The 54,630-nt window shown below is 73.5% G+C and carries 63 protein-coding genes, 1 tRNA gene and 1 pseudogene; 13 read left to right on the plus strand and 52 right to left on the minus strand.

What is annotated here, in order from left to right; genetic code table 11:
* Window positions 1-237, plus strand: a pseudogene (locus B056_RS36100) (IS256 family transposase); the annotation flags it as partial.
* A 69-nt stretch (window positions 238-306) separates the two neighbouring features.
* Here the strand turns inward: B056_RS36100 and B056_RS0110840 are convergent.
* From B056_RS0110840 to B056_RS36110, 22 genes are all read right to left on the minus strand, one after another.
* The gene (locus B056_RS0110840) at window positions 307-1,305 is read right to left on the minus strand and encodes a hypothetical protein (RefSeq protein ID WP_026239553.1); all 999 of its coding nucleotides are present in this window, start codon (window positions 1,303-1,305) and stop codon (window positions 307-309) included.
* A complete protein-coding gene (locus tag B056_RS0110845; RefSeq protein WP_018501884.1) occupies window positions 1,302-1,832 on the minus strand; it encodes an HAD-IIIA family hydrolase in 531 nt (176 codons plus the stop codon). Before B056_RS0110845 ends, B056_RS0110840 begins: the two co-directional genes overlap by 4 nt.
* A complete protein-coding gene (locus B056_RS0110850) occupies window positions 1,829-2,143 on the minus strand; it encodes a hypothetical protein (RefSeq protein WP_018501885.1) in 315 nt (104 codons plus the stop codon). Before B056_RS0110850 ends, B056_RS0110845 begins: the two co-directional genes overlap by 4 nt.
* Window positions 2,136-2,723: a hypothetical protein gene (locus tag B056_RS0110855; protein WP_018501886.1), complete on the minus strand. Its 588-nt coding sequence runs from the start codon at window positions 2,721-2,723 to the stop codon at window positions 2,136-2,138. The genes B056_RS0110850 and B056_RS0110855 overlap by 8 nt, the downstream gene beginning before the upstream one ends.
* Window positions 2,711-3,043: a hypothetical protein gene (locus B056_RS0110860; RefSeq protein WP_018501887.1), complete on the minus strand. Its 333-nt coding sequence runs from the start codon at window positions 3,041-3,043 to the stop codon at window positions 2,711-2,713. The genes B056_RS0110855 and B056_RS0110860 overlap by 13 nt, the downstream gene beginning before the upstream one ends.
* Window positions 3,044-3,154: 111 nt before the next feature.
* Window positions 3,155-3,406: a hypothetical protein gene (locus B056_RS0110870; protein WP_230202939.1), complete on the minus strand. Its 252-nt coding sequence runs from the start codon at window positions 3,404-3,406 to the stop codon at window positions 3,155-3,157.
* A 5-nt stretch (window positions 3,407-3,411) separates the two neighbouring features.
* Entirely contained in the window at window positions 3,412-3,687 is a 276-nt protein-coding gene (locus tag B056_RS0110875; RefSeq protein ID WP_018501890.1) for a hypothetical protein, read from the minus strand.
* A 200-nt stretch (window positions 3,688-3,887) separates the two neighbouring features.
* Entirely contained in the window at window positions 3,888-4,622 is a 735-nt protein-coding gene (locus tag B056_RS0110880) for a hypothetical protein (protein WP_026239554.1), read from the minus strand.
* A gap of 76 nt (window positions 4,623-4,698) precedes the next feature.
* A complete protein-coding gene (locus B056_RS0110885; protein ID WP_154676970.1) occupies window positions 4,699-5,235 on the minus strand; it encodes a hypothetical protein in 537 nt (178 codons plus the stop codon).
* 198 nt (window positions 5,236-5,433) lie between these two features.
* The gene (locus tag B056_RS42670; RefSeq protein ID WP_026239555.1) at window positions 5,434-6,531 is read right to left on the minus strand and encodes an HNH endonuclease; all 1,098 of its coding nucleotides are present in this window, start codon (window positions 6,529-6,531) and stop codon (window positions 5,434-5,436) included.
* Window positions 6,531-6,833, minus strand: a complete 303-nt coding sequence (locus B056_RS0110895; protein ID WP_018501892.1) for a hypothetical protein — start codon at window positions 6,831-6,833, stop codon at window positions 6,531-6,533. The genes B056_RS42670 and B056_RS0110895 overlap by 1 nt, the downstream gene beginning before the upstream one ends.
* Window positions 6,830-7,246, minus strand: a complete 417-nt coding sequence (locus B056_RS0110900) for an HNH endonuclease (protein WP_018501893.1) — start codon at window positions 7,244-7,246, stop codon at window positions 6,830-6,832. Before B056_RS0110900 ends, B056_RS0110895 begins: the two co-directional genes overlap by 4 nt.
* Window positions 7,246-7,458, minus strand: coding sequence for a hypothetical protein (locus B056_RS0110905; protein ID WP_026239556.1), 213 nt, complete (start codon window positions 7,456-7,458; stop codon window positions 7,246-7,248). Before B056_RS0110905 ends, B056_RS0110900 begins: the two co-directional genes overlap by 1 nt.
* Entirely contained in the window at window positions 7,458-7,763 is a 306-nt protein-coding gene (locus tag B056_RS0110910) for a hypothetical protein (protein WP_018501895.1), read from the minus strand. Before B056_RS0110910 ends, B056_RS0110905 begins: the two co-directional genes overlap by 1 nt.
* A gap of 125 nt (window positions 7,764-7,888) precedes the next feature.
* Window positions 7,889-8,242: a hypothetical protein gene (locus tag B056_RS0110915; RefSeq protein WP_035751257.1), complete on the minus strand. Its 354-nt coding sequence runs from the start codon at window positions 8,240-8,242 to the stop codon at window positions 7,889-7,891.
* An 84-nt stretch (window positions 8,243-8,326) separates the two neighbouring features.
* Entirely contained in the window at window positions 8,327-8,710 is a 384-nt protein-coding gene (locus tag B056_RS0110920) for a hypothetical protein (protein WP_018501897.1), read from the minus strand.
* Window positions 8,707-9,108, minus strand: a complete 402-nt coding sequence (locus B056_RS0110925; protein ID WP_018501898.1) for a hypothetical protein — start codon at window positions 9,106-9,108, stop codon at window positions 8,707-8,709. Before B056_RS0110925 ends, B056_RS0110920 begins: the two co-directional genes overlap by 4 nt.
* Entirely contained in the window at window positions 9,105-9,656 is a 552-nt protein-coding gene (locus B056_RS0110930) for a hypothetical protein (RefSeq protein WP_018501899.1), read from the minus strand. The genes B056_RS0110925 and B056_RS0110930 overlap by 4 nt, the downstream gene beginning before the upstream one ends.
* Window positions 9,653-10,183 carry a transcriptional regulator gene (locus B056_RS36105; protein ID WP_084647136.1) on the minus strand — a complete coding sequence of 177 codons (531 nt, stop codon included), beginning with the start codon at window positions 10,181-10,183 and terminating at the stop codon, window positions 9,653-9,655. Before B056_RS36105 ends, B056_RS0110930 begins: the two co-directional genes overlap by 4 nt.
* Complete coding sequence (locus B056_RS0110940; RefSeq protein WP_018501901.1) at window positions 10,180-10,446, minus strand: hypothetical protein; 267 nt, start codon at window positions 10,444-10,446, stop codon at window positions 10,180-10,182. The genes B056_RS36105 and B056_RS0110940 overlap by 4 nt, the downstream gene beginning before the upstream one ends.
* A gap of 97 nt (window positions 10,447-10,543) precedes the next feature.
* Window positions 10,544-10,813, minus strand: a complete 270-nt coding sequence (locus tag B056_RS0110945) for a hypothetical protein (protein ID WP_018501902.1) — start codon at window positions 10,811-10,813, stop codon at window positions 10,544-10,546.
* 23 nt (window positions 10,814-10,836) lie between these two features.
* The gene (locus B056_RS36110; RefSeq protein WP_195905889.1) at window positions 10,837-11,061 is read right to left on the minus strand and encodes a helix-turn-helix domain-containing protein; all 225 of its coding nucleotides are present in this window, start codon (window positions 11,059-11,061) and stop codon (window positions 10,837-10,839) included.
* A 148-nt stretch (window positions 11,062-11,209) separates the two neighbouring features.
* On the opposite strand from B056_RS36110, the gene B056_RS0110955 reads away from it, so the two are divergent.
* Entirely contained in the window at window positions 11,210-11,707 is a 498-nt protein-coding gene (locus B056_RS0110955; protein WP_018501904.1) for a helix-turn-helix domain-containing protein, read from the plus strand.
* A gap of 209 nt (window positions 11,708-11,916) precedes the next feature.
* Window positions 11,917-13,320, plus strand: coding sequence for a helix-turn-helix domain-containing protein (locus B056_RS36115; protein WP_018501905.1), 1,404 nt, complete (start codon window positions 11,917-11,919; stop codon window positions 13,318-13,320).
* Between the two features lie 98 nt (window positions 13,321-13,418).
* On the opposite strand, the gene B056_RS0110965 is transcribed toward B056_RS36115, so the two are convergent.
* From B056_RS0110965 to B056_RS45355, 6 genes are all read right to left on the minus strand, one after another.
* On the minus strand, window positions 13,419-14,303 hold the full coding sequence (locus B056_RS0110965) for a phosphotransferase family protein (protein WP_230202940.1): 885 nt from the start codon (window positions 14,301-14,303) through the stop codon (window positions 13,419-13,421).
* 18 nt (window positions 14,304-14,321) lie between these two features.
* A complete protein-coding gene (locus B056_RS0110970) occupies window positions 14,322-14,864 on the minus strand; it encodes an NUDIX hydrolase (protein WP_026239559.1) in 543 nt (180 codons plus the stop codon).
* Between the two features lie 156 nt (window positions 14,865-15,020).
* A complete protein-coding gene (locus B056_RS44325; RefSeq protein WP_230202941.1) occupies window positions 15,021-15,164 on the minus strand; it encodes a hypothetical protein in 144 nt (47 codons plus the stop codon).
* Entirely contained in the window at window positions 15,161-15,664 is a 504-nt protein-coding gene (locus B056_RS0110975; protein ID WP_018501908.1) for a hypothetical protein, read from the minus strand. Before B056_RS0110975 ends, B056_RS44325 begins: the two co-directional genes overlap by 4 nt.
* Window positions 15,665-15,728: 64 nt before the next feature.
* On the minus strand, window positions 15,729-16,010 hold the full coding sequence (locus tag B056_RS0110980) for a hypothetical protein (RefSeq protein WP_018501909.1): 282 nt from the start codon (window positions 16,008-16,010) through the stop codon (window positions 15,729-15,731).
* 76 nt (window positions 16,011-16,086) lie between these two features.
* The gene (locus tag B056_RS45355; RefSeq protein WP_018501910.1) at window positions 16,087-16,209 is read right to left on the minus strand and encodes a hypothetical protein; all 123 of its coding nucleotides are present in this window, start codon (window positions 16,207-16,209) and stop codon (window positions 16,087-16,089) included.
* Window positions 16,210-16,611: 402 nt separating this feature from the next.
* On the opposite strand from B056_RS45355, the gene B056_RS0110990 reads away from it, so the two are divergent.
* Window positions 16,612-16,815 (plus strand): hypothetical protein, encoded by a 204-nt coding sequence (locus B056_RS0110990; protein WP_018501911.1) that lies wholly within the window; start codon window positions 16,612-16,614, stop codon window positions 16,813-16,815.
* Window positions 16,816-16,847: 32 nt separating this feature from the next.
* On the opposite strand, the gene B056_RS0110995 is transcribed toward B056_RS0110990, so the two are convergent.
* From B056_RS0110995 to B056_RS0111025, 7 genes are all read right to left on the minus strand, one after another.
* Window positions 16,848-17,234 (minus strand): hypothetical protein, encoded by a 387-nt coding sequence (locus tag B056_RS0110995; protein WP_230202942.1) that lies wholly within the window; start codon window positions 17,232-17,234, stop codon window positions 16,848-16,850.
* A gap of 174 nt (window positions 17,235-17,408) precedes the next feature.
* Window positions 17,409-17,678 (minus strand): hypothetical protein, encoded by a 270-nt coding sequence (locus B056_RS0111000; protein WP_230202943.1) that lies wholly within the window; start codon window positions 17,676-17,678, stop codon window positions 17,409-17,411.
* 22 nt (window positions 17,679-17,700) lie between these two features.
* Window positions 17,701-18,252: a Panacea domain-containing protein gene (locus B056_RS0111005; RefSeq protein WP_018501914.1), complete on the minus strand. Its 552-nt coding sequence runs from the start codon at window positions 18,250-18,252 to the stop codon at window positions 17,701-17,703.
* A gap of 51 nt (window positions 18,253-18,303) precedes the next feature.
* Window positions 18,304-19,275, minus strand: coding sequence for a tyrosine-type recombinase/integrase (locus B056_RS0111010; protein WP_230202944.1), 972 nt, complete (start codon window positions 19,273-19,275; stop codon window positions 18,304-18,306).
* A gap of 260 nt (window positions 19,276-19,535) precedes the next feature.
* A tRNA-Val gene (locus tag B056_RS0111015) sits at window positions 19,536-19,607 on the minus strand.
* 115 nt (window positions 19,608-19,722) lie between these two features.
* Window positions 19,723-20,292, minus strand: a complete 570-nt coding sequence (locus B056_RS0111020) for a hypothetical protein (protein WP_035751274.1) — start codon at window positions 20,290-20,292, stop codon at window positions 19,723-19,725.
* 141 nt (window positions 20,293-20,433) lie between these two features.
* Window positions 20,434-20,892 carry a peroxiredoxin gene (locus tag B056_RS0111025; protein ID WP_018501917.1) on the minus strand — a complete coding sequence of 153 codons (459 nt, stop codon included), beginning with the start codon at window positions 20,890-20,892 and terminating at the stop codon, window positions 20,434-20,436.
* 532 nt (window positions 20,893-21,424) lie between these two features.
* On the opposite strand from B056_RS0111025, the gene B056_RS42680 reads away from it, so the two are divergent.
* On the plus strand, window positions 21,425-22,150 hold the full coding sequence (locus B056_RS42680; protein WP_230202945.1) for a DUF4234 domain-containing protein: 726 nt from the start codon (window positions 21,425-21,427) through the stop codon (window positions 22,148-22,150).
* Window positions 22,151-22,509: 359 nt separating this feature from the next.
* Here B056_RS42680 and B056_RS0111040 read toward each other — a convergent pair whose 3' ends face one another.
* Entirely contained in the window at window positions 22,510-22,947 is a 438-nt protein-coding gene (locus tag B056_RS0111040; RefSeq protein ID WP_018501920.1) for a DUF3052 domain-containing protein, read from the minus strand.
* 435 nt (window positions 22,948-23,382) lie between these two features.
* The gene (locus tag B056_RS0111045) at window positions 23,383-23,772 is read right to left on the minus strand and encodes a secondary thiamine-phosphate synthase enzyme YjbQ (protein WP_026239561.1); all 390 of its coding nucleotides are present in this window, start codon (window positions 23,770-23,772) and stop codon (window positions 23,383-23,385) included.
* A gap of 349 nt (window positions 23,773-24,121) precedes the next feature.
* Here B056_RS0111045 and aceE point away from each other — a divergent pair, with 349 nt between their 5' ends.
* Both aceE and B056_RS0111055 read left to right on the plus strand, forming a co-directional pair.
* Window positions 24,122-26,956: a pyruvate dehydrogenase (acetyl-transferring), homodimeric type gene (gene aceE / locus B056_RS0111050; RefSeq protein ID WP_018501922.1), complete on the plus strand. Its 2,835-nt coding sequence runs from the start codon at window positions 24,122-24,124 to the stop codon at window positions 26,954-26,956.
* Window positions 26,957-27,616: 660 nt separating this feature from the next.
* Window positions 27,617-28,456: a hypothetical protein gene (locus B056_RS0111055; RefSeq protein ID WP_018501923.1), complete on the plus strand. Its 840-nt coding sequence runs from the start codon at window positions 27,617-27,619 to the stop codon at window positions 28,454-28,456.
* 37 nt (window positions 28,457-28,493) lie between these two features.
* Here the strand turns inward: B056_RS0111055 and B056_RS0111060 are convergent, their stop codons facing one another.
* Complete coding sequence (locus tag B056_RS0111060) at window positions 28,494-30,131, minus strand: bifunctional phosphatase PAP2/diacylglycerol kinase family protein (protein ID WP_018501924.1); 1,638 nt, start codon at window positions 30,129-30,131, stop codon at window positions 28,494-28,496.
* Between the two features lie 213 nt (window positions 30,132-30,344).
* Complete coding sequence (locus tag B056_RS44330; RefSeq protein ID WP_407672347.1) at window positions 30,345-30,698, minus strand: DUF5999 family protein; 354 nt, start codon at window positions 30,696-30,698, stop codon at window positions 30,345-30,347.
* A gap of 345 nt (window positions 30,699-31,043) precedes the next feature.
* On the opposite strand from B056_RS44330, the gene B056_RS0111065 reads away from it, so the two are divergent.
* Window positions 31,044-32,594, plus strand: coding sequence for a glycosyltransferase family 2 protein (locus B056_RS0111065; protein WP_018501925.1), 1,551 nt, complete (start codon window positions 31,044-31,046; stop codon window positions 32,592-32,594).
* A gap of 90 nt (window positions 32,595-32,684) precedes the next feature.
* Window positions 32,685-35,150, plus strand: coding sequence for a hypothetical protein (locus B056_RS0111070; protein WP_018501926.1), 2,466 nt, complete (start codon window positions 32,685-32,687; stop codon window positions 35,148-35,150).
* Here B056_RS0111070 and B056_RS0111075 read toward each other — a convergent pair whose 3' ends face one another.
* Both B056_RS0111075 and B056_RS0111080 read right to left on the minus strand, forming a co-directional pair.
* A complete protein-coding gene (locus tag B056_RS0111075; protein ID WP_026239563.1) occupies window positions 35,151-35,567 on the minus strand; it encodes a CoA-binding protein in 417 nt (138 codons plus the stop codon).
* A 58-nt stretch (window positions 35,568-35,625) separates the two neighbouring features.
* A complete protein-coding gene (locus tag B056_RS0111080; protein ID WP_018501928.1) occupies window positions 35,626-36,333 on the minus strand; it encodes an HAD family hydrolase in 708 nt (235 codons plus the stop codon).
* Between the two features lie 172 nt (window positions 36,334-36,505).
* Between B056_RS0111080 and B056_RS0111085 the strand changes: the two genes are divergently transcribed.
* The gene (locus tag B056_RS0111085) at window positions 36,506-36,784 is read left to right on the plus strand and encodes a type II toxin-antitoxin system RelE family toxin (RefSeq protein WP_018501929.1); all 279 of its coding nucleotides are present in this window, start codon (window positions 36,506-36,508) and stop codon (window positions 36,782-36,784) included.
* Between the two features lie 34 nt (window positions 36,785-36,818).
* Here the strand turns inward: B056_RS0111085 and B056_RS0111090 are convergent, their stop codons facing one another.
* Window positions 36,819-37,400: a TerD family protein gene (locus B056_RS0111090; RefSeq protein WP_026239564.1), complete on the minus strand. Its 582-nt coding sequence runs from the start codon at window positions 37,398-37,400 to the stop codon at window positions 36,819-36,821.
* A 359-nt stretch (window positions 37,401-37,759) separates the two neighbouring features.
* On the opposite strand from B056_RS0111090, the gene B056_RS0111100 reads away from it, so the two are divergent.
* From B056_RS0111100 to B056_RS36125, 3 genes are read left to right on the plus strand one after another with little or no spacing between them, the layout of a single operon-like run.
* Entirely contained in the window at window positions 37,760-39,283 is a 1,524-nt protein-coding gene (locus tag B056_RS0111100) for a hypothetical protein (RefSeq protein ID WP_018501932.1), read from the plus strand.
* Window positions 39,280-40,293, plus strand: a complete 1,014-nt coding sequence (locus B056_RS0111105) for a hypothetical protein (protein WP_018501933.1) — start codon at window positions 39,280-39,282, stop codon at window positions 40,291-40,293. The genes B056_RS0111100 and B056_RS0111105 overlap by 4 nt, the downstream gene beginning before the upstream one ends.
* Window positions 40,286-45,523: a hypothetical protein gene (locus tag B056_RS36125; protein WP_035751278.1), complete on the plus strand. Its 5,238-nt coding sequence runs from the start codon at window positions 40,286-40,288 to the stop codon at window positions 45,521-45,523. Before B056_RS0111105 ends, B056_RS36125 begins: the two co-directional genes overlap by 8 nt.
* A gap of 126 nt (window positions 45,524-45,649) precedes the next feature.
* On the opposite strand, the gene B056_RS0111115 is transcribed toward B056_RS36125, so the two are convergent.
* The 10 genes from B056_RS0111115 to B056_RS36130 all read right to left on the minus strand — a co-directional run bounded on the left by B056_RS0111115 (window position 45,650) and on the right by B056_RS36130 (window position 54,403).
* Window positions 45,650-46,708: a hypothetical protein gene (locus tag B056_RS0111115; RefSeq protein WP_026239565.1), complete on the minus strand. Its 1,059-nt coding sequence runs from the start codon at window positions 46,706-46,708 to the stop codon at window positions 45,650-45,652.
* Window positions 46,709-46,750: 42 nt separating this feature from the next.
* The gene (locus tag B056_RS0111120) at window positions 46,751-47,053 is read right to left on the minus strand and encodes a lycopene cyclase domain-containing protein (protein WP_018501935.1); all 303 of its coding nucleotides are present in this window, start codon (window positions 47,051-47,053) and stop codon (window positions 46,751-46,753) included.
* A complete protein-coding gene (locus B056_RS0111125; protein ID WP_018501936.1) occupies window positions 47,050-47,538 on the minus strand; it encodes a lycopene cyclase domain-containing protein in 489 nt (162 codons plus the stop codon). Before B056_RS0111125 ends, B056_RS0111120 begins: the two co-directional genes overlap by 4 nt.
* A gap of 18 nt (window positions 47,539-47,556) precedes the next feature.
* Window positions 47,557-48,222 (minus strand): thiamine phosphate synthase, encoded by a 666-nt coding sequence (locus B056_RS0111130; RefSeq protein ID WP_154676974.1) that lies wholly within the window; start codon window positions 48,220-48,222, stop codon window positions 47,557-47,559.
* Between the two features lie 40 nt (window positions 48,223-48,262).
* A complete protein-coding gene (gene thiS / locus B056_RS0111135; RefSeq protein WP_018501938.1) occupies window positions 48,263-48,550 on the minus strand; it encodes a sulfur carrier protein ThiS in 288 nt (95 codons plus the stop codon).
* A 60-nt stretch (window positions 48,551-48,610) separates the two neighbouring features.
* Window positions 48,611-48,934 carry an Rv2175c family DNA-binding protein gene (locus B056_RS0111140; protein WP_018501939.1) on the minus strand — a complete coding sequence of 108 codons (324 nt, stop codon included), beginning with the start codon at window positions 48,932-48,934 and terminating at the stop codon, window positions 48,611-48,613.
* 31 nt (window positions 48,935-48,965) lie between these two features.
* Window positions 48,966-50,597 (minus strand): Gfo/Idh/MocA family protein, encoded by a 1,632-nt coding sequence (locus tag B056_RS0111145; protein ID WP_018501940.1) that lies wholly within the window; start codon window positions 50,595-50,597, stop codon window positions 48,966-48,968.
* A 250-nt stretch (window positions 50,598-50,847) separates the two neighbouring features.
* On the minus strand, window positions 50,848-52,140 hold the full coding sequence (locus B056_RS0111150; protein WP_018501941.1) for an NAD(P)/FAD-dependent oxidoreductase: 1,293 nt from the start codon (window positions 52,138-52,140) through the stop codon (window positions 50,848-50,850).
* Window positions 52,141-52,301: 161 nt separating this feature from the next.
* Complete coding sequence (thiH, locus tag B056_RS0111155) at window positions 52,302-53,474, minus strand: 2-iminoacetate synthase ThiH (RefSeq protein WP_018501942.1); 1,173 nt, start codon at window positions 53,472-53,474, stop codon at window positions 52,302-52,304.
* Window positions 53,474-54,403: a thiazole synthase gene (locus B056_RS36130; RefSeq protein WP_018501943.1), complete on the minus strand. Its 930-nt coding sequence runs from the start codon at window positions 54,401-54,403 to the stop codon at window positions 53,474-53,476. Before B056_RS36130 ends, thiH begins: the two co-directional genes overlap by 1 nt.
* Window positions 54,404-54,630: the final 227 nt, after the last annotated feature.

A 54,630-nucleotide genomic window follows, 5' to 3' on the forward strand; every position in this document is an offset into this window, starting at 1 on the left:
ACGAACCCGATCGAGTCCACGTTCGCGACCGTGCGCCACCGCACCCGGGTCACCAAGGGCCCCGGATCCCGGGCCGCCGGGCTGGCCATGGCGTTCAAACTGATCGAGGCCGCCCAGGCCCGCTGGCGGGCGGTCAACGCACCCCACCTCGTCGCCCTCGTCCGCGCCGGCGCCGTCTTCGAAGGCGGCCAGCTCGTCGAACGCCCCACCACCACACCCATCACCCAAGCCGCCTAACGATCACCATCCACAAGTCTTGACTATTTCTCAGGCGGGCGTGCCGATGGTCGATGCGGGTCACTGTCGCTACTCCTGTTCGGTGGTGTCCGGCACTGCCCAGCCGGGCGTGGGCACGGCGACGATGTCGAGGCCGGCCCAGGTGGCGATGCGGACCAGGTCGGCGAGGTGCACGGCGTCGGCGGCGCCTTGCAGGGTGCGGCTGACGGCGGCCGGGGTGACGCCGGCGTCCTGGGCGGCCTGGCGCAGCAGGATGCCGCGGGCGGCGGCGGCGTCAGCGAACGCACCTGCGACCTTCCGCAGCATGGGCGGGGGGTCGGCCAGGTCGCCGGCGAACCGATCGGCCACGGCGCGAACGACGTGCCCGAGGGCTTGGCGCCCTTCTTCGGTGAGCTCTCCGGATCCGCGGACGATAACCGTGACGTCTCCTCCGGCAGCGTTCGGCACCGTGACCGGACGGCAGTGGTCTCGGCCCCGCTCGGCCGCGATCAAGGGGGTCTGCCGGTCCGTGCTGGCGCGGATGATGCCGCCTACTTGCTCGCTACCTGAAGCCTGCGGGTTGCGAGTAGGAGCCCGCGCCGGCCTGTCTGACACCCAGGTGGCGTACTGCTCGCGGGTCATCCCGAGGACGTCGTGTAGTGGCTCGCTGGTGCGGTGGCCATCGTGCCAGGCGTCGACGAGCTCATCCTCGAGGTCGCTGATCCGGGTCTGCAGGTCCTCGACGAGCTTGCCGGTGACGGCGAGGGCTGCCGCGGTCTCGGCCTGGTTCGTCGCGATCCGGGTCTCCAGGTCGAGGACGCGTCGGGTCAGGCCGGATGCCCGGGTCTGGGCGTCAGCGAGCTCGCCGGTGCGCACATCGAGGATCCGGAGGAGCCGTCGGGCAATCATCAGGTTCAGGCCGGCCGGGTCGAGCCCCCGGCCGGCGAGGATGTCGTCGGCGGCTGCGGAGGCCTTCTCCGCAGCCGCGAGCTGTTCGGTGAGCTCGATGACCTGCGCTTCCGCGGAGGCGAGCAGCTGGACCAGTTCGTCCATGTGGGCGCGTCGGATGGATTCGGGCTGGCTGGTCACGGTTGCATCACCTCCGCCTGGGCGCGCCAGTCTGTGGCCCACTGGAAGGTGAACCCGGCCAGCCGCGCACACTCCTGATCCTCGATCCGGTCGCCGATGAACAGGCCCAGGTGGGGCGGGTAGTACTCGCCGTACCGGGCGGCCAGTTCGATCGCGCTCTCGATGAGCAGGCCCGGGGAGGGTTTACGGCACCAGCAGCGGGCCAGTTCCGGGTGTGTGGCTTCGGGGAAGTGCGAGCACCAGGCGATCTTGTCGAAGAGGCCGTCGCACAGCTCGTGCGTGCGCATCATGGCCTTGGCGCAGGTCTGCATGGTCATGAATCCGAGGGCGATGCCGCCCTGGTTGGACACGCCGATGATCCGGCCGCCGTGGGCTTTCCACTGACGCATCTGCTCGACGGCCTCCGGGAAGACGATCACATCGTCGGGTCCGTTGACGAACCGGCCGAGTTCGTCACGGCCGTGGCGGACGGTGCCGTCGAGGTCGAGGACGAGCAGTGGGGTCGGCTTCTCGGGCTGGTGGGTCATGGCTCCATCACCTGGGTGTCTCCGCACCGGGTGCAGGTCTGGATCTGGGTGCGGCTGAGGGCGCCGGCGGGCCGGGTCGTGAGGGCGTCAGCCAGGTGCGGCGGGCAGGTGGCCGGCCTGGCGGCCTCCGCCCGCTGGTCGTGGGCCCGGGCACACGGGGTGCACATCTGCAGGGGCAGCTCCTCGGTGAGGCCTGCCATCGGCCTGGTGGTCTCGTACTGGTCGGTACACAGGCCTGGCCGGGTCGGGTGGAGGAAGGCGCACAGGCAGTGGCACTTCATCCCGGGGACGATCGGGAGCGGGTCAGACATCGCCGCTCCCATCGGCGCGGGCTTGCTCCCTGGGTGGGTGGGCGGCCCGCCAGGCGTCGGCCGCGCGGCTGACCGCCTGCACGTACTGGGCGTAGCCGTCGGAGGTGCCCTCGTACGTGCCGTGCCGGCAGGTCAGTGACGCTACGACCCACTGGTCGCCGTCGAGCTGGTCGACCTGCGGGACGCAGCGGTAGCCGTAGGCGCGTGCGTACTCCCAGAGACCGGTGATGATCTTCCGGATCGGTTCGGGAGCGGTGCTGTCGAGCTCGACGACGGCCTCGACACGGGTCATCTCGGCGAGCAGCTCGCCGGCGGTCGGAGTGGGGGTGGCTGCGCGCCACCAGCGGTAGGCGTGGACGTGCCAGGGCACGGCGAGCGCGAGTGTGGCGAGGCGCTGCGTGTCGGACTTCGCCAGGAGCTCGAGCAGGTACATGGTCCAGCTGGTGTCCGTGCCGCCGAGGGCCCGGGCGACGTCGCCGAGGCCGTCGAGCGGGTGGTCGTCGGCCACGGCGGACGGGTGTACCCAGGCGGGTCGCGCGGGCCCGCCGGTGCCGCCTTCGCCGCCCATCAGGACGGCCACTCGCCGTCGAGGACCTCACGGGCGGTCGGCGGGGCGGCGGGCCGCGGCTGAAGTTCCCAGCGTTGGGCCGGTTCGGGCTGCTCGTGGATGGCGACGGCGCGGGCGATGGCCTCGGTGGTGGGGGTGAGGGCGTAGACGGCCTTGGGGCTCACGAACTGGGTGGCCCGGGTGCCGCCATCGGCCGGGATGTCGAGGCGGAGGAACCCCTCGCCGGCGATTTCGACTTCGCGGACGCGGCCGGCGCGGCGGACACGCCCCATGAGTTCGACGATCATCCACTCGTCGAGCTGGTCGCTGGTGCTGCCGTCGGAGTCAGTCACTGGTCTCTTCCCATCCGCAGTCGTCGCACGATTCCTCATTGCCGATGGTGTGGATGCCGTCGGAGGATCGCGGACAGTAGTTCTCGTCCGGTTCGGTCTCGTGGCCCTGCATCAGTCCTGGGTCTCCTCGGCGCCGACGGGGCCGGCGGCCAGGGCGCGGACGGCGGTGTGGAGTAGGCGCCAGGTGGTCTGGGCGATGACCTGGGTGCCGTCCTCGAGCTCGAGGACGAGGCCGACGGAGGCGCGGCCGGTGGTGGTGCTGTTGCGGAGTAGGCCGATGCGGGTCAGCTGCGCGGGCGTGGGGTTGGTGAGGTCGGTCCAGGGGGCGCGTTCGAGGTCCGGGACGATGCTCAGTCCGGTCATGCCGGTCACAGGGTGCCCGCCTGTCGGGTCTGCTGGTCCTGGTGGAGGGCGGCGAGCACGCGGTTGGTGATGTCGTCGACGGCGGCGGCGTGCACGAGGGGCTGGACGTCAGTGGTCTGGTAGTCGCTGAGCGCGACTGTGTGCTCGACGTCGGGGTGGGCGGTGCTGATGTCGCGGGCGTTGGCGTAGGCGGAGTCGAGCAGGCGCAGCGCTTCGGCTCGGTCGCGGGTGCGCAGCTCGAGGGTGACCAGGTATTCGGTGCGGGGTGTCTCGTCGGTCATCGGTGGGTGATCCGTTCTGTCGGTGGTTCGTGGTGGGTTCGGGTGTTTCGGCTACCGGCGCCGTCCTCCGATGCGCCGGTGGTAGGCGGGGCAGTGGCACCAGGTGCAGTAGCTGCGGCGGTGGTCGGCGCGGGGGTGGCCGCAGGTGGCGCGGTGGCAGGGGCGGCGGCCGAGGGCACGGACGAGCGCACGGATATGGATCATGGTGTGGTGCCGGTCCGAGCCGGGGGTGAGCCTGCGGCGCGGGTCGGCTCAGGCCGGCGCTGGGTGCTGGCGAGGATGCGGCGCGCGGTGGCCGCGTGCATGCCGACCTGAGCGGCCAGGTCGGCCGCGCGTTCGGTCGGGCCGCGCGGGTCGTCGTCCGGGAGCGCGGCCGCGAGAGCGAGGAGCCGGGCGGTCTTGGTGCCTGCGGTCTGCGGCTCGTCGGTGTGCGCCTGCGGCTCAGTGTTCGGCTCGGTGCGGCTCAGGGTCGGCTCGGTGGCCGTGGGCGGGGGGCTTGGGCGGGTGAGCCGGCAGGCCAGCGCGCCGGCGACGGCCAGGGCCGGCCAGAGAGCGAGGGCGGCCGCCCACCACGACGGCGGGCCGGTCGGGCTGGTGGTGGCCAGCGCGCAGGCCGCGGCGAGGGCGAGTGGAACCGCGAGCAGGACGGCGGGCAGGGTCCAGCGGGCGCCGGCGGTCCGGCGGAGGTGGAGCTCGCGGGCGGCCGCGGCGGCGAGCAGGATGCCGGCCGCGGCGGTGCCCGCGGCGTGCGGGGGTGCCTGGCCGGCGTCGAGTGCGGCCGCGCCGACCTCGACGGTCGGCAGCGCGCCACCGACGAGGACCAGGACCACGGCGAGGAGGGCGTCCCACAGCCGCGGGGAGGTCAGATTCGTCGCCCAGTGGCGTAGGTAGTCCTCGGCCAGCCAGTCGTATCGGGTGGGGGCAGGATGGGGCACGGGCCATCGCCTTTCGCGGGAGGGTGGCGGCTCGGCCGGCCCTGGGGTGCGCGCACACCCTGGGGTCGGTGTTGTTTCAGAGGATCGGGACGGCGTCGGGCAGGACCGCGCCGGCGATCTGGGCGTTCAGGAGTACGGCGTGGGTGGGCGGGTCCGACTCCGGTCCGCCGTTGTCGAGCCAGACCATGAGCGCGCCGCCGATCCCGATCAGGGCCTGCGCCGGCGTGGAGCCCTCGGCGGTGACGCCGGGCCGGGCGCCGACGATCCACGCGGACCAGACCTGCCCGGCACGCTGGACGCAGACCGTCCACTCGTGCGGGAGCGGCCGCCCGGCGCGCACCGGGCCTTCGGCCGGCGGCGGGACGGTGGGCAGGGGTGGCATCGGGACGGGGATCGGCCCGGTGGTGGCCAGCGTCGCGGCGAGCGCGGCGGCCGCGTCGTGGTCGGCCTCGGCGGCCGTGGCCGTCGGGAAGTCCAGGCCAGCCCAGCGGCAGGTCGAGCAGGTCCAGGACCAGCGGTACCGGCCCCGGGTCAGCTGGAGCTCGTGGTCCTCACCGGGGTCCGCGCTCCCCACCGGAGCCGGCGGCGTAGCCACGGGCGGCAGGTCAGGCACGGACGGGGCCGGCCCTCCTCGTCGGTCCCGGCCCATCCCTGGCAGTGCGGGGGGTGTGGCCGCTCGGGGGGTGTGGCGGGCATGTCCTCGCGGTCCTCGGACGCGACGTACGGGGCTGAGTACACGGCTGATCACCTCCCACCAAGGAGTGTGATCTATCGATCCGACATGATCCATAGCTTTTGCCTCTCGTGCGGGTCAGGCGGTCTCGGCGGCGAGCGACGGGAGAGGTGCGGCGGGGGCGGCCATCGGTGGGCCGAGCAGGTCGGGGACCGGCTCGGCGAACAGCGGCAGCGGGTGCTGGCGGTACGCGGCGGGTTCGGGATGGTGGCGGATCGGCTTACCGCTCTTGGAGACCAGGCGGAACCCCGCGCGCGTGGCGGCCGCGGCGAGCGACGCGCGCGCGTGATCGACGGCGGCATAGGCCGCGACGGTGAAGCCCGCCGGCGGAGCGCCGGCGGGTGCGGCCGCAGGGCGTGTGTCCTCACCGTCAGCGGAGGCCAGGGGATCGACCGGGACTACCGCGAGGTGCGGCGCCGGCTCGCTCGAGCTCACCTGCGCGGCGGTGTTCCCCTCAGTCCCATCACCACCACCCCGAAGGGGTGGTGATGGGACTGGGTATGGGGTCTGGATCGGATCTGGACACGATCCAGGTGGGATCTGGATAGAACCTGGATCGGATCCGGATTGGTTCTGGACCGGTTCCAGATGGGATCTGGATCGGCCCGGCCGGCCGGGCCCGGGGGGCGGCGGCGCCTGGGGGATCGGGCCGAGCGCCATCCCGGCGTGCTCGGCCGCGCGGCCGACGTGCCGTTTCTGGCAGCCGCGGCAGGCCACGACGAGGTTGTCCAGCCCCACCGGCCGGGCCGGGTCGACGAGGTCCAGGACCCCACCGCGGACCGTGCGCCGGTCCGCCCAGCTCACCAGCCGGCCGCACCCCTGGTAGCGGCACCGGTTCCCGTCGCGCGCCTTCACGATGCCGCGCAGCTCCGGGTCGACGGCGGCCGCCTTCTTCACCGCGCGGTCCGCGAGGATCTCCGCGCGGGACGGGTTGTGGCCGAGGTAGTCGTGGATCACCCACCCGTCCTCGACGACGTCGAGCATGCGCACGGCGACGAGCCGGTCGATCAGGTGCTGGTCGCCGTACCGCAGCGCGACCGGGCCGGGGATGACACCGTCGGTGAGCTGGCGGGCGGCATACGCACCGAGGCGGACCCACAGGCCCACGGCCTCGCTGCCGGCGGCCTCAACCTTGGGGTGGTCGGTGAAGTCGTCGCTGATACGGAACCAGGGCATCAGGCACGCACCAGCCGCATCGCGGCGACGGCGATGTCCCAGGAGTCCAGGTAGTAGCCCTGCCCGATCTCCTCGACGTGCGCCGGCCGCCACAGGCCAGCCCGACACAGGGTCGCCTCGGCGGCGACCTCCTGCGGCGTCGTCCCCGTGCCGGCGGGCACGAAGCCGCCCGGGCCGGGGTAGTCCCGCGTGGATCGCGCGACCGCGCCGGCGAACGCCAGGGTGTGTAGGCCGAGGACCGCGGCCGTGACCCGGTGCGCGTGGATCGCATCCGGACGGACCGGTACCAGGAGCAGCCTCATCGCGCCTCCTCGGCGTAGGAGCCCTCAGCGGTGAGCAGGACCCGGCGTGTGCCGTGGATCAGGACCGACACCCGGGCAGGGTCGGCGGCGCGACGAACGAGCATCCCGGCGTCGCGGGCCGCGACCGGGTGGCCGTGCACGTCGCCGTGGCACCCGTCGGCGCCGCGGCCGCACAGGACAAGGAGGTTCGTGGGCGAGTGCAGATCGGTCGCGCGGGAGCCGCCCATGCCCTTGGGACGGCGGTGGTGCAGGGAGTAGCGGGAGATGTCGAGGTCACCGGCGCACGACTCGCACCGGCCACCGGCCCGGGCGAGGACCAGGCGGCGCGTGTCGGCGGGAATCTCGTCGGTCGGGCGGGCGCTGGGCGCGGCCGTGACTGTGACGGGGAGCCACGGCGGACGCGAGCGGGCCATCAGGCGCCGACCGCGGGTGGACGCAGCGGCACCGTCGGCGGGTCGGCCGGGATGACGGCCGCGGGCGGCGGTGCGGCCGGTGCCGGCCGCGGCGCGCGGACGCGACGGACCGCCATCCCGCCGGCGAACACCAGAGCGTGCGCCACGGCGTACGCGGCCGCGAACGCGGCGACGATCGCGGCCGCCACCGACCAGGTCTCCGACGGAGTCATCACCGTGCCGTCTCGACGTCGACGAACGGCAGGGTCGTGATCCGGTTACGGTCGTGACGCCCCCGGTCGAGCAGGTCCCGCAGCATGTCCGCGGGCAGCGCGCGGCCCTCCGGCTCGGCCTCCCGGATCTCGATCGTCGGCACGATCAGGCCCTCGGTCGTGTGGGTCGTGAGCCGCACGGTGTCCAGGCGCACGATCGCGAGAACCGGCTCGTTCGCCCGCACAAATCGCTTGATCATCTCCAGGAGGCCGTTGGTCTCCTGCGTCGGCGGCAGCTTCGACGAGACGCGCAGAGGCACGCTCATCGCAGACGCCCAGCCGTCACGTGGTCGACGAGCACCGTCCGGCCGGCCGGGCCGGCCCCCTCCACTGCGATCACAGGTGTCCTCTCGGGTGCTATGGGCCGGCCTCGGGCAGGCCGGCCGGTGTCTCAGTGCCGCGGCCGCCGCCAGCGCCCGGGATCGGCACAGGTGGCGAAATGGGTGTCCCAGCGGCCGCCCGGGACGTCGGCCGGCGGGTTGACCCGCGCGATCCGCGCGCCGCCGTCGCGGTAGATAGCGACGGCTCCGGCCCGCGTCGGCGTGGCGTTCAGGGGCAGCCACTTCGGGTCTTTCGGGTCCTCGGTCAACGCCCACAGCAGCGCGGCACCGTCCGCGGGACAGCGCTGCGGATGCGCCGCCAGACCCGTCCGCCACAGGAAGGCGCGCCGGTCCCGCAGCTGCCGGCGGATGTCCTCATCCATCAGCAGCAGCTCGCGCAGCGGCAGCACGACGTCATCAGGCATCGGCGGCCGCCCCCGTGGGGATCCCGGGCCCGCCACGGTCGCGCCCGGCGGCCAGCCGCCCGCCCGTAGCGGGCCCGGGGGTTGTCACGCTGCGGCCAGGCGCGGGTTGGTGATCCGCTCGTAGCACCACAGCGTCAGGTCCAAGCCGGGGACGGGCACACGGAGGCTGACGAGCTGCCCCCAGGTGCCGGCGGCGAGCCGGACCGGTACGCCGATCTCGAGTTCGGCCGCGTCCCACACCGACCACAGCGACCGGAGCCGGACCGCGGCGGGCGGGAGCGTGCCCGCGGGCTCGACGTGCACGCTGATCGCGGCGGATGGGCTGACCGCGATCGTGCCCACGCCAAGGATGTGCCCGAGTTCGCACCAGTCCGCGGCCATCCGCAGCGCCTCGGCCTGGATAGCCAGGCTGCGGACGCTCTGCGCGATGACCGGGCCGTCCGTCCAGTGCGACCCGAGGCCGGTCACCGGGCACCCCCGATCTTGAGCGCGACCGTGTCGTGATCGATGTCGATCTCGAACGGCGGCGGCTCCGGGACCAGGGCCAGCAGCACCGGGCCGACGGTCAGTGCCATGGCAACGATCCGCCTCGGCTCGGCGCCGGCCGCGCCGGCGGCCAGGACGAGGCGGGACCAGTGGTCCATCCGGTCCGGGGAGTCAGGCGTCAGCGCGGCGACGTGGGCGGCGAGCTGGTCCGGGTCCTGGATCGGGCTCAGGGCCAGGGCGAGCAGCGCCCGACGCCGGCCCTCTCGGTCCGCCTGGGCGGGGACCATCGGCGTCTGCCCGGAGGGTGCGTCGTGCGTCGAGGTGCCGGTGGGCCGCTCGGAGTCCGCGGCCGGCGTCATCCAGCTGGCGGGCGGGTTCATGCGCTCGCCGCCTGGGTGGTCTGGAGGGTGCGGTCGCGTCCGGTGGGGGTGATCGCCCAGACGGGACGGTCGTGGAGGGTGCTCTGCACGACCAGGCCGGCCGCGGCCTGGCAGGTCAGCCAGGCCAGGACGCGCCGGGTCTCGACCGCCAGCGTCCGGGCGATCGCGGCCGGCGAGATGACGTCCGCGTGCCGGCCGCTCGTCGCCCGTTCGGAAAGGTGCGCGGCGATCGCCGGCCACGTCTCGACGTCGGTGAGGTCACGCTCGCGCAGCGCCTGGGCGTGGGCCTGGCCGGCGGAGGTGACTCGCCAGTGGATGACTTTTCCGATGGAGCGGTGAGCCAGGAGACCGGCCGCGTACAGCTCGGCGAGCCGGCCCTCGAGGTCGGCGACCGCGACGGCGTAGCGGGGGACGGAGAGGCGGCGGGCGACGCCGTGCACCGTCGGGCCCTGCCCGCGGTACGCGATCGCGGCCGAGGTGGCGTTCGTGATCGCGTCCCAGAGCTCCGCGTCGGATACGGAGGCCATCGGCCGCTTCGGCGTGCTCATCGCTTCCAGCCGATCGTGTTACCGAGCTCGATCTCGAGGTCGGCGAGCTTGGGGAGGTCGTGCAGGACACCCCACTGGCTCATCAGGTCCAGCGCGCCGCCGGGTGTGGTGCTGAGCGCCGCGGCGATGTGGACCATGTCGGAGACGCGGACGGAGAGGATGAGGCCGTTCCAGTCCCCCCGGATCCGGCAGATGAGCGTGGCCCACCGGCGGAGCGGGTCCGCCTCGGGCGGGGCGGAGCGCAACGCCACGAGATTGAGGACGATCCGCGGCCGGGGCGTCGTGAGCGTCTCGGCGCCCGCGAGGAACACGCTGACCGGGACACCGAAAAACTCGGCGATCTCCGCCAGACGCTCGACGGTGACCATCCGATCGCCACGCTCGTACGAGCCGATCACAACAGTCTTGATCTTGCCGGCGGACTTCTTCTCGACGTCGGCCAGGCTCAAGCCCTGCTGGGTGCGGACCATGCGGATCCGCTCGCCCACGAGCCGGGCATGGTCACGCCGCCGAAGGTCGGGGGTCATCGGGCCACCGCCGGCACCACGTCACGGGCCGGCACGAGCTGGACGAGCAGCGGGTCGACCGCCGCGGCCAGTTCCGCGAGCTCGTTGACGTCGGCGGCGTCCACGTCACGCAGCGCCTGCGCGAGCTGGGCCCACAGCGTGGCGCGGCCCGCCGTGTCCGGCGCGAGACGGCGCACTTCGGCCGTCACCACCGCGACCGGCAACCGGCTCGCCTGCGTCGCCAGCAACAGCAGATGCCGCCTTCGGGTGTCCTGTACCTTCATGAACGGTTCCTCTCGGAGGTCGTCGAGGGCGTTTGCGAGGGGCCAACTCCGGTGATCCCGTCCGGTCTGGCCCCCCGTGTGCAGGCCGGACGGGTGATCACGGCGCCGTGGCCCTCCGCCGCGACACACGGGCCGCGGCCGAGGCCTTCCCCAGCGCCGCGAAGTGCGCCTTACGCAGATGCGCGGCGATCCGCGCGATCTCCTCCGCCGACGCACCCGGATGCAGCTCCATCGCCTTCCGGGTGAAGCTGCTCAGAAACGCGGACCGCGCCGGCGCGGAAATCGACTCGGCCGACGGCGCCTTCGCCGCACGCATGTGACCGGCACGCACCGCCCGGAGGTGGCGCTCGGCCGGCGTCTCCCCCATCTGCGGAGGCACCCGACCCGACGTCACGGCGTGTCCGAGCTGGTGGTGCCCGTGGGAGTGGCAGTCACCGGACCGATGTGCTCTTCGATCGCGCGGAGGAATCGCGGCGAGATCGTGCGTACTCGTCCACGTTCGATCTTGGAGAGCCAACCCTGGTCGACACCGGCGCGCGTCGCCAGCTCGGTTTGGGTCAAGCGGCAGGAGACCCGCTTGGACCGGATCTCGTCGCCGCTCACCTCGATGGTCATCGTTCGCGACATGAGCGACATGATGTGGACTCATGAAGTCTCATGTCAACTCAAGCGATGCTAAAGATCACACGACGGGGGACCGTCTGCGCGACACCACGCCAATGGGCCACCATGGGCTCCACTCGATATGAGTTCTCATGAGTGAATGGGCGCGATGGATCTCACCGATGAGCAGGCAGCGCACCTTGGACGGGCCATCCGTGCCTACCGAACGAAGACGCTGCGTATCAGCCAACTCGAGGCTGCGAAGCGTGCGCAGCTCAGCATCGCCACCATCGGCCGGATTGAACGAGGCGAGAGCCAGTCCGTCACCGACGACACGATCGCAGGCGTAGAGGAGGCGTTGGACTGGCAGGAAGGCTCCGCCGAGCTCGTCGCACTCGGCGGTGACCCGATCCCGAAAGATCATCCGCGAGCGGTGATCCAAGAGTTCCGAGACTCGACCGGAACGATCCGACACAGGGTCAGTGTGGATCACGAGACCGGTGAGCCCCTGCCAGTCGAGGCGCTGGCCGGGCAGATCGCTGCGTCAGGCACCGAGGAGATACGGATACTGACGCGCCTACTCAGCATCGAGGCACCGCGGCGCGCGTATGTGATTGCGATCCTTGATCGCATTCTCGATCTTGTGGACAGTGTCTGAGCCCTGCCCTGGCGGGGCGCGCCCTCGCGGCGAGGCCAGATGTCGGGAAGCTCGCGCCTCGCGGTCACGCTCCGGCTATGGTCTGATGCGCTCACGCAATGCATCCGAGCATGCAGGCCGGACGATCAGCTAGTACGTGATGATCAGTCACCTACATGTGAGAGCCCGGACTCACACGCCCTCGACATCACGCCCGGAGGACCACCGGGATGGACGACGCCCCCTCACCCCTCGCCCAGCTCGGCGCGGAGTTATGCCGCCGCCGTACTGACGCGGGGCTCACCCAGGACGCACTCGCCGCCGCCGCCGGCTTCCCGAAGGCACGTGCTGCTATCAGCAGATGCGAACGCGAGAAGGAACCACTGTCCGACAGGTTCGCCCAGTTGGTCGACGAGGCGCTCGGCGCCGGCGGAGAGATCATCAGACTTTGCCGCATGGTCGAAGCCGAAAAGCTGCGCCAGGCCGCCGACAAGCTGTCCCCTGCGGCGAGCCCTCCTGACCTCTCCGAGCGCCAGTCAACATCGACAATCACCGCGCTTGATCGACTAGACCAAAGCCCAGGGTTCCAGGCACTCTCAGAGGAGCGCTCCCCTGCGGCCGAGGAGGACACCACGGACCGGAGACAGCTCCTTCAGACCGGCGGCCTCGCAACCGGATTCATTTTCGCTACGGGCGCTTCAGCGTCCGCACTCTCCGAGCGACTCGCCCGAGCCGATCCCATCCCTAAGACACTCCGAGAGATCGGCGTCGACCTCCGCCGAATCGCCGAGACCTACAACACGACTCCCAGGCTCGCGCTGGTACCGCATCTCGAGGCCGGGTGGATCCGTGTACAGAAGCTGCTCGACACTCGGGTCTCCCCGGAGGTGCGTCGCCGGCTCACCGGACAGGCCGGCTGGTACTCGTACTACATCGCCACGCTCGCCTTCGACTTGGGCCAAGACTCGGTCGCTCATGCCCATCTCCCCATCGCCGAGCATCACGCCGAGGAGGCGGGAGACCGGCTACTGGCCGGATCGGTCGCCTCCATGGAATGGGCCTTGGCTCACTTTGGCGGCGATTACATCGGAGCGATGAACATCGCAGCATCGGCCCGGGTCGATGCCGACCCCTACATCCTCCCCACGCTCGCGGCGAACGAGGCGCAGTCCGCCGCGAAGGCGCGCCGACCGACCCAGGCTCGCTCTGCGCTCGAGGACATGTGGGATCACATCCTGGTGGATATCACCGTTCCAGGTCCGCTCACCCTCGACGAGCAGAACGCCCACGCTGCCAGCGCATCTGTGTATGCAGCGCTCGGCGATGGGGTGGCAGCCGAATCGCACGCACGCAGCTCACTTCGGCTACTCGCAGGAACCGGCCAGTTCGGAGAGATGGGAGGTACGTATAACGCGCTGGCCCGCTCATTCCTGCGCCGGAAGAATCCTGACCCTGAGCAGGCCGCCGACGCGGCACGAAGCGCGCTCGCCGCTATCGAGCATCGGCCCGTGCGGTGGGTGATTCGACCGGTGGATGATCTGTGGCAACGGATGAACGCAGGCTGGGGCACGCTTCCCGCTGTCGCCGAATTGGGCCACCAGCTCGCTCTACACCGCAGCGCCGCCCTCGGGTAGCGTGCCGGGCCGCCGACGGCCGAGGCCCCGCCGCGACGCTGCGGCAGGGCCTCGGGGTGTGGGCGGGCCAGTGGAGGCCTCACGCCAGTGGGGAAGATTTAGGCGGATGCAGACCGAAGGGTCGAGGGGGCCGCCGACTGCAGTACCCATGCGGCCACGCGCCGAGCTGCCCCGGCGCGCGACGCCCATCCGGCGCCCCCGACCGTCACCGCCCGGTAGCCCCAAAGGCCCGCCACGTACAGCGCGAACGCCGTCAGCGTGTCCCGGTCGAGCGTCCAGCAGGACAAGCCGTGGGCCCATGCCTCCGCGCTGTTCGGGTCGTGTCCGACCTCGACGAGCCGCAGCAGCAGGAAGGCCGCGTCCACCCACCCGGCGCCCGCCGCGGGCCAGCCCCAGTCCACGACCCGTGTCCCGGCCGGGCCGATCAGGAACTGGTCGCCATGCAGGTCGGCGTGGATCAGCCGGTCACCCTCGACGAGCACCGGGACGCGCGCCGACCACCGCTCGGCCTCGGGCACGTCCCAACCCTCGACAGCCGCCGGGTTCACCTCGGCGAGCTGCTCCCACCAGGTGCAGCCCTCCCACCGAGCGCGCATGCTCCGCAGGCCCGGCGCGGCCAGCTGGCTGAGCTGGTCGACGGTGGCCGCGACCACGGGCAGGTCCGCCGAGCCGGGCGCGAGACTCGCCGCCCGGCCGGGGGCGTACTCGAACCCGACGATCAGCCAGTCATCGGCGTCGATGGCGAACAGCGCCGCCGGTGCGATGCCGGCGGCGAGCTGCCCGGCGGTGATCTCGTTCCGGAGCCAGCGCATCTGCCGGCCGACTCCGTTCACGGCCTTCACGAACACCGGCCCGGCCTGGCCGTGCACCACGGCGGCGAGGTCGTTGTTCTCCCCACCGGGCACGTCGTGCGCGGCGGTGACGTGCCCGATGTGCCCCTCCACGGTTTGACGTACCAGGTCGGGGACCGTCGTCCACGTCACCGCCATCACACCCTTGTCTCAGCGAAGAGCGGCCGCGATGCGGCGCCGCAGTGTTTCGTCGCTGACGCTATCGACCGGGCGCCAGTCCGCGGCGGTGACCTCCTCGGCCTGGAGCTGGCCGACCTCGGCATCTGTGCGGAAGAGAAACCGGAAGTCGATGTGCTGGTGGTCCGGCTCGCCCTTGGTTCCATTGGCGGGGATGGGGTGGACGTCGATGTGGATCGGGCTGGCGGCCGCGGAGATGACCGCGCCGGCGGGAATGCCGGTCTCCTCAACGAGCTCGCGTAGGGCGGCGTCCTGTAGCGAGCCGTCTCCTGCCTCGAGGTGACCGCCCGGCAGGAGCCACCGGCCCAAAGCCAGGTGGTGGATCTGCAGGATGCTGCCGTCGGCGTCAGCGAGGATCGCTCCGGCGGTCGCGTGGCCGCGGAACTCGCCTCGAGAGGCGAGGTTGGCCCCTGCGTCGAGGAGCCCGACGGCGGGCGCGAGGGCCTCCTTGTCCTCGGGGTAGGTGTCGAGGTAGCCGGTCAGGGTCGTACGGATGTGTTCTGCCGTGATGGGCATAATGATCACCTGTTGAAGTAGCTGAGCCAGATTGCCGCGATCGCGGCGCGGTCCGCGGCGGAGACCTCGTGGAGGCCTGGGGCCAGGTCGCGACGCTGCGGCGGGGCCTCGGGGTGTGGGCGGGCCGTTGGAGGCCTCACGCCAGCAGGGAAAGGTTCAGACAGGGCTGCCGCTGCCGGGGCAGGTGCCACCGCCGGGCTTCTGGTGGATGTTGATGGTGCCGTTCCTGACTCCGGCACGCTGGCCGCAAACGGGGCAGGTTGCAGCATTGGCCAATAACGGGATGATAATGCCGTTCACATTGCCTCCAGCCATTGATAGTCCTGTCCCGACTGCGGGGTGCGGCCAGCCGGGAGCGTCTGCAGGAAATAAAGATGACAGACGTTCCTGCGGTGGAACTCGATGTTCATGCCGTACTTGTGGAAGCCGTCTTTCTCGGACAGCACTCGTACAGCGGCAACCTCAGGGTTCCCACTGTTGAGGATCAGCGCCCGGAGGTACTGTTCAACGTCACGGGTGCGAACTTTTCCCCCGGATAGCTCAAGGTCGGGCAGCGGGACCGGGGTTGGCGGTTCCCCCTCGACAATCGTCTCGGGCTGCGTGTGGTCGTCACCACCGGGCGGCGCCGAGGACACGATGTTTGCGTAAAGGGAGCCACCGGACGCGAACGAGACGATCAGACCGTACGGACCGGCGCCCTTGAATCCCGCCTCTGCGAAGGTTTTGGCTTCGCGAATCACTCCGCCCCCGCTGACCGGAATGAGCGCTTTGAGGAAGGGTTCAAATCGCTGAACACGCACGGGCTCTCCTTTTGCGGACGGTCGTCGATGTCGTCAGGATATCGGCGCCTCCTAACGATCTCGGCTAGTGGTCGAAGAGGTTGTCGTACAGGCCCTGGCGGATCTCGGCCACGAACCGCGCCCAGGCCTGCGCGGGCACGATGAGGTCGGGCCCACGGCCGCAGCGCAGGATCACGGCCTGGCGGACCGCGCCGACGGCGAGGACGTCGGCGGCCGGCGTCGTGGCCTGCAGCCACTCGACCGGACCCGAGACCCCCGACCCGGCGCCAGGGTCGCTCCAGTGGTCCGGGCCGCTCGGCGGGTCAGGTGTCGCGGTTCCCTGCGTCGGTGGGCTATGACCGTCCACGGGTTTGTCTCCCTCGTCGGTGGGGTGGTCCGCGCCGAACCCGAGGCGTGTGGTGGCGCCGCGGGCCCGGCGCGCGTCATGCGGCCAGGAACGGAACGACGAACCAGGCGTTGGGCTCGTCCTGGCGCTCGGTCCAGGCCTGCGCGGCTCGCCGGGTGCCGAACCAGTGGTTCGCCGAGACGGGTACGCCGTCGGCCATCCGAACCACGGTGAACAACGCTGGCGTGGGTGGGCGGTGGGCACCCCCGTTGCAGGTGCCCGCGCGGATCCGTAGCCGCATGTGGCGTTGTGGTCGTCGACTGCCGTTCACCAGCGACACCCCCGTGTCATCGTCCGTCCAGCTAGATCAGTTCACCGCGTTCGGGAGGCGGTGGCTAGTACGTGAGTACCAGTCACCTACATGTGCACTCCCGCCGTCACATGTGACGGCGAGCACGCACAGAGAACGAACAGGGCAACTCATTTGAATACGCATAGTCATTCTTCGCACAACAACCCGACAGAACCCACCACCGTGCGTCTTCCTAGCCTGCCCGGAGAGTTAGTTTTCGTATTGACAAGATGATCAATTGCGATCCGGGACCGAGTAGGGGGGCCAAGGGTGCTGGTCGAGACAACGGAGGACGCCACGAGCGTCGAGGAGCGCGAGGGGGGTCTCGTCCTGCTCGTCCGGCGAGCGGCCCTCGCCGACGCCGACCTACGGGCGCTCCGAGCCGTGCTCGCGCCCGTCTCCGGCCGGATAGTCGGCTGCCCATACGCGCCGCGCCGCCGGCCGCGGCCGGGCCGGCCGCCCGGCCCTGGGTGACGTGGTTCCGAATCCACTGCCCGGGGCGGTGGTCACGTCAGCGGACTGGCTTCCTGGATCCGCTGCTTGTGGACGGCATCTGCGCCGTTGTAGAAGCCGGAGCGGTAGGACGGAGTGTCGCGGGTGTACCCGGCGGCGCGCGATGCCTCGGCGAGCTGGGGCATCTTGGGCGGGTGGTAGCCCTCGCGGGCCCAGTCTCGGACCGACATGAGGAGCGCGGACTCAAGCTCGGCCAGGGGAATACTGCGAGCCCACCTGGCGCCCGCCGACTCGCCCGCGACCCGGTCTGCCTTGCGCTGGGCACTGACGGCCAAACGGGCGGCATCATCTTCGCAGGCGGCCAGCTCGCGGACGTCATCGTCGGCCGTCACGCTGATCACCATGGGTTCGCGCGGGGCCGGCCCGTTCTCGATATTCATCGCGGCAGTGTGCCAGAGGCTGCCGGAGCATCACCCGTCGAGTGCATAGAGGAACCGACCCGCTCCGGATGGCGGGGAATGCCGAGCTATCGGTGGGACGAATCCAGCTGCACGCCCTCGCATACGCGTCGAGGCTCCGCCGCATCTCCGCGGCGGGGGCTTCGACGGTGGAGGTCAGACGGGTCTGTTCAGCGTGGCGAAGCTGTCGCAGCGCACCACGTGGTCGCGTTCGTCGATCCAGAAGGAGCAGCAGACCGCGCTCCAGTCCTTGTGTTCGGAGCGTGGGATGGAGGAGAACCAGAGGTTCGCGAACCCGGGTTCGCGGCGGGCGCCTTGATAGGGGTCATCCGTGCGGGTGAAGATCCAGGTGGTTACGAGCCGGCGAATCTCTTCAGGCGGCGATTCCAGCCCGATCCACAGGTCGAGTCGGTCGAGGAAGTTCACCAGCCGCCACGGCTCGGGAGTGTCAGGCACTGAGCCTCGCACGCAGCGCGTCGAGGTCGTCTGGGATGTCCGGCCCGCGGCGGTCGGCGGCGCCGGCGAGCCAGCGGGACACATCGGCGGAGTCCAGGGCGGGCTCATCGTCCTCGGCGTCGCCGGGCGCGCCGCCGGTGGCGAAGTACTCGCGCATGACGTCCAGCGAGATGGGCGCCGAAGTCCTGGGTAGGCGCCCGCGGTTGGCCTCGGCCCAAGGGGGCTCCCCGTGGCTGAGTACCTCCAGGTCGGTACCTGTCAGTGTGCCGTAGCGGCTCAGGACGTAGCCGATCGTGTTCAGCTCCGCCTCGTCCAGCTCGGCGCCGCCGGGTGCTCCGGCCGGCCCGTTCCGCTCCTCGTACCAGAGCTGGCCGACTACGGGTCCCATGTCCCAGGCCGAAATCGTCTCGCCGAACAGCGGTTCACCGAAGGTCGCGAGGTGGTGACCCTGGCAGTAGTAGAGCATCTTGTGCAGCTTCTTCGTCCCCAGCCCAGGAAGCCGGCTGCGGAGGATGGCTGCCACGTCGCGCGCCGCAGTCGGCATGACGCCCCCTTGGTAGTCGTCGAGGATTGCCCAGGCTATCGCCGGCCACCGTCAAAATCTGTCGGCCAGCCCCAACCGAGCGTGGGCGTTACGGGCGCGGCGGCGCTGGCCGGCCGCGCCGTAGCGCTCGACCATCTCGTGGGACGTCCAGCCAGCGTGGATCATGAGGGCGCCGCGGTCACCGCCGTTGTCGAGCCAGTCGTCGGCGAGCTTGCGGCGGAACTCGTGCCAGTGGGTGCCTGGGCGGCCGATGAGCAGGCCGCGGCGTTCGATGAGCTGCCCGAGGCCGGAGTGGGTGAGCGGCGCCGTGCCGGTCTCGTTGAGCCAGATCGCGCCGGTCTGGTCCGCGTACGGCTTGCCGGCGCGTAGGCGCTGGTAGCGGCCCAGGCTCAGGGCAGTGGTGCGCCCGATGCCGGGGATCCGCTGTTTGCCGCCCTTACCGGTGACCTTGATCGTGCGCAGGTGGAGATCGACGTCGGCAACCGTCATGCCGGCGACCTCCGCGCGCCGGGCGCCGAGGTCGAGGAACGTTCTGATCATCGCCTGATCCCGGATGGCGACGAACCGGGCGCGCTCGTCGAACTTCGGATTGCCGGTCTTCACCGCCACGCACGAGGCGAGCAGCGCGCGGACGTGGTCGTCGGTGAGCTCGGCCGGGATCCGCTGGTCGACCTTCGGCGCCTTGATGCGCTCCATCGGGCTGCGGTCGATGTCCTCCTCGTCGAGGAGGTAGGCCATCCACTGCTGCAGCGCCCGGAAGACCTGATTCGCGTACGCCTGGCCGGGACCGTTCGGGCAGCGCGGGGTCGGGGTGGCCCGGAACGCGACCAGGAACGCCTCGACGTGCTGACGGGTGATCTCCTCGGGCCCGGCCGGGCGCGGGAGCGCGGGCCGCCCGGCGTGGTCGACGGCGCCTTCGGCCGGGGTCTCCTCGAGGGCCAGGAGCCAGGCGACGAACAGCCGGCCGGCGTGCAGGTAGATCCGGCGCGTGTTCGGCTTGCGGTCGGCGGACTCGAGAGACAAGTCCCAATTGATCAGGAGCAGGTTCCACATCGGATCTGCGACGGTCGGGCCGTGGGACAGGGGTCCGCCCGGCGGACGGAGCGTAGGGGTGATCGTCGAGGACACGGGGCGGGAGCATAGGAAGAGCCCGGCACCCTGGCAACATCGTGATCTTGCAGAATTAATCGCTGTGGGAGCGCAGAGCCCGGAGCCCCTTGACGGGACATGATCGAGATTAATAGGGTCCGTGGCTGTTCAGCCGCCGTGTGGGACCGGGTGGGTGGGCGCGGCAGGGATCGAACCTGCGACCACTCGCTTGTAAGGCGAGCGCTCTCCCGCTGAGCTACGCGCCCGGGATGGATGCCAGCCTACGCACAGGCATCGTTCGTCCGGGGCACGGCCGACCGCCGGATCGGCGGAGGTGACCGTGTCCGGTCGCAACGTTAGCGGATGATCCCGGATCGTGGGTCAGGAAACCGGGCGTGGCCGCCCGAACATGCGGGCGAGGGCGGCGTCCACGTCGGCGGCCAGGTCTCCGCTGAGGGCACGCTCAGGCCCCTCCGCGGCCAGCTCCACCGGCTCCCCGTCAGGACGTCCCAGGGAGGCTTCTGGGGTGTCTGTGGTGGCCGTTGTGCTCCTGGCGGAGCCGGCGGCCGGTCGGCGCGGCGCCGCACCGGCTGTGGTCTCGACTGCGCCGGGGGCGGTCTCGGCTGCGGTGGGGGCGGTCCGCGGCGGCGTGGGCGTGGATGGGACCGGTTCGTGGGCCGACGGAGGTGGTTCAGGGGCGGGCGCGCGGCCGGCGGGCTGCCGATCGGGGGACTTCCGCTCGCCGCAGGCCCGGCAGAACACCGTGCCGAGGGCCTTCGCCAGGTGGGTGGAGGCGCAGCGGTCGCAGCGGTCGAGGATCTTCTCCCACTCCGGGGAGGGGCGGCAGGTCGGGCAGACCAGGACCTGTTCGCCGCCGACGACCGCGCGTTGCCAGGGGCTGGCGCCCCGGACCGGGTCGGTCTGTCGTGCACTGCAGCGGTAACACGGCATGAGGTTCACCGTCCTCGAGGACCGGCGGCGCACGTCGCCCGTGCCGTGCCACGCCCGGACACGCGCGAGGTGTTCCCTGGCTCGGGAACACCTCGCGGGGGTCCGACGGGGCGGAGCGACCCGGCCCGCCGCTCGCCGGGACTACAGCGAGGCGAGGGCCTTGAGGTACTCGGCCTGGTCGCGTGCGTCCGGGATGTTGTTGACGACCTTCCAGCGCACCTTGCCCTCCTTGTCGATGATGAAGGTTCCGCGCAGGGAGATGCCCTTCTCCTCGTTGAAGATCCCGTAGGCCTTCGCCACCTCGCCGTGCGGCCAGAAGTCGGCCAGCAGCGGGAACTCGTAGCCCTGCTGGTCGGCCCAGACCTTGTGCGCGAAGGCGGAGTCGACGGAGATGGCCAGCACCTGCACGTCGTCGTTCTGGAAGGAGGCCAGGTCGTCCCGGACTGAGCACAGCTCGCCCTGGCAGACGCCGGTGAAGGTCAGCGGGTAGAACAGGAGCACCACGTTGCGGCGGCCCCGGAAGTCGGACAGGGTGACGACCTCGTTGTTCTGGTCCTTCAACGAGAAGTCGGGGGCGACGGCTCCGACGTCGACGGTCACGAGCTCTTCCTCTCGATTGCGGTTGGTTTTCGCGTCCTGCGGTGCTGTTCGACCTCTCGGTCTTCGCGACCTGTCGGTCCTCTCCGCCAGCATGCCACCGCCGAGCGCGGCCTTGCGCTCCGGCTGCGGCCGGTGTGCCGGATCCGGCGGGTAGGCCAGGACCGCGCACGGCGGCGGCGATGTGGTGTCGACGTGGTGCCGATGCGCCGAGACGGCGCAGACAACCACCCACGCCCACGGCGGCACTCGAAGATGAGAAACCGGAAACAGTCTCACAACGTGCCTGGCCGGCCGCGGATGGCACTTTTCCGGTCAGCGAAGCCACAGGAAGGCGCGGGAGCAGGTTTCTGGGACTCTGGTGCCCTAGTCTGACCGGTCAACGACCGCGGCGAGCAAGTCGTGCCGGACAAGGACAGAAGGTGACCGGGCGGAGTGTGCTTCTCCGGCCGGCGCCCCGGCTCGCGGCAATGCCGCGGACGGGGCCGCACAGCGGCGCGTCGGGCGTCCCGCGGATGCCGACAGCAGGGAGGTCGTGACCACCTTGACCGATCACATGCCGCCGTCCGGCCCACCTGGCTGGGGACCTGGCGGCCACGGGGGCCCCGGCGGATCGTCGTCCGGGCCCGGCGGTGCCTTCGGATCGTTCCCGGACGGCCCTCCTGGAGCGCCGCACGCAGGCCCGCGCGGGTTCGCCGGCGCGGCCGAGCCAGCGGGCGCTCCCGGCCCGTACCCGGATGGTCCGGGCGGCTACCCGCCGTTCCCCCAGGAGGGCGCGAGTCCCTACCCGCCTCATCCCGGGGCCGGGCAGACCTATCCCGTCCCGCCCGGGTACGGGCCGCCGCCGGCCGGTGTGCCGCCGGTCGGGGCCGGCATCCTCGGGAAGCGGCGTAATCCGTTCGGGGTGTGGCTCGGTCTTCCCCTGATCACCCTCGGGATCTACGGCTTCGTGTGGGTGTACAAGACCAACAAGGAGCTGGCCGCCTACAACTCGCGGATCAAGGTCAATCCGACGTTGTCGCTGCTGGCCTTCCTGCTCGGCTGGGTGCTGATCGTCCCGCCGTTCGTGGCGGCGTGGCGGCTGGGGGCCCGGACGGCGCAGGCGCAGCGTGCCGCGGGCCTGCCGGAGCTCAGCCCGGGGATCGCGTTCCTGCTCTGGCTGATCGGCGGTGGGCCGCTCTATCTCCAGTACGAGATCAACAAGATCTGGAGCCGCTACCCCGGGGCGGTGGAAGGTCAGCAGGTACCACTCAGCCGCTGAGGAACCGCCGAGGAACCGCTGAGCCGAGCCGCGAGGCGGGGACAGCGGGGCGGGGATCGGAATCAGCACCGCGGGCCGTGACGGCCCGCGGTGCCGTGACGCTGGTCACCTGGTGCCGTGCCGCTGGTCACCTGGGTGCGCCGGCCGGCCGGCGCCGGTCGCGGACTGTCAGCCGCGGGCCGCCTGCCGGACGGGTACGCGGATCACCCGTCCGCGGGCCGCGCCACGGGCCGAGTCACAGACCTGGCCGCGGGCACGGCTGAGGAACCGTCGGCGATCGTGTCGCGCCGATCGGTCACGGCCCCGATCGCGAAGACCGCCGCCGCTGAGGCCTCGGACGCTCGCGGGCGCCCGGGGCCTCAGCGGTGACGGACCCGCTGGGACTTCGGGGCGGCCAGCCGCATCCCGGCCCATTCGGCCGCGACGCTGACCGTGCTGGTCTGCACCAGACCGGCGGTCGGCACGGCGTCCAGGACGTCGCTGGGCTCGACGTGGCCGTCACGGCCAGCCTTCGGGGTCAGCAGCCAGATCACGCCGTCCTCGGACAGCTGCCTGCGCGCGTCGATGAGGGCGTTGGCAAGATCACCGTCATCCTCGCGCCACCAGAGGAGCACGACGTCTACGACGTCGTCGGAGTCCTCCGGGACAAGGTCGGTGCCACTCGAGGTCGTGACGGCGTCCAGGAGGTCCTGGGCGATGTCATCGTCCTCGTTGAGTGACTGGACCAAGGTCCCGGCCACGACTCCCAGACGTTCCGCACGGCGCTGACCCTCGGCGTTCGCCGCGGTCGGACTCACCCTCCGCTACCTCCTGCTCGTCTACACGACGCTCCGCGGTCGCGGGGCGCCCCGGTCGTGGGCGGACCGGTTCGGCGACGATCCGCTCACGCGACCCGCCGTGGGCCTAGTCCACCGGACCACCCGGTGGGTGCGCAAGTGCCACGCCGGGGGTTGTGGACAAGCAGGGGGATGCCGGCCGTTCCACAACGATCTCCGCTGACACAATCTCGCTACCCCGGGGCCGCCTCGTCAACCCGTCCCACGAAACCCACCGACACGATCCCACCATCGATCCAACCTGCGGGTATGTGATGTCGGACGTCTCCTGACCGTTCTGATGATCCCAGGTCCGGCGCCGGGGTGGGCGCACTGGCCGGACTTTGCCCGCCGGGCGGAGCCGACCGGGCCGGTCGACGGAGCCGACCGGCCCGGTCGGCCGCGCGGGAACCCCGGTCAGCCGCGCAGGAAGGAGAACCGGACGGTCCGCTCGAGGTTGTCCACATTGAGGTCGACGAGGGCCACCGACTGCCAGGTGCCGAGCGCGAGCCGCCCGTCCAGGACGGGAACGGTCAGGGATGGCGGGATGATGGCCGGCATCACGTGTGAGCGGCCGTGCCCACGGGAGCCGTGGGCGTGTCTCCAGCGGTCGTCGGCGGGCAGCAGGTCGGCCAGGGCGGCGAGGAGGTCGTCGTCGCTGCCGGCGCCCAGCTCGAGGATGGCCACGCCTGCCGTCGCGTGCGGGACGAAGACGGACAGCAGTCCGTCACCGTGGCCGGCGACGAACTCGGCCGCCGGCTCGGTGAGGTCGACGACCCGTTCGTCGCGCCCCGTCCGCACCGTCATCGTCTTCGTCTCCACGGTGGCGTCCTCCCTCGGCCTCCCCCGGCGGGCGTCCACAACTCGGGCGCACGTATCCACAACCATCCCGCACCTGTCGGTGCGACCGGCCCGCGCCACCCCGGCGCCCGGCCGGCGGCCCGCGCAGGTGGGCCGTGTCCAGGTGCTGGTCAGACGGCCGTCGCGGCGTGTTCACCGGCGCGCCACCGCCTCGGTGCCAGACCACCAACAACTGCCTGTGCCGATCCAGTTTCTCTACCGCACAGTAGGCAGGGCGTGCGTGACGGGCGTGTCGAGACGGAGCACGATAGTGAGAGGGCATCGGCACAGGAGCTAACGGAGAGCAGGAGTAGGCGTGGCGCAGGACACAACGCGGAAGTTCTCGGTCATCACCGACGGGCTCCCGAGCCAGTTGCCGGACATCGATCCGTCCGAAACCAGCGAATGGCTCGAGTCGCTCGACGCGGTGATCGAGGAGTCCGGGCGAGGCCGGGCACGGTTCCTCATGCTCAAACTCCTCGAGCGAGCGCGTGAGAAGGCCGTCGGGGTACCGGGCCTGACCAGCACCGACTTCATCAACACGATCCCCCCCGAGCAGGAACCCTGGTTCCCGGGGGACGAGCACGTCGAACGGCGGATCCGGGCTTATATCCGGTGGAACGCCGCCATCATGGTCAGCCGTGCGAACCGTCCCGAATACAATGTCGGTGGCCATATCGCCACATATGCCTCAAGTGCCAGCCTGTACGAGGTCGGCTTCAATCATTTCTTCCGGGGCAAGGACCATCTGACGTCCTCCCCCGGCAGCGATTCCGGGGACCAGATCTTCATCCAGGGGCACGCCTCCCCCGGCATCTACGCCCGCGCGTTCCTCGAGGGCCGTCTCACCGAGGCGCAGCTGGACGCGTTCCGCCGGGAGGGTGAGCCGGGCGGCCTGTCCTCCTACCCGCACCCGCGGCTGATGCCGGACTTCTGGGAGTTCCCGACGGTGTCGATGGGCCTCGGCCCGATCGACGCCATCTACCAGGCCCGGTTCAACCGCTACCTGCTCAACCGCCAGATCAAGGACACCTCGCGCAGCAAGGTGTGGGCCTTCCTCGGCGACGGCGAGATGGACGAGCCGGAGTCGATCGGCGCGCTCGGGGTCGCCGCCCGCGAGGAGCTGGACAACCTCATCTTCGTGGTGAACTGCAACCTGCAGCGCCTCGACGGTCCGGTCCGCGGCAACGGCAAGATCATGCAGGAGCTGGAGTCGCTGTTCCGCGGCGCCGGCTGGAACGTCATCAAGGTCGTCTGGGGCCGCGACTGGGACCCGCTGCTGGCCAAGGACACCGACGGCGTCCTCGTGCACCGGATGAACACCACGCCCGACGGCCAGTTCCAGACCTACTCGACCTCGTCGGGCGACTACATCCGGGAGCACTTCTTCGGCGCCGACGCCCGGCTGCGCCGGATGGTCGCCGACCTGGCCGACGAGGACCTGAGCAAGCTCTCCCGCGGCGGGCACGACTACCGCAAGCTGTACGCGGCCTACAAGGCGGCCACGGAGCACACCGGCCAGCCGACCGTGATCCTCGCCCACACCATCAAGGGCTGGACGCTGGGCAAGGACTTCGAGGGCCGCAACGCCACGCACCAGATGAAGAAGCTCACCAAGACCGAGCTCAAGGAGCTGCGCGACCGGCTCTACCTGGAGATCCCCGACTCGGCCCTGGACGGCAACCTCCCGCCGTACTACCGCCCGGGCCCGGACTCCGAGGAGATCCAGTACATGCGGGAGCGCCGGGCGGGGCTCGGCGGGTCGATCCCGCGCCGCGTGGTGCGGGCCCGCACCCTCACCCAGCCGCCGAAGTCCATCTTCGACGACCTGCGGAAGGGCTCCGGCAAGCAGCCGGTGGCGACGACGATGGCCTTCGTCCGGCTACTCAAGGACCTGATGAAGACCAAGGAGATGGGTGCCCGGTTCGTGCCCGTCATCCCGGACGAGGCGCGCACGTTCGGGATGGACGCGATGTTCCCGACGGCGAAGATCTACTCGCCGCACGGGCAGCGCTACGAGGCCGTCGACCGGGAGCTGCTGCTCTCCTACCGGGAGTCCGAGTCCGGCCAGATGCTGCACGAGGGCATCAGCGAGGCCGGCTCGATGGGTTCGGTGATCGCCGCCGCCACGGCGTACTCCACCCACGGCCAGCACATGATCCCGGTGTACGTCTTCTACTCGATGTTCGGCTTCCAGCGGACCGGCGACCAGATGTGGGCGCTCGGTGACCAGCTCGGCCGGGCCTTCCTGCTCGGCGCCACCGCGGGGCGCACGACCCTGAACGGCGAGGGCCTGCAGCACCAGGACGGCCACTCGCTGCTGCTGGCGTCCACGAACCCGGCGTGCGTGTCGTACGACCCGGCGTTCGCGTTCGAGATCTCCCACATCGTCCGCGACGCGCTCGACCGGATGTACGGCGAGCGGAACGAGAACGTCTTCTACTACCTGACCGTCTACAACGAGCCGGTCCCGCAGCCGGCCGAGCCGGCCGGGGTCGACCCGGCCCAGATCATCGCCGGCATGTACCGGTTCCGCACCGCCGACGCGCTCACCGGCGGCGAGGGGGCGTCCGCCGGGCCGGTCGAGGGTGGGGCAGCCGGAGGCTCCACCACGGCGCAGGCGCAGCTGCTGGCCAGCGGCACGGGCATGCGCTGGGCGCTGGCCGCCCAGGAGATGCTGGCGGCCGACTACGGCATCGCCGCCGACGTGTGGTCGGTGACCTCGTGGAACGAGCTGCGCCGGGAGGCGCTCGTCTGCGAGCGGCGCAACCTGCTCAACCCGGAGCAGCCGCCGGCCGTGCCCTACGTCAGCCAGATCCTGGACGGCGCGCCGGGCCCGGTCGTCGCGGTCTCGGACTGGATGCGCGCCGTCCCCGACCAGATCTCACGGTGGGTGCCGCAGCAGTACACCTCGCTGGGCACCGACGGCTTCGGCCGTTCCGACACCCGGGCCGCCCTGCGGCGCCACTTCAACGTCGACGCCGAGTCGGTGGTCGTGGCGACCCTGGAGGCACTGGCCCGAACGGGTGATGTCGAGCAGGCCACCGTGGACGACGCCATCCGCCGGTACGGGCTGCGCAAGGACGGCGTCGGCGAGGCCGCTCTCGGCACCGGTGCCGAGGAGCGGGACGACCAGCCGGTCTCCGGCTGACCCACCCCGCCGCCGGCGGCCGGCCCGGCCCCTGGTGGCGGCCGGGAACGGTCCTGGCGGACCGCCGGACCTGGTCCTGCGGGGCTCCCGAGACGCTCGGGGGCCCCGCGGGCACCAACCACGGACGCACCGCCCACAACACGGTGTGACGACGCTCGCCACACCCAACACCACTCTGCGTAACCGAACACGGCACTAACTCCCCGTGTTCACGGAGCTCCGGGCGTGCACCGGCTACCATCTGCACTCCAACGGCGCCACCAGCCCAGCACTCCGTGTGACAAGCTGTCACCGGCAATCGGTTCCGGATCGTCACCGGCGACACTATTGTCTCGGGAGTGACATCCACGGCCGATGGCCGGCCGACGCTGTCATGCGTCGGCCAGGGGTCGGCCAACAGCCGCGGGATGTCCCCCACGGCGCACGGCATCGCGCCACGGCACCGGCCCGGCGAGGGCTGGGGCGTGGCCGACGTCGCGTGGCCGGCCCGCGCAGCTACCGGCGCGCGTGGCCCCCGCCGTCCGGAGTACCGGCCGGCACTCGGCGGGCCCCGTCGCGACCTGGTCGCCACGAGATCGAGGAGGAGCACGTGACGCGTGTCCCGAGGACCACCGGTCCGGCCGCCAGCATGGCGGCCACCCGCCAGCCGGGCCGGCAGGCATGATCCTCCGGGCCCGCCGCATCGAGCGGCTGGAGGAGCATCCGAACCTCCGCGGGATCCTCGGCATCCTGGCGCAGCTCGTGCACACCTCCGACAGCGAGCTGGTGGCGCTGGCCTCGCTGTGGCGCAACTCCGGCCAGCTGGCCTCGGCCCGGGACAAGGCGCTCGCCCCCGACTCCCCGCTGATCGTCGAGGTCCTGGCGGCCTTCGACGCCCTCTCCGCGATCTACGCGGACGACCTGGCCGGCGCGGAGTACGTGACCCTCGACCCGGCGATCACCGCCACCGCGCTGCGCGCGATGCGCGACGCGCTCGCCGGCGCCTACGCCAAGCCGATCCTGAACCGCTCCGAGTACACAGCGCTGCTACGGCCGTGGCGCACCGTGTACCCGCGGGTCCGCTCACACGAGCCGGACCTGGGCCCGGCCGCCGCCGACGTGAAGCGGGTGCTGTCCACGCTGCCGCGGCTGGCCCGCCGCTGCCACGACCAGGCCAGCCTCGAGGTCTTCGACGGCCTGCTCACCACGGTGCTCACCCGCGACGACGACGCCCACCAGATCGCGATGGAACGAGCCTTCGACAGCGCCGTCCTGACCGGGCGGCGGCGGGTGTGGACACTGGTCCGCCGCAGCGCCGCCGAGGGCTTCTGGCGGCTGTGCCCGGCCTGCCGCCGGCTCGCCACCGCGCCGGACTCGTCCTCGGACGAGCGCGTCATGGAGCTGTGCGCCGACCTGGCCTGCGCGCTGCTGGTCGAGGACCTGCTCGACCCGGAGGTCTTCGCCCGCCTCACCACCCCGCTGCGCGCGCTGATCCCGCTCCAGAGCCCTCCCGGGGACTGACCGGGGGCCCCCGGGCAGCGGGAGCAGCGGGCACGGTCTACTCGGGCCGGTACACGACGAGGCGGGCACCGCTCGTCGTGATCGCGATCCGGCGGATCCCCTCGGTCACCTCGCCGTCGCTGGCGAACGGCAACGGCGAGGGCTGGCCGGAGGCGATCCGCACCCGTTCCACCGTCCGCTGCTCGTAGACCCGGGAGCGGCCGAGACGACCGGTCAGCACCGCGCCGACGAGCCGGAACCGGGCCAGCGGGGCGGTCGCGTCGACGACCCGCAGGTCGAGCAGGCTCTCGTCGAGGCGGGTCCGGTAGGTCGGGGCGAACCCGTCGGGCAGGTAGCGGCCGTTGCCGACGAAGACGAGCCAGACCCGTCGGGTGACGCCGTCGATCTCCACGTCGAACGGCGGGTCGCTCCACAGCACCCAGCTCAGCGCGAGGATCATCGCCGGCCACTTGCCGATCCGGCGCTCGAAGCGCTCCCGGACGCCGACCATGTCCGGGTAGCCGCCGAGGCTGGCGGTGTTCACGAAGATCCGGCTGAACCGGGAGTCGCCCGCGCCGATGCCGTCGACCCGGCCGACGTCCACCGCGACGGCCGTGCCCTCGCGAACCGCCTTGACCGTGTCGCCGGCGCTGTTCAGGCCGACGTCGGCGGCGAAGTGGTTGAGGGTGCCGGCCGGGAACACGGCGAGGGGAAGGCCCCGGGCGAGCGCGGCCGTGGCCGCGGCGTTGACCGTCCCGTCGCCGCCGGCGACGCCGAGGACCCTGCTGTGCGCGGCGACGCGCTCCAGGGCCTCGGTGACGTCCTGGTCGGGGCCGACCTCGACGACCTGCGCGCCGGGCAGGTCGGCCCGCAGGACGGCGACGAGGTCGGCGTGGTGACCGGCGCCGGAGCGGGCGTTGACGACCACGCCGAGGCCCGTCCCGTCCGGCAGGGCCGGGGCCCAGGCGGACGCCGGCCGGGCCCGCGCCGGTGACCAGGGACGCCGCGGCATCACCTTGGTCGTCAGCAGCCCGGCGCCGATGCCGAGCACGGCACCCGCCACCACGTCACCCGGGTAGTGGGCACCGACGTAGACCCGGGAGAAGGCGACCGCGGACGCGAGGGCCGCCACCGGGACGGCCGCCGCGGGTGCGTCGAGCGCGACACCGGTGGCGAAGGCGGCGGCCGACGCCGAGTGGCCCGACGGGAACGAGAAGGTCGTCAGGTCACGGCCCAGCCGGCGCAGCGGCGGGATGCCGTGTGTCGGCGGCCGGCCGCGGCGGAACAGCAGCTTGGCCGGGCCGTTGGCGACGGCGCTGGCGACGCCCAGGGCGAGCAGGCCGCGCATCGCCGCCGGCCGGCGCCGGCCCTTCGTCGCGCCCAGCGCGCCCGCCACCCCCCACCAGAGCATGCCGTGGTCCGCCGCGTGGGAGAGCCGGGGCAGCAGCGGGTCCACCAGCGGCCGGGCGCCGGCGATGGCGGAGAACATCGCCCGGTCGACCGTGATGAAGGTGCGCACGAAACGCCGGCCGATCGCGACGTCATGCCGGACGAGCAGACGGGCCAGCTCACCGGCCCGGGCCAGATCGCCGACGCGGGACGAATCGCTCCCACCGGGCAGGTCGCGGGAACAGGCGCTGTCACGGGGACGGGCGCTGTCACGGGAACGGTGGACGGGCCGCGGAATCCGCCGCATGGACGTCACGCCGGAACCGTACCCGTTCGTCCCATCCGCGGGCAGGCGCGCGGACCGGGACGCCCGCGGCCTGGTCTCCGCCCGGCCGGGTGAACCACGTTCAGGTGGTTCGCGCAGGCCGGACCGGCATCAGCACCCCGCCGCCCTCGTTCCCCGAACCGGGGTTCCCCGGGCTGTGGCGGGTCGGACCGCGGTTCGCCGGACCGCGGCGGGTCAGACCGGTGTCGGCGCGGCGAGCGCCCCACGACGCGGCGCGGGAGGCCGGGGTACGCACCCGGGCCTCGGCAACGGGCGTCGCGGCTCCACGGTGCGACCGGTGGGCAGGATCTCCCCCGTGTCCTCGAAGAGGATCACCCCGTTGCAGAGCAGGCTCCAGCCCTGGTCACAGTGCCTGCTGGTGACTCTCGCCGCGTCGTGGTCGGCGCTGTCGGCGGCCGGGCAGGGCGGACTGTGCTGGCATTTCCGCCGCGTGAGGGAGGAGGCGGAGGCGGGGTCGCCGGACGGCTCCGCCTCCCTGGTGGGCGCCGGCACGGCCGGGGCCTGGTTGAAAACACTTCCTTGGTGCACGAGCACCAGAGATTACGCCTCTCCGTTAGGCACGTCACACGGGGGCGCCTGGGCGCCCACCGGCGTGTCACGCCGTACCCGGCCAGCCGGGGGCGGGTGTGGGCGTCCGGTGAGCCGGGGCGTATCTCCCCGTGGCCGTAGGCGAGGGTGGCTGCCCGGCGCTCACGCATATGGGTAGATTGCAGCCCGACGCCGAGCGTTCGACCTGCTCGGACCAGAGGATTGGTCCGAGCCGACAGGCGGGGCCCGGCCTCGTCGGTCGATCGTCGCGGCCGGGCCGGTCCGGGATGCGAACCATCAGGTTCGACCGGCGCACGTCTGCTCCTGGCCTGTGGGGGGTCACGCATGGTGAACGACTCGCGTACCACCGGCGGTCCGCCGCCGGAGACCGTCGGCCCGCTCGCCGTCGGCCCGCTCGCCGCCGACACCGACCGCGCCGACGGCGGTGATCCCGCCGACCGCCTCGAGGTCTCCGTCGTCATGCCGTGTCTGAACGAGGCGGAGTCGGTCGGCGTCTGCGTCCGCAAGGCGCTGGCCGGGCTGGCCGCCGCCGGGGTCGCGGGCGAGGTCGTCGTGGTCGACAACGGCTCGACCGACGGCTCCGCCGCGGTGGCGGCCGCGGCCGGCGCCCGGGTCGTCGCCGAGTCCCGGCGAGGCTACGGCAACGCCTACCTCGCCGGCTTCGCCGCCGCGCACGGCCGTTTCCTGGTCATGGGCGACTCCGACGACACCTACGACTTCGCCGACCTCGGCGCGCTGCTCGCCCCGCTGCGCGCCGGGCGCGCCGACTACGTGCTGGGCTCCCGCTTCGCGGGGGAGATCCTGCCCGGCGCCATGCCCTGGCTGCACCGGTACGTCGGCAACCCGCTGCTCACCGGCATCCTGAACCGCCTGTTCGACGTCCGCTCGTCCGACGCCCATTCCGGGATGCGGGCCTTCACCAGGGACGCCTACCGGCGGATGCGGCTGCGCTGCGAGGGCATGGAGCTCGCCTCCGAGCTCGTCATCGCCGCGCGCCGGGCCGAGCTGCGGATCGAGGAGGTGCCGATCACCTATCACCCGCGGGTAGGGGCGTCGAAGCTCCACTCCCTGCGGGACGGTTGGCGCCACCTGCGGTTCATGCTGCTGCTGGCGCCCAGGCACCTGTTCGTCCTGCCCGGCCTGGTCCTGTTCGGGCTGGGCACGGCCGGCCAGCTGGCGCTCCTGCCCGGTTCGCTCGACGTCGGCTTCCACCGGCTCGACCTGCACTTCTCCGTACTGTTCGCGCTGATCGCGCTCCTCGGTTGGCAGCTGGTGCTGCTCGGGGTCTTCGCCGACGTCCACAACCACGCCGCGGGGTGGCAGGAGCGCCGCCGCTGGCCGCTGACGTCGATCCACCGCCGTTTCACGCTGGAGCGGGGTCTGGCGGCCGGGGGCCTCCTGTTCACCGTCGGCTTCGCGATCGACTGCGTCATACTCGCCCGATGGCTGGCGAACTCGATGGGGCCGCTCAACGAGCTGCGTCCCGCCCTGCTCGCCATGTCGCTGATGGTCCTCGGCGCGCAGACCGCCTTCGGGTCGTTCTTCCTGCGGTTGGTGACGGCCGGGCCGAGCGGCGGCCACGGCCGGGCCGGCTGGGCGCCCTCGACCGGACCCGCCGCCTCGGTCCCAGCCTCGACCGGTGCCGGTGCCGCGGCACCGGGTTCGGGCTCGGGCTCGGGCATCGCCGGCCCGTCGGAGGCCTCCCCGCCGGTCGGGGCGGCGGGTCCGACGGCTCCGACCGGGACACCGGCGCCAGACGGAGGAGCGGGTCAGCCCACCCGTACCGGTCCGGAAAGCCATGAGAACGACGAGGAGGCGGCGTTCCTCGCCGCGCCCCCACCCGCCCGCGGGGGAATTCCCGCCCACCAGCACTGAGCGCTCCGAGCGGGTCTCACCGTGATCCACATACACAATCGGGGGCCCAAAGGGGACCATTTGGACAATTCCGCGGAACGATCGTGGACCATGGGTGCCGTGACGGCATCTGGACAGCTCCACGCCTCCGGACCCCGCGGCGCGCTGGAGGTCCCCGGCCGATCCCGACCCGGCGACGGCGACGCCTGGACCACGCCCGCGGTGAGCCCGGCGACCGGTGACGACGGGGGTGGCGCCGGGGGCGGCGCCGGCCACCACGTCGCCCAGGGGCCGGCCGTGGGCCCGTTCGAGCTCGAGCCCGAGTTCGCGACCGAGCCCCACTCCGAGCCGACCCGACGAGGGCGGCCGCGCCGGCGGTCAGCCTCCGGACGGCGCTCCCCGCTCGCCCGACACTCCGTCTTCGGCGTTCTCCTGTTCGCCGGCGTCGTGCTCCGGCTCGTCACCACCTACGCCTACCGACCCGCCTTCGAGTTCAACGGCGACTCGTACGCGTACATCCGACTCACCCGGCTGTCAGAACCGGACCCGATGCGCCCGGCTGGCTACCCGGCGTTCCTGCGCGCCCTGAGCGAGACCGGGGCCGACCTGTGGGTCGTCCCCCTGGCACAGCACGTACTCGGGCTCCTGCTCGCGACGGCCCTCTACGTGCTGCTCGTCCACCGCAGGGTGGCCGCGCCGATCGCCGCGCTCGCCACCGCGCCGATCCTGCTCGACGCCTACCAGATCGTGATCGAGCACTTCGTGATGGCCGAGACGCTCTTCGCCGTCCTCCTCGTCGCCGCCGTCGTCGCGCTGATGTGGTCGCGCCGGCCGTCGGTGTGGGCGTTCGCCCTGGCCGGGCTGCTCCTCGGCGCGTCGGGCCTGGTGCGCACGATCGGCGTGGCCGTCGGCCTGCTGGCCTTCGGCTACGTGGTGCTGCGCCGGGTCGGCTGGCTGCGGGTCGGGGTCTTCGCCGTCTTCCTGGCCGCGCCGCTGATCGCGTACGCGTCCTGGTTCCAGTCCGCGCACGGGAAGATCGGGCTCACCGGGGGTGACGCCGCCTGGCTGTACGGCCGGGTCGCCCCGATCGCCGACTGCGCCCAGCTCGACCTCGAACCCGCCCAGCTCTCGCTGTGCTCCCCGCACCCGGTCGGCGAGCGGCCCGACCCGAGCTACTACGTCTGGGACCGCAACAGCCCGAGCAATCAGCTCGACGTCCCCGCCGACGAACGCGACCGGCTCCTGAACGACTTCTCCCGGCAGGTCATCACCCGGCAGCCCGTCGACTACCTGCGCATGGTCGGCTCCGACATCGCGCACTACTTCGAGCCGGGGCGCCGCGTCGGGCCCCGGGACTGGCCGGACGCCACCTGGCGCTTCCCGACCGCTGACGAGCCCGGCTACCTGCACAACGACGAACCGCTGCTCGGCCTGCACGGGGAGGACGACCGGCCGGACCGGACCGTGATCGAGCCCTGGGCCGGCGATCTGCGCGCCTACCAGAGCCGGGGCTTCACCCCCGGCCCGGCGCTCGCCGTGGCCGGCGTCCTGGGCCTGCTCGCCTGCCTGGCCGCCCTGCCCCGGGTCGTTCCGGCGGGCCTGCGCGGAGGTGACGGGCGGGCCCGCTGGCACGACCTGACCGCGGAACGCCGGCGCACCGGCGCCGACTGCCTGTTCCTGGTCGCCGCCGGGGCGACGATGATCGTCGTCCCCGCGGCCACCGTCTGCTTCGACTACCGGTACCTGCTGCCGGCGCTGTTCCTGCTGCCGCCGGCCGCCGCGCTCGCCGTCCGGCAGGGCCACCTGCTGGTCGTCGCGTGGCGTGAGCGGCGCGAGGCCACCGAGACCCCCTGGCGGACGCCTCCCGGCCCGGCCGGCCTCGGCCCGGCCGGGCCGGACACCGACGGCGACCCGTCCGCTCCCGACCCGTTCGACACCGCCGAGGCCGGTCCGACCGGCGGCGGGGCGGCTCGCGGCGGGGCGGCTGGCGGCGGGGCGGCTGGCGGCGGGGCCGCCGGTTTCGGCCCGCCGGGTGATCGCGACGATCCGGACGCCCCGTTCGCCCTCGGCGGTCTCGGCGCGCCGCCGGGTGGCGTGAAGCCGCCCGTCCCGCCGACAGCGCCCATCCCACCGACAGCGCCGCAGCCACCGGCAGCGCCGCAGCCACCGGCAGCGGCGAAGCCGGCGGGGCCGACGCCGCCGACGGATCCGGCCCCGCCGGCGGCGTCGGCCAGGCCGGCCCCGCTGCGCAGTGGGCCGAACCCGGGCGCGGCGGCGGCGCGGCGGCGGAACCCGTCCGGGACACCGCCCCTGCCGAAGCGTGCGCCCGGGGTCACCCTCGAGGAGAGGAACCGCCGGTCACGCCCCGACCCGGCCGGCGGAGCCGCCCCGGAGACCCCGCCCGGGCGGGCCACACCGCGACTCCGACCGGTGAGCCTCGGTCCGGACGCCCGGATGCCCACCCCGGGCAGCCGGCCCGCGGCGCGCGGCCCGGCCCCGAACGCCTGGGACGACCCGACGGCGCCGCCTACGAAAGCCGAGCCCGATGCCGGGGACGATCCGACCTTCCCCGGTTGATCAGCGCCAGCCGAGCAGGCGGGGCCCGTCGATGCGGGGGCAGGCGTCCACGACCACGTCGAGCCCGGCGTCGCGGGCGCGGGCCTGCGCGGCCTCGTCCCGAACGTCAAGCTGCGTCCAGATCGCGCCGGCGCCGATCTTCACCGCCTCGTCGATGACCTCGCCCACCAGGTCGGACCGCACGAAGAGATCCACCACGTCGACCGGGAACGGGATCTCGCCGAGCGTCGCGTAGCCCTGCTCGCCGGCGATCACCGGCGCCGAGGGGTGCACCGGGATCGTCCGCTTCCCGTGCCTGCGCAGGTACTCGGCGACCCCGTAGGCCGCGCGCGAGGTGTTCTCGGACAGCCCGACGACCGCCCAGACCCCGGTGTCGGCGAGGACCCTGCGCTTGACCGCATCCGTGTTCTCCGTCATGGACGGTTCCAACCCCTGGCCCAGCACGGACAATCCCACGGCCCCGCCGCCGGACCGGTCAGCCGCGGGTCACGTGGTCCTCCGCGGCGGCGAGGACGATCTCGGCGGTGAGCCCCGCGATCGCGTCCACGCGCGCCGACGCCAACGCCAGCGCGTCCGGACCGGGTGGGAAGTGCTCGTTCGGGACGGCCACGACGGCCAGGCCCGCGGCCGAGGCCGCCCGCAGCCCGTTCGCCGAATCCTCGACGGCGACCACCACACCGGCCGCCGCGCCGGGCGGCACCCGCAGTCGGCGGACGGCTTCCAGGTACACGTCGGGCGCGGGTTTGCCCCGGGCGACCTCTTCGGAGGAGACGACCTGGCGGAACTCCCCCGCCAGCCCGGCCCGGTCCAGCACCAGCTCGATGAGCGTCCGCGGGGACGAGCTCGCCACGGCCAGCGGCCAGCGCCGCGCGAGTGCCCGCACCGTCGCCACGGCGCCCGGAAGCAGCGGCGGCGCGTCACCGTAGCGTTCCGCGACCCGCCGGCGTACCTCGGCCGCGATCTCCTCAGCGCTGTCACCGGCACCCAGCTCGACCAGGTGACCGGACCACTCCGCGGTGGACATCCCCATCATCCGGGCGGTGCTGTCGGCCGCCCAGCGGCCCCCACGCTCGGTCACGAAGGCCCGCCGGACCTCGTCCCACACCTGCTCGGAATCGATCAGTACACCGTCGAGATCGAAGATGACGGCCTGGACGGGGACGGGTGCGGGAGGGAGAGCCACCGGCCCATCCTGCCGGGCCGTTCTCCCCATGGTGCGGCCGTTCCGGCCGGTGTGGCATGACCCGGCGATCGGCGAGCCGGAGACGTTAGGGTCAGCAGATGCCCAACGCGCACCGCGTTCCAGCACCCGCCCAGGCCGCCGCCGGCCGCCCTGCCCCGGTCGACGTCCACCGATGAGCGACAAGCACGAGGTGACGCTGTCCCCCTCGGCGGAGCGGGACCTGGCGAAGCTGCCCGAGCTGCTCAGCGCCGAGGTACGCCGGTTCCTGGACGGGCCGCTGCGCAACGATCCCCGCAAGGCGGGTACGCCGCTCGCCGGCGAGAGCCAGGTGGGCATGTTCGAGGCGACCGGGCGCGGCTGGCGGGTGCTGTACCGGGTCGACGCGAACACCCGGACGGTCCGGGTGATGATCGTCGGGCGGCGGCAGACACCGTCCCGGCTGCCCTTCTGAGGGCGGCCGGCGGGCCCGCTGGGAGACGGGCCCGCTAGGAGACGTTGACGCCGAAGTCGAGCGCGATGCCGCGCAGGCCCGACGCGTAGCCCTGCCCGACGGCCCGGAACTTCCACTCGGCGCCGTAGCGGTAGAGCTCACCGAAGATCATCGCGGTCTCGGTCGAGGCGTCCTCGGTGAGGTCGTACCGGGCGACCTCGGCGCCGGTCGTCGCGTCCGCCACCCGGATGAAGGCATCGCGGACCTGACCGAAGGTCTGCCGCCGGGCGTCCGCGTCGTAGATCGACACCGCGAAGACCACCTTGCTGGCCTGCGGGGAGAGGATCCGGAGATCGACGGTGATCTGCTCGTCGTCGCCCCCGCCGCCGCCCACGAGGTTGTCCCCCAGGTGGGTCACGGCGCCGTCCGGGCTGACCAGGTTGTTGAAGAACACGAAGTGGCTGTCCGACAGCACACGGCCTGAGTCACCCACGACGATCGCCGAGGCATCGAGGTCGTACGGCGCGCCGGTGGTCTGACGGACCTGCCAGCCGAGGCCGACGGTCACCGCCGTCAGGTTGGGCGCGACCTTGCTGAGCGAGACGTTCCCGCCTTTGGACAGCGACACCGAGGACATGTCGTGAGCGTAGTACCGCTCTCGGGCGCGCGGCATCCTCTCCCCCGCACTCGCCTCGTCCGCCCTCGCTCTGTTGTTCGGCCTGTTGTGCCGCCCCTGATTCAGGCCGGCTCCTTGGACGGGGTCCGCGGGCCGGTCACCCACCGGCGGCCTGGTCCGGCACCTGCCCCGGCCAGGACCACACCTGCCCGCGCGGGGCCGGATCGACCCCCGGTTAGGGTGCCAGAGATGGAGATCCGCCAGGCACCGCCGGGCCCGGCCGAGCCGGCCCGCGCCGTGCCGGCCTGGGCTGTGTCGGCCCGTGCCGTCCCGTCCCGTGCCGTGTCGTGCCACGCGGTCGACCGGGACCGGGCCGGCCGATGACCCCCACGACCACGGCGACCGTCGCACCCGCGGCGGTCGCCGACACCGGGATGACCCGGCGCCGCAAGGCACTCGCGCTCACCCAGCCGCTGCACGACCTGGACGCCAGGAAGTCGTACCTGGAGGGCGCCGACTTCGACGTCTACGCGATGGCCGAGCTCGCGCTGCACGCCATCGACCTGGTCACCGTGGCCATGGATTTCGACCGGGGTGCGGACCACGAGCAGGTGCTACGCAAACTCGTTCCGCTGGCCGCCGACCAGGCACCCGACCGGCCGCGGGCCGAACACGAGCGGGTCGCCCGGTGGGTGCTGAGCAACCTGATCAACGTCGGCAGCGTCGACCGCGGGTTTGACGTCATCTACGGCACCTACCGGGCCGACGGCCGCTACGTGCGCCGGCGGTTCGACTTCAAGTTGCTCGTCGAGCTGACGGGCAGCGGCGGCGAACTGTATCTGCGCGCCACGGACGAGGCGGTGACCGTCCTCGTCGGCGCGCTCGACACGGACGTGACCTCCGCGCAGATCGCGGCCGAGGTGACACTGGACAACCTGATCCGCCGCGGCCGACTGGCCGACGCCCGGACGGCGGCGGAGTCCGCGCGGTACCGGACCGTCCAGTACGCCGAGCAGCTGCGCCGCCAGCTCGACGCGACGCGACGCAACGTGCTGGCGGTGGACTGGCTGCGCGCGGTACCGGCGCTGCTGGACGAGGCGCTCAGCCACGTCGAGCAGCGGTACCGGCACGAGAACGCGATCCTGACCCACATCCGGCGCTACCGCGACGCGGCCGACGACGCCGATCACAAGCGGCAGGCCGCCGAGCTGGTCGCGATCGTGGCGGACTGCGTCCGCCGCCACACCCAGCTCCAGGCGCGCCTGCTCGAGGCGGGCGCGGTCTTCCGCGCCGAGCAGGATCGCCAGCAGTTCGCGGATGCCCCCGCGCGCGACGGGATCGACCTCTACACACAGATCCTGATGCCCGTCCTGGCCCTGCCGGTGACGACGGCGTCGGCTCCGGCCGCCGCGTTCTTCCCAGCCGCCGTGGGCGTACGCACGCCCCGGACCGTACGCCTCGTCGACCTGGTCGACGGACTCCTGGCGCCACCCACCGAGCAGGAGGTGCTCGGGCCTCCTGTGGTCGAGGCGGACCTGGTCTCGCTGCGCGAGCCGGCGCGGTTCGACGACGAGACCTGGTCGGCCGCGACGGCGATCCTGGAGATCGCGCCGGAGAAGCCGCGACGGCTGTCGGAGCTGCTCGCGCGGGCCCGGCGGGCGGGTGGCGCGGACGTGGCCGAGCTGGTGGTGCTGCTCGCCGCGCACGCGCTGAGCCCGCAGGTCTCCGCAGCCGCGCGCCAGGGTGACGACGTCGTGTCGGTCGCCGTCGATGACGGCGTCGAGCTGGATGACCCCTGGTTCGGTGGCGCCGACCTCCTCGTCGGCCGGGTACGTCTCGGAGCCGAGGGCGCCGATGCCGGCGACCTCGTTCCCCCACCCACCACGATCCGGAAACAGGCGTGACAACAACCCACGAGCCCGTCGCCGCGCCGGGGCACGCCCCGGGCGTGGCCAGCCCTCGTCCCGAGGCCCCCGCGGCGTTCCCGACCGCCGCGACCGCCGCGACCGCTCCCGAGGAGACCACCGCCCCCGAACGGAACGCCCGGCGTGAGCACGGCGACGCGTTCGACGCGGCCCGTCTGATCGCCTACGGCCTGCGGCCGAAGCTGGTGCCGGCGCGGGACGGGGCGTACGCCGAGCTCGTGCGGCGGCATCTGCGGGACCAGGAGTTCGCGGCGCTGACCCAGGCCGTCGCGGGTGGCCTCGGGCTGGTCGTCCTGGACGTGGCGGAGCGGGCCGGACTGGTGGTCGCGGGAGCCGAGGACTCCGCCTTCACCGTCCGGATGACGGACTACGCGCGGCGGGCCGGCGGTGAGCACCGGTCGGCCGAGCGTCTTCTGCACGCGATCGCGCAGCTCGCCGTCGCCGCGATCGCGTTCCCCCGACCGGCCGACCTGCTCGACGACTCCTATGTGGGCCGGGTCAGTGTCGAGGGAGTGGACGCGTTCGTCCGCGAGGCCTGCCGGCTGCTCGCGGAGCGGGTCGCCGCCGACCCGGACGCCGGCTCGGACACCGAGGCCGACCCGGTGGACGGCCGGCGGACACTCGAGGCCGCCTGGCGCCTGTACGCGCGCCGCCCGGCGGCGGGGACGACTCGGGACGCCCGCCGGCTCGCCGGGTCGACCACCGGGATCATCGCCCGGGCGATGAGCTTCCTCGCCGACTCCGGCTGCCTGGTGGCGGTGAGCGAGCAGGCCGGTGGCACGTTCCGCACCACGGCGCGCTATCAGATACAGGTGCGCGAGCTGGCGGCCGACGCGGCACTGGAGGAACTGCTCGACCTCGGCGTGGTGACGGTGGCCGACGGCTCGGGGGGTGTCCGGGTGCTCGAGGCCGAGCCCGTTCTGCCCGGCACCGAGGCCGGCCGGACGAGTGGGCCACCGCACGTGGCACCGGAGGCGGACGATGTTTGAGCTCTCCAAGGTGCGACTCCATTCGATCGGGCCGCCAGGGGCGCGGTTCGGCGATGTGCTGCTCGACTTCTCCGGGGTGGGGGCGCCCGTCACCGGGCACCGTCAGGATGCGCTCTTCAACGCCGGCGTGGCCGCCCCTGAGGCAGACGGGGACAGTGAGAGCACGGAGCGGCGGACCGGCGCCGCGGCGGGCAGCGGTGCCGGCGGTGGCAGTGGGAGTCCCGGTAGCAGTGCCGGTGGCAGCGGTGCCGGTGACGACGGTGCCGCCCGGCCGGTCCGGCCGTCGCCCGCGTCCGTGCTGTTCCTGGAGAACGGCGGCGGCAAGAGCGTCCTGATGAAGTTGATCTTCTCGGTGGTACTCCCCGGCCGCCGGCAGGTCGTGGGCACCTCGAACGGCCGCGTGCTGGACAACTTCGTCCTCGCCAGGGACTGCGGGCATGTCGTCTGCGAGTGGCAGCACGCCGTCACCGGGGAGCGGGTCGTCACCGGCAAGGTCAGCGAGTGGCGCGGGCGGGCGACCGGTGACGCGTCCCGGCTCGCCGAGGCCTGGTACTCCTTCCGGCCGAGCGCGGCGCTGGACATCGCCACCCTTCCCCTCGTCCGCGACGGACGGCTGGTCACGCTCGCCGGCTTCCGTACCCGGCTCGCCGAGGCCGGCGCGGCGGACCCGAAGCTCACGCTGACCTGGGAGACGCACCAGGGCGCCTGGAGCGAGAACCTCGACGCCATCGGCCTGGACCCGGAGCTGTTCCGCTACCAGCGGGCGATGAACGCGGGCGAGGGGGAGGCCGCGGAGGCGTTCTCGTTCAACAGCGACGAGCAGTTCATCGACTTCCTGCTGCGCGCCGTCACCCCGCCGGAGGATCCCGCCGGCGTCGCCGAGGTCGTCGACGGCTACGCGGCGAAGCTCGCCGAGCGGGCGGCACTCGACGCCGAACGGGAGTTCGTCGCCGGCGCGCTCGAACGGCTCAACCCGCTGGTCGAGGCGGTCGAGGCACGCGCGGAGTCCGCGGCGGCGCTGCGGGCGCTGCTGGCGACGGTGCGCGGCGCGGCCGGCGCCGTCGAGGCGCGGATCGCGTTCGACCGCGCGGGGGCGACCGAGCTGGACGCCCGCGGCCAGTCGGGCCGGGATGCCGCCGAAGAGGCCGAAGGGGCCCGGCGGCGCGCGGTCGACACCGAGCTCGCGGCGCGGCTGCGGGTCGCCGAGCTGCGGCTGGCCGCGGCCGAGACGACCCGCGACGAGCTCGTCGAGCGTTTCGCGGCGGCCAACGAGGAGCTGGACGCGTGGCGCGCCGCCGAGGACGTCCTGCGGCATGCCGCCGCCTCGGGCGAGGCCGAACGGCTGACCCGGCTCGTCGAGGAGGCCGAGTCCCGCTCGGCGCCGGCCCTGGCCGACCGGGACGCCGCCGCCCGCGCCCTGGTCGTCGGGCTGGCCCGGCTCGCGGCGGCCTCGGACGCGGAGGAGAGCCGGGCCCGCGCGGCCGCCGCGGCCCACGACCTGGCCGCCGAGTCGGCCGCCACGGCGGACCGCGCCGCCGCCGACGCCGCGGCCACAGCACGCGCGGGCGCGGCGGCGCTGCGGGAGCGACGCGCCCGGTCCGCGCAGGTGCTCGCCGACTCGGTCCGGGACGGCCTGCTCCCCTCCGCCGACGTCGATCCCCGGTCGGCGGCCACCGAGGCCGCGCGGGCGGCGGACGAGGCCCGCGCCGCCGTCCAGGACGCGCTCGCGGCCGCGACCCGTTCCACGGACCGGGAACGGGCCCAGGACGCCGCCCGCACCGCCGAGCGCGAGCTGGACACCGCGCGCGCCGAGCTCGCCCGGCTCACCGGTGAACTCGAGCAGGCGCTGGCCGGGGCACGCGCCCTGACCGCCGACGGCCGGATAGCCGCCCTGCTGGGCCTCGGCACCGGGCCGGACCGATCCGACGAGCCGGACCGCGCCGATCCACCCGCGGACCGCGCCGATCCGCTCGCGGACGAGACCGGTCCGCCCACGGCCGGGTCGGTCGCCCCGGGCTCCGCCCACCACCTCGACCCGGTGGATCTGGACACCGACGCGCGCGCCGCGCTGGACGCGCTCGCCGCGGCGGTCCGGGCCGCCGAGGAACGCCAGCTGACGCTGTCCGTCGACGCGGAGGCGGATCTGCGGGTGCTCAACGCGCTCGGCGACGGGGACCTGCGGCCGGCGCGGCCGGCGGTCGGCGACGTCCTGGCGGTGCTGACCCGGGCCGGCATTCCCGCGATCTCCGGCTGGCAGCATCTCTCCCGGTCGGTGGCCGCGGCCGACCGTGAGCGGGTGCTCGCCGCCCGTCCCGACCTGGTGGACGGCGTCGTCGTGCCGGCCGGCTGGGACGTCGGCGCCGCGCACGCGGCACTGGCCACGGCCCGGCTGTTTCCCGACTGCGCGATCGTGGTCGGGGCCACCGAGCTGCTGTCGGCCGCGGCGTCGCCCGACCACCCCCGCCACGCCACCGCCACCGACCCCGCCGACGCTGTCGACGCCGCCGACGCCGACCCCGCGGGCAGCGCCGTCAGCGCGGGTACCGGGCAGGCGTTCCTCGTCCCGCCGAACCCGGCGCTGTACGACCGGGCCGCCGCCGCGGCCGAGCGGGAGTCCGTCCGGCGCCGGCACGAGGAGCGCAGTGCGCGGGCGGCCGAGCTGAGCGCGCGGGCGCGGGCCGACCGCGAGCTCGCCGCGGCGGTCGCCGGCTGGCGCCGGGCCAACCCGCCGGGACGGGTCGCGGGCCTGCGCGCCGCCGTCCGCGCCGGCCAGGACACTGTCGACGCCGCGCGGCACGCGCTGGCGGCCGCCCGCGAACTGGTCGGGCAGGCCGTCCGCGCCGCCGAGCTGGCGGTCGCCGAGGTCGAACGCCTGCGCGTGGTGGAGGAGGAGCGGACGGCCCGCGCCGCGGCGCTCGACCTGCTCGTCCACGCCGTCGAGGAGTCGGTGGGAGCCGACAGCGAGATCACGCTGCTGGCGGCGGTCGCGGCCCAGCGGGCCACCGAGGCCGAGGAGCATCGGGCCCGGGCCGCGGCCGCCCGGGCAGCCGCCCAGGACGCGCTGCGGCGGGCCGACGACGCCGCGCGCAACGCCCGGGTGGCGCGGGCGGAATCAGCCGAGGTGGCCGGCGGCGGCGACCTCGACACCGGCGGCGACACCGACGGCACCGACACCGCCGACACCGGCAGCGGTGCGGACGGCGCCGGGTCCACGGTGGGCGGGCCGCCACCGCAGGTCCCGCTGCTGCGGGCCGCCCACGAGTCGGCCGAGCGGGCGTACGCGCAGGTCGAGGTCGGCGCGGACCTACGCGGCGAGCTCGACCGCGCGCGGCGGGCGCAGGCGGCGGCGCGCGGTGCCGTGGAGGGGCTGCCCGCCGCCGTCCGCACCCGTTCGGCGGCGCTGCTGGCCGGTCCGAACGGCGGCGACGCGGCCGCGCGGGCGACCGCCCAGGCCGCCTCCCGGCGCGTCGCGGCGGACCTCGGCCGCGAGCTCGACGGGGCGCGGGAGCGGCTCGGCGGGCTGCGCCAGGAGCTGCGCCACACCGCCGCCGAGGTGGCCGACGCCGGAGCACGGCCGCTGGCACGGGACGAGGGCCCCGCCACGATGGAGCAGGCCCGCGACGCGCACCGGGCCGCCGTCGAGGCGCTGCGCGAGTCGGAGGCCGCCGTCCGGGCGGCCCGGGCCGCGTTGGACGAGCTGGAACGCCACACCGCGGCGCACGAACGCGAGGTGGACGCCTTCGGTCTCGTCACCGAGACGCTGTCCGAGCTGCTCGCGGACGCCGAATCGACGGTGGCCGGCACGAGCGAGCGCGCCGGTGCCACGGGCTCCGGCACCGGAGCCGGCACCGAAGCCGGAGCCGGCCCGGGAACGGGAGCCGGACCGGGAACGGGAGCCGGACCGGCGGGCTCCGCCGGCTGGCCGGACGGCGCCGTGGCCGCGTTCGGCGGGGACACCGCCGCGGCCACCGCGATGGCCCGCGAGCTGCGGTCGTCCTGGCGGCAGGCGGTGGTGGCGCACGGCGAAGCGGCGGGCCGGGTACGGGCCGCCGCGGACGCCGTGGCCGCCTGGGCCGCGACCGACCGCTTCGAGTCAGTCCGTTCCCCGGCCCGCCGGCAGATGGTGCGGGCCGGCCGGGACGCCGTGGCCGCGAACGCCGGCGACTGGGCCGCGGCGCTCGCGCCCCGCCTGCGCAGCCTCGACGACGACCTGGCGCACATCGGCCGCAACCGGGCCGCGATCGTGGCCCGGCTCGAGGGCATGGTGCGGGCCTCGCTGGGCACGCTGCGCTCGGCGCAGCGGCTGTCCCGGCTGCCCGACCGGCTCGGCGACTGGTCCGGCCAGGAGTTCCTGCGCATCACCTTCACCGAGCCGGACCCGGTGGCGCTCACCGACGCGCTCGGCGAGGTGGTGGACGCCGCCGCGCGCGGTTCGGTCACCCCGGGGCCGGCGTCCACGGGTGCCACGACGGGCGCCGCCGCGGGCGGACCTGGCGGGCCCGTTCCGGCCGGGGCCCGCCGGGACGGCATGACGCTGCTGCTGCGCGGCGTGCGCGCCGCGCTCCCCGGCGGGGTGCGGGTCGAGATCCTCAAGCCGGACGCGGTGCTGCGCACCGAACGCGTACGGGTCTCCCAGCTCGGCGACGTGTTCTCCGGCGGCCAGCAGCTCACCGCGGCGATCATCCTGTACTGCACCATGGCGGCCCTGCGGGCCAACGACCGTGGACGGCTGCGCGCCCGGCACGCCGGCGTGCTCTTCCTCGACAACCCGATCGGACGGGCCAGCGCCGCCTACCTGCTGGACCTGCAGCTCGCGGTGGCCGACCGGCTCGGGGTGCAGCTGATCTACACCACCGGCCTGTTCGACACCACCGCACTGAGCGCCTTCACCCTCGTCATCCGGCTGCGCAACGACGCCGACCTGCGGGCGGGGATGAAGTACCTGCGGGTCCAGGAACGGCTGCGCCCGGGGCTGACCCCGCCGGACGTCGCGGCCGGCGGCGCAGCCGGAGTGATCACCGCCAGCCGCCTGTTCCGCCGGACGGCACCCGGCGCACCGCCCGGGACACCCACCCCGGCCGCGCCGGCCGCGACACCAGTGCCGGCCACGACACCAGTGCCGGCCACGGCATCAGCGCCGACCGCGACGTCTGCGCCAGCCGCACCGTCAGCGCCGACCGGGGCCGGCCGGGAGGCCGCCGTCGGCACGAACGCCCATAGGGGACCGTGAGCATCGGGTCCGCACGAAGCCTTGGTCCCGGGCCCGGCGGGTGAGACCATGAGTCGCGCCGTCCGGCACCCCCCGAGCCGGGCGGCGCCGTTAAAGCGTCCGCCGGCCGGGCCCGGCCGCCGCCGGTCAGCCGGCCGGGCAGGGGCGCACCTCGACGGACCCGTCGGTCGTCGAGCTCCGGCCGTCGAGGTCGGTCGCCACCACGGTGTAGGTGATCGTTCCCGCCGTCGGCGCCGGCCCGACCGGCCCGGACCAGGTCGACCGGTCGTCCACCGCCGTGACCAGCTGAAGCGGGGTGGTGGTGGCCTGTCCGTCCGGCGCCCGGGTGCGCACCTCGACGCCGAGGACGCCCGTAGGGTCGACGACCGTGGCGGTCACCGTCGCCTGCGTCGCACCCTGATCACCGGCGCAGCCGCTGGTGAGGATGGCGGTCGGCGCGGCCGAGACGCCGCTGAGCCCCGGCGCCCCGGAGACCCGCGCGGTGATCCGCAGGTCCCCGCCGCCGGAGCCGTCGACGGCCGAGACCGGGACGTCCAGGTCGATCGAGCCCGGCGGGGCCGTCGCCCGGTCCAGGGTCACCACCAGCGGTACCTGGGCACCCGGATCGACGACCTCCTGCCCCGGGACGACGCTCACCCACCCGGGCGTGTCACCGACCCGCACCCGCGCCGGTGACGTCCCGACGCCGAGCAGGTCGACCCTGATCGTCGACTCCACCTCGCCGAAGTCGACGTCGGTGCGGCTCAGCCCGATCGCCGGCCCGGCCGTCGCGGTCCCGCGCGGACCGTCGGTGCCCGCTCCCGGGCGGGCCGGCGCGGCCGTGCCTGCCACCTGGGACGGCTCCGGGGCCGCCGAGACCCCGGAACCCTCCGCGGACCCGGACAGCCCGGGCGCCCCGACCGCCCCGACGGGGACCGGGCCGCTCGCCGACGGCGACGGAGTCGGCGGGGAGGCGACGGAGGTCGACACGACGATGCTGGTCCGCGCTCCGGCCGGGTCCCGCGTCGCGGACGGCGGCTCCGACCCGCTGTTGTGGACCAGCAGCAGGGTCGTGACCAGGGCCGCCGCGGCCCCCACCGCGGCCGCGACCCGCCCCCACCGAATGGGGAGGATCCGTTTGGAGCGCCCCCAGGGAGAACGGTGCCGGCCGGCGGGACCAATCTCGTCCGCCATCCGTTGTGCCATCGGGTCCGAGCGTAGGCCCAAAAGTGGATGCAGGACCCTTATTCACTCGTTTCCGTGACGAATTCCCCACCACACCCACCACACCAGCGTCTGGGTGACCAACGCGAACCCGAACAGCAGGTCCTCGACCGGCGCGAACACCAGCCGGGGGCCGGCGATCGCGTCCGGGTCGTACACGACGATGTCGAAGCCGGTCAGGATGCCGTTCGTGACGAGCTGGAAGAAGACGATGATCGCGTAGGCCGTCCAGAACAGCCGGCGGGTGAGCAGCCGGGTGCGCAGGATCCGCAGATCCAGCAGAACGGTCACGGCGACGCCCACGACGGCCAGCGCGGTGTAGCTCATCCCGGCCCACGGGCCCCGTCCGCCGGCTCGCCGTCCACCGACGCGTCGCCTGGACGCCCGCCGTCCGGCCGCCCGTCCTCCGGCCGCCCGTCCTTCGGGCGCCCGTCCTCCGGGCGCTCGTCGCCCGCGTGCCAGCCGGTCACGGCGCGCACGGCCTCCAGCGCGAGCACGGCGCACACCGGCACCGCGACGAAGAACAGGACCTCGTCGAGCGGGAGGCCGCCGGGCAGCAGCACCCCGGTGGTGCGCCGCGGGTCGAACGCCCAGTGGCCGCGGGCGATCGCGTACAGGTCCCAGCCGACGAAGACGACCAGCACCGGCGCCACCGACAGCAGCAGCCGGCGGGGGCGCGCGTACACCCGCGTCCGCAGCAGGATCTCCAGCGGCGCCGTGGCCACCAGGCACCCCAGCAGCACCGCCAGGTAGCTGAAGTGGCCCAGGCCGCCGAAGTGACCGGGCCCGCCGAAGTGACCGAGGCCGCTCACCGCGGACGCCCTCCCCGGTCAGGCCGAGCGCAGGCGTTCGGCGAGCGCGGTGGCGGCGGTTCCCGGATCGGCGGCCTCGGTGATGCCCCGCACCACGACGACCCGGCGCGCCCCGGTCTCCAGGACGGCGTCGAGAGTCCGCGCGTCCACGCCGCCGGTGACGAACCAGGGCTTGGCCCCCGGCTCGAACGGCGGGGCGTGCCGCGCGGCGAGCCGCGGCAGGCCCATCCCGACCGGCGGGCGGCCCTCCTTGGTCGGCGTGGCGTGCACCGGGCCGACGCACACGTAGTCGACGTCCGGGTCGGCGAGCGCGACCAGGAACTGCTCGGGGTCGTGCGTGGACAGCCCGATCAGCACGTCCGGCCCGACGATGGTCCGCGCCAGCCGCGGCGGGATGTCGTCCTGCCCCACGTGCAGGATGTCGACCCCCGCGAAGGCGGCGACGTCGGCCCGGTCGTTGGCGCTGACCAGAGCGCCGACCCGGGCCGCGGCCTCCCGCATCCGGGCCAGCCCGGCGAGCTCCTCGCGCCACTCCAGCCCCTTCTCCCGAAGCTGGACGAGGTCGACGGCGGGCACGCCCGGACCACCGAGCACCTCCTCGAGGAAGCTTCCCTCGTCACCACGACGGGCGGTGCACAGGTAGAGGCGGGCGTCGAGGAGACGGGCCAGCCGACACGCGCGCAACGACTCGGTCTCCGGGAGCGGCTCGGCCCCCCGTGACGACTCAGCCCCCGGCGACGGCACGGACGATCTCCAGGGTGTCGCCGTCGGCCAGCTGGACCGCGGGCATCTCCGAGGGAGTGAGCGCGGTGCCGCGCAGCTCCACGACCACCGAGCCGGGCCGCAGCCCGAGCTGGACGAGCAGGTCCGGCAGGGCCAGCCCGGCGGGCACCTCCCGCGGCTGCCCGTTGACGACGATGCGCGCACCGCCCGGGCCACCGGCCGGGGCGGTGCTGACGGCTGCGGGTCCCGGGGACGGATCGAGCTCCGCCCGGTTCGGACGATCGGCCATGCACCCGACCCTACGGGAGCGGACGCCCCTGGCCGGGCGGGTTCGGCCGGGCGGCCCGGTTCAGAACCCCAGCGCCTGCGCGCGCCGCCTCACTTCTTTGCCGCGGTTCTCGGCCAGCGCCGCGACCGGGGTGCCCGGCAGGCTCGGATCCTCCCGGAACAGCCAGTCGAGGGCCTCGTCGTCGTCGTAGCCGGCGTCGAAGAGCAGCGTGAGCAGTCCGGGCAGGCCCTTGACCACCGCGCCGTCCTGGATGAACGCCGCGGGCACCTTGAGCACGCCGTCCACCCGCCGGGCCAGAAGGGTGCGGTCACGCACCATCTGGCGCACCCGGGTGACGGGCACTCCCAGACTCTCGGCCACGTCGGGCACGTTCAGCCAATCCATGGTCAAGAGTAAACACCTTGCGGCGGGTTGGTCAGGCGGGCGCCATCTGCGCGCCGCCGGCGGCCGCCGACCTGCGGGCCGCCTCGAGCACCGCGACCAGCCGGCGGGCGTCCTCCGGCCGGTGCTCAGCCAGTGGCCAGCCCGCGACCAGGCAGTCCGCGAGCTCGCGGTGGAACCTGGTGGCGTCGTGCGGCCCGGTGGGCAGCGCGGTGCGCGTCCCGTCGTGGGCGAGCACTCGCGGTGACCGCCGGTGCCACTGGTCGCCGGCACCGGCACCGGCACCGCTGCCGTCGTCGCCACGCGTGCCGCCGCCGGACCGAGCACCACCACCGGCACGGCCGCCGTCGCCGGCACGGGCGAGCAGCGAGCCGGTGCTGCCGAGCACCTGGGTGCCGGGCCGCCCGGCGGCGGCCACGTCCGAGATCGTCACCTGGGCCTCGCAGCCGCCGGCGAAGTGCAGCAGCACCCGGGCGTGGTCGGCGTTCGTGACGTGGTGCCACACCCGCTTGTGCCCGGCGGCGCTGACCCACTCGACCTGGTCGTCGACGAGGTCGAGGACCCGGTCGAGCTGCGCCGCGCCCCGGTCGAAGATCAGCCCGCCGCTGATCCGCTCGTCGTCGTGCCAGGTGCCGGCGGGCCGGCGCAGGCCACCGGAGAAGATCTCGATCCACATCACCTCGCCGACGTCACCGCGGCGCACGGCCGTGCGCATCGCCCGGTGACCGGGGTCGTCCCGGCCGTCGGGGTAGACGGCGAGCAGCAGCGAGCGGCTGTCCGCGAGCTCGGTCAGCTCGTCCACCTCATGGGTCGACAGGCACATCGGCGCGTGCACGACCACCTGCTTGCCGGCCTCGAGCGCGCGGCGGGCCCACTCGACGTGGGTGTGCGTGGGGGTCGCGACGATCACCAGGTTGAGCTCGGGATCGTTGACCAGGTCGTCGGGGTCGTCGACGCGCCGGGCCGGGCGGTCGGTGTCCCGGCTGGGCGGGCGGGCCATCCCGCCGTCGCAGAGGGCGGCCAGCTCCAGGCCCTCGACGGCGTCGACGGCGTCGATGTGCACGCCGAAGACGTCGGGCGCGCCGATGAGCCCGACCTTGACCGGCGCGGCGTCGGTCACGCCGAGCGCGTGGCGCAGCCAGCGGCCGACGAGCCGCTGGTAGCGGGGGTCGGCGAGCAGTTCCTCCCCCGCCCCGAGGGTGAAGATGCCCAGGCCGGTGGACGGCCGCCAGGTGCAGATCGGGTGCTCGCCCATCTCATGGCGCACCATCAGCAGCCGCTCGACGTCCTCGGCCACCTTCTCCGGGACGACCCAGGACTCCCGGGGCCGGAAGTCCCCGAGGCGGGCGGCCACGGCGGCGCCGTCCGGCCCGGGGATCAGCGGCAGGTCGTAGGGGGGTGTCACCCGGCCGGGGGTGAGCCCGGAGGCGTCGATGAGCGGGCTGTCCGGCGACAGCGACCGGACGGTCGGCCCGGCCAGCAGGACCGGCACGGACTGCCGGGCCCGATCGAGCAGCTCCTGCTCGACGTGGTCGAGCGGGCGGTCGATGAGGACGAGCAGCGCGTCGGCCGAGCGGGCCGACGTCGGCCCGAGCCCGGCGGCCCGTAGATGATCACCGAGCGCATTCACGCCGGGAAGGTTCGACACCAGGTGAATGCGTGGCACGGGGGCACTTTAGTAAGAATCCACCCGGACGGGAACAGTGGGTTCACGGCACGCGAGCGAGCCACGAATCCCACGACGGAACGTCCGCAAAAATGTCACGGAAAGTGATCAAAAGCGGGTGCGACGGAAGCCGCCGACCGCGCCACGGCGATCCGCGGCGCCGCGGCCGACGGTGTCCCGGCCGGCAGTGCCGTGGTCCGCAGTGCCGTGGTCCGCGGTCCCGCGATCCGCGGCCGGCGGTGTCGCGTCCTCAGACCGGCTGGGCGGGCTGGAGCTCCTTCAGCGCGACCGCGGGGTCCGCGAACCGCTCGGCGTCGGGCGCCGCGCCGGTGAGCAGCATCCGCCGGCCGGCGACCATGTCCAGCGGGCGGGCCACGGTCACCAGGGCGACCAGCTCGCCGTCCGGGGCGAACCAGCCAGCCGACCAGCCCGGCGCCCGCTTCACGCCCTCCGGGGCGACGGCGGTCGGGTCGCCCCGCAAAACCAGCGTGCTGTCCGCGCCGGGCATGCCGGCGAACTGGATCATGCGCCCGAACTGCTGCGACCAGAAGTAGGGGACGGGATCGTAGATCTCGGCCGGCGCACCGGCCGGGTCATCGGCCCGGGCCGGCCCGGCACCGCCGGCGAGGGAACGCAGCAGCGTGGCGACGGCGACCCGCGGAGACTCCTGGGCGCACTCCCAGTGCTCGACGCGCAACCGGCGGTCGTAGCGCCGGGACCACCACGCGGCGCAGTCCCCCACCGCGACGACCGAATCCGGCCGGTAGCCGTTGGCCGTGGCCGGCACACCGGTGCCGGGCACCGCCGACAGCCGTTCGTCGACGACGACGCCGCGGTCCAGCGGCAGGCCCGACGACTCGAGCCAGGCCACGTCCGGACGAACGCCGACGCCGACGACCACCACGTCGGCGGGCACGAACTCGCCGCCGGCCAGCGCGAGCCCGTCCGCCCGGATCTCGTCGACCGCGACACCGAGCCGCAGGTCGATCCCCGCCTTGGCGTACCAGGGCACCGTGTACCCGCCGATCTCGGCTCCCAGCGCGAGCAGCGGCGCGGAGCCGGCCTCGACGACCGTCACGTCCACGCCGGCGGCCGCCGCGTGCGTGGCGACCTCGGCGCCGATCCAGCCCGCGCCGACGATGGCCAGCCGGGCGCCCGGGGTCAGTGCCGCGCGCAGCGCGAGGGCGTCGTCGATGGTGCGCAGCACCCGCTGCGTGCCGGGGCCGGGCAGCCGCACCGGGGCGGCGCCGGTGGCGAGCACCAGCCCGTCGAACTCGACGGTGCCGCCGTCGGTCTCCAGCACACCCGGGCGCAGCCCGGTCGCGCGCCGGCCGAGCAGCAGCTCCACGCCGTCGAGGTCGACGGGCAGCGTGGTGTCGTCCGTCCGCCCCGACAGCACCGCCTTCGACAGCGGCGGCCGGTCGTACGGCCGGTGTTCCTCAGCGCCTACCAGAGTGATGGCGCCGGCGAAGCCCTGCGCGCGGAGCTCGACGACCGCCCGCCCTCCGGCCAGCCCGCCACCGACGACGACGACACGGTCCATCAGACCACCCGCTCCATGGAGCCAGAGGGTACTGGGGCGGTCCGTTCCGCGTCGCCCGCGAGTAGCGCTGCCCACAACGGCGCGCGGCGCGGGCCCCGCCGGACGGATCGTCTTCGGCCGGCCCCGCCCGTCGCCCGGGGCCGGGTGGGGATGACGGGCGGTCAGCCGGTGGCGTCGACCAGCGGGAAGGCGTCCTTCCACACGGGCTCGTAGCCGGCGCCGACCAGCATCGCGGCGACGTCCGCCGGGGAACGCTCGTCAGAGATGGAGAACTGCTCCTGTGCCGTCCCGGGCCGGCCGTACCCGCCGGGCTCGGTCGACGAGCCGGCGCTCATCGTGGTCACCGCGATGCGGACCAGGCCGTCGCGCAGGGCCGCCGGCTCGCGGGTCGACAGGGAGATCGCCGCGTCCGGCTCGAACAGCCGCAGTGCCGCGTGCGCCTGGACGAACTCGGCGTCGCCGACGACGACGGTCGGCGGGAAGCCGCTGGCGCTCGGCTTGATCCTGGGCAGCGCCACCGAGACCTCCGTCCGCCAGAACCGGCGGGCCAGGAACGAGGCGTGCGCGGCGAGCGCGAGGACGTCGGCCCGCCAGTCCGGCGCCAGGCCGAGCAGGGCACCAAGGCCGAGGCGGCGGGCGCCGGCGTCGGCCGCCCGCTCGAAGGAGGACAGCCGGCGGTCGAAGTCGCGCTTCCACCCGGCCACGTGCACCTGCGCGTAGCGCTCCCGGTCGTAGGTCTCCTGGTAATGGACGACGCCGTCGAGCCCGGCCGCGACCAGCCGGGTGTAGGTGTCGTCCGACCAGGTCTGGGTCTCCACCGAGATCGAGGGGAACAACGGCCGCAGCCGCTCGACGACGTCCACCAGGTACCCGGCGGACACCTCGACGCGGTGCTCGCCGGAGACCAGCAGGATGTGCCGGAAGCCGCGGCCGGCCAGCAGGCGCGCCTCGGCCTCGGCCTCGTCGACCGTCAGCGTGCGCCGGGCCACCTCCAGCCCCTTGGCGAACCCGCAGTAGGTGCAGGACGACAGGCAGGCGTTCGACACGTACAGCGGGGCGAACAGCCGGACCGCCCGGCCGAACCGGCGCAGCGTCGTCTCCCGCGCCGCCTGTGCCAGCTCCTCCAGCCGCCCGGTCGCGGCCGGCGACAGCAGGACGGCGAGGTCGGCGAGATCCAGCCGGCCGCCGGTGTCGGGACGCCCGGCGGCGACGGCCCGGGCCCGGCGCAGGACGGCGTCGACCCGCGCCCCGTCGGCCGCGACCGAGGCGCGGGCGAGCGCCGGGATGTCGAGCGCGGCCAGCTCGCGGGCGAACAGCCCCGCCGGGCTGGCCATCAGCCGGCCCGACCAGGTAGATCGGGCAGATCGGGCAGACCCGGCAGGCCGCCGGGCACCGCGTCCAGGAAGCCGGTGAGCGGCGAGGACGCCTCGGCCGCGGTGGCACCGCCCGCCCGCGGCCGGCCGGCGAGGTGGGCCATCCGCCCGGCGGTGGTCGCCAGCGCGAAGGCCCGGGCCATCGCGACCGGGTCGGCGGCGATCGCGATCGCCGTGTTGACGAGTACCGCGTCCGCCCCGATCTCCATCGCCTCGGCGGCGTCGGAGGGCGCGCCGATGCCGGCGTCCACCACCACCGGGACCCCGGCGGTCTCCACGATCGCCTCGATGGCGTCGCGGGTGCGCAGGCCGCGGTTGGAGCCGATCCAGCTGCCCAGCGGCATCACCGTGGCGCAGCCGGCCTCCTCGAGCCGGCGCGCCAGCACCGGGTCGGCCGAGCAGTACGGGAGCACGGTGAACCCGTCGGCGACCATCAGCTCGGCGGCGCGCAGCGTCTCGATCGGATCCGGCGCGAGGGTGCGCGGATCCGGGGTGACCTCGAGCTTCACCAGGGACGTCCCGGTCGCCACCCGGCCTAGCCGGGCCAGCCGCAGCGCCTCGGCCGCGTCGACCGCGCCGGAGGTGTTCGGCAGCAGCGTCATGCCGGCCGGGACGAAGTCGAGGACGTCGCCCTCCCCCGCGCGGCTCAGGTCGACCCGGCGCAGGGCCACGGTGACGATGTCCGCCCCCGAGGCGACCAGGCTCTCGCGCATGATCGGATGGCTCGCGAACTTGCCGGTGCCGACGAGCAGCCGGCTGGCGTAGACGGTGCCGGCGATCCGGAACGGGTCCGGACGGCCGGGTTCCGGACGCTCGGGCTCCGGATGACCAGACTCCGGACGACCGGACCTGCCCGGCTCGTGCTGTACCTCGGTGACCCGCTGTGTCATCAGATCGTTCCCTCCCCACGCGCGCATGACCGCGATCGGGTATGCGGGTCGCCGGCGGCATCCTGGCCGGCCTCTCAGCCCGCGTCCGCGGGCTCCCCGGTCGAAACCACAGTCTAAGCCGCCGGGTGCGGCGGACCAGCGGCTCCGGCGAACCCGGACAGACAACGGCGGGCTGGGATCAAGCACCCGGCTCGAATTCCAGATTTTGTGACGAACATCCCGCCCGT

The organism is Parafrankia discariae, from assembly GCF_000373365.1.
Taxonomy (GTDB): Bacteria; Actinomycetota; Actinomycetes; order Frankiales; family Frankiaceae; genus Parafrankia; species Parafrankia discariae.

What these genes read in the sequence shown, in the direction of transcription:
- B056_RS0110845 (WP_018501884.1), bottom strand. Translation starts at nt 1,832, where the DNA reads ATGACCCACCAGCCCGAGAAGCCGACCCCACTGCTCGTCCTCGACCTC.
- B056_RS0110850 (WP_018501885.1), bottom strand. Translation starts at nt 2,143, where the DNA reads ATGTCTGACCCGCTCCCGATCGTCCCCGGGATGAAGTGCCACTGCCTG.
- B056_RS0110870 (WP_230202939.1), bottom strand. Translation starts at nt 3,406, where the DNA reads ATGACCGGACTGAGCATCGTCCCGGACCTCGAACGCGCCCCCTGGACC.
- B056_RS0110875 (WP_018501890.1), bottom strand. Translation starts at nt 3,687, where the DNA reads ATGACCGACGAGACACCCCGCACCGAATACCTGGTCACCCTCGAGCTG.
- B056_RS42670 (WP_026239555.1), bottom strand. Translation starts at nt 6,531, where the DNA reads ATGCCCTGGTTCCGTATCAGCGACGACTTCACCGACCACCCCAAGGTT.
- B056_RS0110895 (WP_018501892.1), bottom strand. Translation starts at nt 6,833, where the DNA reads ATGAGGCTGCTCCTGGTACCGGTCCGTCCGGATGCGATCCACGCGCAC.
- B056_RS0110900 (WP_018501893.1), bottom strand. Translation starts at nt 7,246, where the DNA reads ATGGCCCGCTCGCGTCCGCCGTGGCTCCCCGTCACAGTCACGGCCGCG.
- B056_RS0110905 (WP_026239556.1), bottom strand. Translation starts at nt 7,458, where the DNA reads ATGACTCCGTCGGAGACCTGGTCGGTGGCGGCCGCGATCGTCGCCGCG.
- B056_RS0110910 (WP_018501895.1), bottom strand. Translation starts at nt 7,763, where the DNA reads ATGAGCGTGCCTCTGCGCGTCTCGTCGAAGCTGCCGCCGACGCAGGAG.
- B056_RS0110915 (WP_035751257.1), bottom strand. Translation starts at nt 8,242, where the DNA reads ATGCCTGATGACGTCGTGCTGCCGCTGCGCGAGCTGCTGCTGATGGAT.
- B056_RS0110925 (WP_018501898.1), bottom strand. Translation starts at nt 9,108, where the DNA reads ATGAACCCGCCCGCCAGCTGGATGACGCCGGCCGCGGACTCCGAGCGG.
- B056_RS0110930 (WP_018501899.1), bottom strand. Translation starts at nt 9,656, where the DNA reads ATGAGCACGCCGAAGCGGCCGATGGCCTCCGTATCCGACGCGGAGCTC.
- B056_RS36105 (WP_084647136.1), bottom strand. Translation starts at nt 10,183, where the DNA reads ATGACCCCCGACCTTCGGCGGCGTGACCATGCCCGGCTCGTGGGCGAG.
- B056_RS0110940 (WP_018501901.1), bottom strand. Translation starts at nt 10,446, where the DNA reads ATGAAGGTACAGGACACCCGAAGGCGGCATCTGCTGTTGCTGGCGACG.
- B056_RS0110945 (WP_018501902.1), bottom strand. Translation starts at nt 10,813, where the DNA reads ATGGGGGAGACGCCGGCCGAGCGCCACCTCCGGGCGGTGCGTGCCGGT.
- B056_RS36110 (WP_195905889.1), bottom strand. Translation starts at nt 11,061, where the DNA reads ATGACCATCGAGGTGAGCGGCGACGAGATCCGGTCCAAGCGGGTCTCC.
- B056_RS0110955 (WP_018501904.1), top strand. Translation starts at nt 11,210, where the DNA reads ATGGGCGCGATGGATCTCACCGATGAGCAGGCAGCGCACCTTGGACGG.
- B056_RS36115 (WP_018501905.1), top strand. Translation starts at nt 11,917, where the DNA reads ATGGACGACGCCCCCTCACCCCTCGCCCAGCTCGGCGCGGAGTTATGC.
- B056_RS0110970 (WP_026239559.1), bottom strand. Translation starts at nt 14,864, where the DNA reads ATGCCCATCACGGCAGAACACATCCGTACGACCCTGACCGGCTACCTC.
- B056_RS45355 (WP_018501910.1), bottom strand. Translation starts at nt 16,209, where the DNA reads ATGGCCGACGGCGTACCCGTCTCGGCGAACCACTGGTTCGGCACCCGG.
- B056_RS0110995 (WP_230202942.1), bottom strand. Translation starts at nt 17,234, where the DNA reads ATGAATATCGAGAACGGGCCGGCCCCGCGCGAACCCATGGTGATCAGC.
- B056_RS0111005 (WP_018501914.1), bottom strand. Translation starts at nt 18,252, where the DNA reads ATGCCGACTGCGGCGCGCGACGTGGCAGCCATCCTCCGCAGCCGGCTT.
- B056_RS0111020 (WP_035751274.1), bottom strand. Translation starts at nt 20,292, where the DNA reads ATGCCGTGTTACCGCTGCAGTGCACGACAGACCGACCCGGTCCGGGGC.
- B056_RS0111045 (WP_026239561.1), bottom strand. Translation starts at nt 23,772, where the DNA reads ATGACGGTGCGGACGGGGCGCGACGAACGGGTCGTCGACCTCACCGAG.
- B056_RS0111055 (WP_018501923.1), top strand. Translation starts at nt 27,617, where the DNA reads ATGATCCTCCGGGCCCGCCGCATCGAGCGGCTGGAGGAGCATCCGAAC.
- B056_RS0111060 (WP_018501924.1), bottom strand. Translation starts at nt 30,131, where the DNA reads ATGCGGCGGATTCCGCGGCCCGTCCACCGTTCCCGTGACAGCGCCCGT.
- B056_RS0111065 (WP_018501925.1), top strand. Translation starts at nt 31,044, where the DNA reads ATGGTGAACGACTCGCGTACCACCGGCGGTCCGCCGCCGGAGACCGTC.
- B056_RS0111070 (WP_018501926.1), top strand. Translation starts at nt 32,685, where the DNA reads ATGGGTGCCGTGACGGCATCTGGACAGCTCCACGCCTCCGGACCCCGC.
- B056_RS0111075 (WP_026239563.1), bottom strand. Translation starts at nt 35,567, where the DNA reads ATGACGGAGAACACGGATGCGGTCAAGCGCAGGGTCCTCGCCGACACC.
- B056_RS0111085 (WP_018501929.1), top strand. Translation starts at nt 36,506, where the DNA reads ATGAGCGACAAGCACGAGGTGACGCTGTCCCCCTCGGCGGAGCGGGAC.
- B056_RS0111090 (WP_026239564.1), bottom strand. Translation starts at nt 37,400, where the DNA reads ATGTCCTCGGTGTCGCTGTCCAAAGGCGGGAACGTCTCGCTCAGCAAG.
- B056_RS0111100 (WP_018501932.1), top strand. Translation starts at nt 37,760, where the DNA reads ATGACCCCCACGACCACGGCGACCGTCGCACCCGCGGCGGTCGCCGAC.
- B056_RS36125 (WP_035751278.1), top strand. Translation starts at nt 40,286, where the DNA reads ATGTTTGAGCTCTCCAAGGTGCGACTCCATTCGATCGGGCCGCCAGGG.
- B056_RS0111115 (WP_026239565.1), bottom strand. Translation starts at nt 46,708, where the DNA reads ATGGCACAACGGATGGCGGACGAGATTGGTCCCGCCGGCCGGCACCGT.
- B056_RS0111120 (WP_018501935.1), bottom strand. Translation starts at nt 47,053, where the DNA reads ATGAGCTACACCGCGCTGGCCGTCGTGGGCGTCGCCGTGACCGTTCTG.
- thiS (WP_018501938.1), bottom strand. Translation starts at nt 48,550, where the DNA reads ATGGCCGATCGTCCGAACCGGGCGGAGCTCGATCCGTCCCCGGGACCC.
- B056_RS0111140 (WP_018501939.1), bottom strand. Translation starts at nt 48,934, where the DNA reads ATGGATTGGCTGAACGTGCCCGACGTGGCCGAGAGTCTGGGAGTGCCC.
- B056_RS0111150 (WP_018501941.1), bottom strand. Translation starts at nt 52,140, where the DNA reads ATGGACCGTGTCGTCGTCGTCGGTGGCGGGCTGGCCGGAGGGCGGGCG.
- thiH (WP_018501942.1), bottom strand. Translation starts at nt 53,474, where the DNA reads ATGGCCAGCCCGGCGGGGCTGTTCGCCCGCGAGCTGGCCGCGCTCGAC.
- B056_RS36130 (WP_018501943.1), bottom strand. Translation starts at nt 54,403, where the DNA reads ATGACACAGCGGGTCACCGAGGTACAGCACGAGCCGGGCAGGTCCGGT.